The organism is Saccharopolyspora sp. NPDC049357 (assembly GCF_040677225.1).
In the GTDB taxonomy this organism is placed as follows: Bacteria; Actinomycetota; Actinomycetes; order Mycobacteriales; family Pseudonocardiaceae; genus Saccharopolyspora.
On sequence record NZ_JBFAQJ010000004.1, the window covers coordinates 55384 to 111657 of the forward strand.

Below are 56274 nucleotides of genomic sequence, written 5' to 3' on the forward strand. Positions count from 1 at the left end.
GTGCGCTTCGAGCAGCAGGTGGGTGTTCGGTGCGAGCACCGCGACCCGATCACCGGGTTCGACTCCCCGCGCGGCCAGCAGTCCGGCCAGCCGCTGCGCGCGGTCCCAGAGCTGCGCGTAGGTGTCCCGGCGGTCGCCGTCGACGACGGCCGGCCGGTCGGCGAACACCGCCGCCGCGCGCTCCAGGAAGGACACCGGACTCAGTTCTCGAAAAGCGATCCCGGCCAACGCGAAACCTCCCTCTGCACCCGTCGTTGGGCGACCGGAGCATAACCACCCGAATCGCGTCCGGGCGAGGCTCGGCACTCGAAGTCGCCGGTTTCCGCCGCGATCGGCGATGAGCCCGGCCCGTGGCGCGGCGATCGCGGCGTGCGTCACACGAGAACTCCTCTGACCTGCGCAGAGTGGTACAGATCGAGCATGAGCACTCCCAGCGTCGGCGGTGACGGCTCCGTGCCCCGAACGGTCCACGTCTCGGACGCGTTGCAGGCTCGGCTGGACACCTTCCGCGACCAGGACACCGGCCGGACGACGACAACGGTGACCTTCGACGCGATCGAGCACTTCCGCGCCGAGCTGCCGGAGTTGGTGCGGGCTTCCCGAGCCCGGCTCGCCTCACCGGCGGCCGATGCGGCGGGGGTGCGCTATCTCGGTGCGGGACCCGTGCACATCCGGCTCCGCCCGGATGCCACCTGCGCGGAGTTGCTCGACCGACTGTCGACCGAACTCGGCTTGTCCTGGGAAATCTGGGTTCCACCGGTGCTCAACGCCTACCTGCCCGGGCGGAAGGAGCCCGAGAACATGCCGTGGCTCGTGCTTGAAGAGACGACTTGAAGCGCAGTGGCGCACTCGGTCGGGGCATCCGCCGGTCATGACGGCGGATCGCCGCGGTGCGGGCCTCAGAAGTCGAAGCCGCCGGGTTTTCCGTTGCGGTCGGCGATGAGCCCGGCCAGCGTCGCGATGGCGATCTCGGGTGGCGTGCGCGAACCGATGTTGAGCCCGATGGGCCGATGCACCCGCTCGATCTGGGAGTCGTCCACGCCGAGATCGCGCAGCGCCTGGACGTGCGGGCCCTCGTGGCGCGGGTTGCCCATGATCCCGATCCAGCGGGCCTCGTGCCGCAGCGCGTCGCGCAGCACGGGGCCGAGCTCGTCGCGGTGGTGGTCGGTGACGACCAGGTCCGCGCCGGGGCTCAGCTCCGGCACCTCCGCCAGGGCGTCCAGGCCCGCGGCACGTTCCGGGTCGGGTTCGACGAGCATCGTGACGTAGCCGAGGTCCCGGCCGTAGCGCAGCAGGTGTTCGGCGACGGGCGAGGCGAAGACCGCCACCAGCGCTCGCTGCCCGGATTCGGCTGGCACGTCACCGTGCGCGACCGCGCACGCGGCATCCTCGGTCATGCGCCCAAGCATGCCAGCCGCTCCCAGGCCGGGACCACCACCGCTACAGCCGCGTTGCGGTGGCCAGCCAGGCCGGAGCGTCCACCCGCGTTCCCTCGGCGACGCCGTGGGCCTCCGCGTGATCACCGCGCGCCACACCCCGGTAGCTGCTCGGGCGGACGCGCTCCAGCCGCCAGCCGTCGGTGAACACGCGCGGGAACACCGACTCGGCGACGCGCGGCCCGAGCGCGGGTTCGGCGTCGGCCAGCGCCAGCACGTGGACCGTCGCGCCCGGCCGGCACACGGCGTGCAGGCTGCGCAGGTACCGCAGCTGGTCCTCCTGCCCGAAGACGTGGAACAGGGCGCTGTCGACGACCGTGTCGAAGGGCCCGCCGGTCAGCGCCAGCGCGTCGGCGGTCTCGATGCGCGCGGGTACGTCTCGCGCGGCGGCGTTGGCCCGGGCGAGCTCGACGGCGTGCGGCGCCGAGTCGACGCCCAGCACGTCGTAGCCGAGTTCGGTCAGCAGGATGGTGTGCTCTCCGGTGCCGCAGCCGGGGTCGAGCACCGCTCCCCCGATCTCACCGCCGCGTTCGAGCTCGACGATCGCCGGCTGCGGCGCACCGATCACCCACGGTGCGGTGCCCGCCACATAGGCCTCGTCGAATACTGAGCGATCCACAGACGTTCCCATGAGGTGTCCCCTTCATCCGAGCAGGTCACCTCAAGCCTGCGACCTCCACCTAAGTAGAGGTCAACACGTCCGCGAGTCGCACCTGGGCGACGCCTGCGGCGCCGCAGCGGGCTGAGCGCGTTCGATCCGCCCGGGGCGCCGAACGTGACGCGAACCACTCCACGATCAACTTGGAATTACGGAGCACTCGCTTACGTTGGTTGATAGCGACAGACTCAAGTAGATGGCGGCGATGCTGAGCAACACCGTCACGAGGAGGTAAGTAATGGCGACGTTCTTCGGACCGGTCGGTGGCCCGTTCGACGAGTACTTCGCGCGCTTCTTCGGGGCCGAGGACTCCACGGGCGGCTCGCGCCGCGTCGACATCACCGAGCTGATGACCGAGCAGGCGCAACAGCTGGTCGGCGAGGCCGCGAAGTTCGCACGTGACCGCGGGCAGGGCAGCCTCGACGCCCTGCACCTGCTGTGGTCGGCCGCCAAGCAGGAGCCGACCCGGTCGCAGCTCGGCCAGCTGGGCGTGGACACCGAGTCCTTCGGCAAGCAGGTCGAGGGGCACCTGCCCGCCGCGGCCGGCCCGGTCGACGGCGAGTCCGTCTCGCTGACGCTGGCCGCGCGCACCGCGCTGGCCGACGCCCACCGGGTGGCTCGCGCGCTGGGCTCGACCTACATCGGTCCGCAGCACCTGCTGCTGGCGCTGTCGGCCAACCCCGAGACCGAGGCCGGCCGCCTGCTGGCCGGTGCCGGTGCGGGCCCCGAGGCCCTGCGCGACGCCGGGCAGCGGCCCACCCCGCAGCAGACGCCGGAGTCCAGCCCGAGCGGCGGCCAGACCCCGACGCTGGACGAGTACGGCCGCGATCTCACCCAGCAGGCCCGCGACGGCGGTCTGGACCCGGTGATCGGCCGCGCCGACGAGATCGAGCAGACCATCGAGATCCTGTCCCGCCGCACCAAGAACAACCCGGTGCTGGTCGGTGAGGCCGGTGTCGGCAAGACCGCGATCGTGGAGGGGCTGGCCCAGGCCATCGCCTCCGGTGACGTGCCCGAGGTGCTCACCGGCAAGCGGGTCGTGCAGCTGGACCTCTCGGCGATGCTGTCCGGCACCCGCTACCGGGGTGACTTCGAGGAGCGGATGACCAAGGTCATCGACGAGATCGCCGAGCACAGCGGCGAGCTGATCGTGTTCATCGACGAGCTGCACACCGTCGTCGGCGCCGGTGGTGCCGAGGGCGCGATGGACGCGGGCAACATGCTCAAGCCGCGACTGGCTCGCGGTGAGCTGCACGTCGTCGGTGCCACCACGCTCGACGAGTACCGCAAGAACATCGAGAAGGACCCGGCCCTGGAACGCCGCTTCCAGCCCGTCCAGGTGCCCGAGCCGAGCGTGCCCGACACGATCACGATCCTGCGGGGACTCCAGGAGCAGTACGAGAAGCACCACAAGGTCAGCTACACCGAGGAGGCCGTGCAGGCCGCCGCGAAGCTGTCCGACCAGTACATCAACGACCGGTTCCTGCCGGACAAGGCCATCGACCTGATCGACCAGGCCGGTGCCCGCAAGCGGCTCAACGCCGGCGTCGCCGATGACGGCGAACTCCGCGCGCGGGTCGAGCGGCTGGAGCAGCACAAGAACGAGGCGGTCGCCGAGGAGGACTACGAGCGCGCCTCCGCGCTGCGCGACGAGATCACCGCCGCGCAGGCACGGTTGCAGCAGGGCGGTTCGGGCGTGCTGGAGGTCGGTCCGGCCGACATCGCCGAGGTCGTCTCGCGGGCGACCGGTGTTCCGGTGGCGCGGCTGACGGCCGAGGAGAAGGTCCGGCTGCAGAACCTGGAGTCGGAGCTGCACCAGCGGGTCGTCGGGCAGGACGACGCGGTGCGGGCGCTGGCCCGCGCGGTGCGGCGCTCGCGCAGCGGGCTGGGTGACCCGTCCCGTCCGGTGGGCAGCTTCCTGTTCCTGGGTCCGACCGGTGTCGGCAAGACCGAGCTGGCCAAGGCGCTGGCGGAGTCGCTGTTCGGCGACGAGCAGCGGATGATCCGGCTGGACATGAGCGAGTTCCAGGAGCGGCACACCGCCAGTCGGCTGGTCGGCGCCCCGCCCGGGTACGTCGGGCACGGCGAGGCCGGTGAGCTGACCGAGGCCGTGCGGCGGAGTCCCTACTCCGTGGTCCTGCTCGACGAGATCGAGAAGGCGCACCCGGACGTGTTCAACACCCTGCTGCAGGTCCTCGACGACGGCCGCCTGACCGACGGTCAGGGTCGCACGGTGGACTTCAGCAACACGGTGCTGATCATGACCAGCAACCTGGCTTCGGAGGTCGTCTCCAGCGCAGGCGGCAAGATCGGCTTCACCGCAGGCAGCCCCACGCAGGACCTGGAGGAGCGGGTCATGCCGAAGCTCAAGGACGCCTTCCGGCCGGAGTTCCTCAACCGCATCAACGAGATCGTGGTGTTCAAGCGCCTCGACGGCGAGCAGCTGCACACCATCACCCGTGCTCTGCTGGCGACCACCACGAAGCGGCTGGCCGATCTGGGCGTCGAGGTCGTCTTCGACGACGACGCGGTGGCCTGGGTCTCCGATCGCGGCTACCAGCCCGAGTTCGGTGCGCGGCCGTTGCGCCGGGCCATCGAGCGCGAGGTCGACGACCGGATCAGCGACCTGATCCTGGACGGCGAGCTCACCGAGGGCACCCGGCTGCGGGTCGGCACCCGCGACGGCGGCCTGGACCTCCAGGTGGAGGCCCCTGTCGCCGCGTGACGGTCGGAGATGAGGAGGCGGGCACCTGCGGGTGTCCGCCTCCTCTCGTGTCCGGGGAGAATCCGGGGCGTGTCGGACCGCATCGTCGTCTACGGGACCCTGCAACGCGGCTCGAGCGCGTGGCACCTGCTGGAACCGCTGGTCACCGGCCCGTGCGAGCGGGTCCAGGTCCCCGGAACGCTCTACGACACGGGCCTGGGCTACCCGGCGCTGCGCCTCGACGGAGGGGGCCGGGTGCCCGCGCAGGTGTTCCGCCTCCGCGATCCCGACCGCGCCTGGCCGGTGCTCGACGCCTACGAGGGCCCCGAGTACGAGCGCCGGCTGATCACCCTCGCGGGCCTCCCCTGCTGGGTCTACACCTGGCCGGGACCGGTATCCGACCTGCGTCCGCTCCCGCGGGGATGGCCACCGGGCTGAGAAGCCGGGCGACGGTGCGCGCGAAATGCTCTCTCCCTGGTCACGGGGTTGTGGGTTGCTGCGGGCGTCGCCTGGATTGACCCTTCACAGCACGTTCCAACGTTGCGATACTTGTTCAACCAGGCGGTACTACCCGGTGGAGGTGGGCCATGCTTCCCAGGGACGAACGGCGCCGCCTGCGCGAGATCGAGCAGCAGCTCGTCGACGAGGACCCCAAGCTCGCACGCAGGCTCAGCCAGACCAGCACCTTCGGTTACCTGCGCGCCCGCGTCTCCGCTCGGATGACGCTGGCCGCCTGCGCGGCCGCGCTGTCGCTCATGTGCCTGTTCCTCAACGAGGGCGCGGCGGCGCTGACTGCCGCGGCGCTGACCGGGTTCCTGCTGATCTCCCGCACCTGGCGCATCGAACTCCACTGATCATCCACTGTGGCCGGTTCGTCCCGTTCCGACCAGGAAATGCGCTGCGCCAAAACGCTTCGCGCGCACAGCACCAACACACCGGTGGTGTGTTGGTTTGGTGCGCCGTAAGTCGTGCGAGGAGAATCGGCGGCGAGTTCGAGTCTTCTGGGTTGGGAGCGTTTCACCATGACCACAGTCGCCTTCCTCGGCACCGGCACGATGGGTGCGCCGATGGTGCGCAACCTGGCCGCCGCCGGATTCGACCTGCGGGTGTGGAACCGCACGCGCAGCCGGGCCGAGCCACTGGCCGAGACCGGCGCGGTCGTCGTCGACTCCCCCGCCGAGGCCGCGCGAGGCGCGGACGTCCTGGTCACGATGCTGCTCGACGCCGAATCGACGCTCACCGCCGGTCGTGAGGCCGCCGCCGCGCTGAACACCGGTGGCGTGTGGGCGCAGATGGGAACCATCGGCCTTCCAGGGACGGAGGCGGTGTGCGCGGCCGCGGCCGAGATCGGCGGTGTCACCGTCGTCGACGCCCCCGTGCTGGGCACGAAGCTCCCGGCCGAGAAGGGTGAGCTGGTGGTGCTGGCCGCGGGAGCTCCGGAGGCGCGCGAGGTCGTGGGGCCGCTGTTCGACGCGATCGGTTCCCGCACCCAGTGGGTCGGCGAGAACCCGTCGCAGGCGGGCGGATCGAGGCTGAAGCTCGTCGCCAACAACTGGGTGCTGACGCTGACCAACGCCGTGGGCGAATCGATCGCGCTGGCCGAGGACCTGGGCGTGGACCCGTCGGAGTTCCTGGCGGCGATCAAGGGCACCGCGACCGACTCGGCCTACGCGCACATGAAGGGCGCCGCGATCATCAGCGGCGAGTTCCCACCCGCGTTCACCCTCAGCGCCGCCGCCAAGGACGCCGGTCTCGTGTCCCAGGCGGCCAGCGGCGCCGTGCGACTCGACCTGGCCGAAGCGGTCAGGGCCCGGTTCGCCCGAGCCCTGACCGCAGGCCACGCCGACGAGGACATGGCCGCCGTGTACTACGCCTCCAAGCCCTGATCTCGAGGAGCCTGCGACGACGTCCCTTCACCGGACCCGGCGTTCGGCGGCGACGGTGAAGGTGCCGTCGCCGCGGATGTCCCGGGAGGATTCGCCGACGTGGACCCGGTACTCGCCGGCCGCGACGGTCCAGCCGCCCGCCAGCTCGTCCCAGTACGACAGGGCCGAGTCGGTGAGGGTGAACTCCACCGACGCCGATCGGCCCGGCTCGAGGGTGAGCTTGGCGAAGCCCTTGAGCTGCCGGGGCGGTTGCGGCACGTCCTCGCGCGGCGAGGGCAGGCCGAGGTAGAGCTGCGGTACGGCGTGCCCAGTCCGGTTGCCGGTGTTGGTGACCACCACGCTCACCTTCTCACCGGACACGCGCAGGTCTGAGTAGGCGAAGGAGGTGTAGGACAGGCCGTGGCCGAACGGGAACGCCGGTTCGATCTCCTGGGCGTCGTAGTGCCGGTAGCCGATGAACACGCCTTCGGTGAAGTGCACGTCCAGGCCCTTGCCCGGGTAGCGGGCGATGTCGCCGGCGGTGGGCACGTCGTCGTCGCTGTCCGGGAAGGTCAGCGGTAGCCGTCCGCCGGGGTCGGCGTCGCCGAAGAGCACGCGCGCGATCGCGGTGCCCGCGTTCGCGCCCGGGTACCAGGCCTCCAGCAGCGCGCGGGTGCGGTACCGCCACGGCGTGGCGACCGGACCGCCGGTTTCGAGCACGACCACGGTGTTGGCGTTGGCGTCGAGCGCGGCCTCGATGATCGCGTCCTGGTCGGCCAGCGGGTTGCCGAGCGCGGGCGGCGGGAACTGGGCGATGCCGGAGTCCAGGTCGAGGTTCGGCTTGTCGAGGAACTCCGACATCATGTCCGAGACCACGACCACGGCGATGTCGGCGTTGCGGGCGGCCTCGGCCGCCGCGCCCGGGGTCTTGCCGGGTTCGTGGACGACGGTGAGGCCGGCTTCGGCGCCGCGCTGCTGGATGCCCTGCAGCGGGGAGACGAAGCTGTACGGGGTGGTCGAGGACGAGCCGCCGCCCTGCACGAACTTCTCGGCGGCCTCACCGATCACCGCGATGGTCTTGCCGCGCAGCGCGGCCGGGTCGAGCGGCAGCAGTCCGTCGTTGCGCAGCAGCGTCATGCCCTGCTCGGCGACGTGCCCTGCCGTGTCGAGGTGGGCCCGCTTGTCGATCTGGTTGTCGTCGTCGGGGTACGCCGGGCGGTCGAAGATGCCCTGCGCGAACATCGTGCGCAGGATGCGGCGAGCGTGCTCGTCCACATCGGACGTCGCCGCCTGGCCGGTGGCCAGGGCGGTGCGGATCGCGGCCGGCGAGTACACCAGCGCGGGCCACGGTTCGAAGTCCATCCCGTTGGCCAGCGAGTTCCCGGTGGAGTGCATCGCGGCGTAGTCGGCGATGGTGTAGCCGGTGAAACCCCACTCGTGCTTGAGCAGGTCGTTGAGCAGCCACTGGTGCTCGCAGGCGTACTGGCCGCCGACCCGGTTGTAGGAGCCCATGACCGCGCCGACGCCGGCTTCGCGCACGGCGGCCTCGAACGGCGGCAGGTAGATCTCGCGCAGCGTGCGCTCGTCGACCACGGCGTTGTAGAGCATCCGCGAGCCGACGACGCCGAGGGCGCCCTCCTGCGTGTAGGCGGCGAAGTGCTTGACGCACACCATCACGCCCTCGGAATGCGCTCCGGCCGCCCAGCCGACGCCGATCCGAGAGGACAGGTACGGGTCCTCGCCGAAGCCTTCGAAGGCGCGGCCGGAGGTGGGTACGCGCAGCACGTCGACGGTGGGGCCGAACACCACGTCGTTGCCCTTGCACCGCACCTCGTTGGCCACCGTGGCGCCGTAGGTCTTGGCCAGCTCGGGGTCGAACGAGGCGGCCAGCGACACGCCCGAGGGCATCGAGGTGCCGCTGCCCTGCCGCGACCCGACGGGCCCGTCGCCGTAGTGCACCGTCGGAATCCCGAGCCGCTCAACGCCGTGACCGGTGCCGGTGTGCCCGGACCCGGCCGCTCCAGCCAGTTCGTCGCCGCCCAGCAGCGAGATCTTCTCGTCCAGGGTCAGCTCGCGCAGCACCATCGCCGCTCGTTCGTCGGGCGAGAGCCCGGGGTCGCACCACGCGTGGTCTCCGCAGCGACCCGGTGCGGCCGCCGCCGTCGTGGTCGGCAGCACCGCGGCCAAGCCGGCGATTCCAGCGGCGGTCATGAGCGTCCGACGATTCACCTGCTGCATCTGGCGCTGGGCCCCTCTCACTCCGTACGTCGTACGATTTCGCCCAGTTTCCGCCAGGAACAGCGGTAGATCATCGTCCAGATGCAGTCATCCGTTGCCTCCGATGCGCGGCCATGCGCACCGGAGCGTTGACGACCCCGTACCCCGCGTAGTCGTCGACCCGTTGGACGAGTTCGAGGAACACCCGGGAGCCGAACAGCTCGGTGAACAGGTGCAGGAACTCGCCGCCCGCGTCGCGGTCGTAGAGCACCGAGCAGCGCCGCAGGGTCTCCAGCAGTTCCGGACGGAGGTCGAAGCGGGCGTCGAGGTCGTCGTAGTAGTTGTCCGGGATCGGCAGCACCGGCGCACCGGACTCGCGCAGGTGCTCGGCCGCTGCGATCACGTCGGTGCAGGTGAAGGCGATGTGCTGCGGGTCGCGGACGGCCGGGGCCCACTCGCCGCGGCGGACCAGGGTGCCGTTGAGCGCGATGCGCACCGAGCAGGTGGCGTCGACCATCCCGCGGTTGCGGACCATGCCGAACGGCGCGGCGTACTCGGTGATCGCCTCCGGTTCCAGGCCGAGCACCGAACGGCAGAACAGCGCGGCCTCGTCGAAGTGATCGAACGGCTGGGTCAGCGAGACGTGGTCGATGCCGGTGATGTCCAGACCCCGCCCCGGCGTCCCGGTGTCGCGGAAGTCGGAGAGCCAGCCGTCGGGCGCGTCGGTGTCGCAGAAGAACACGCCGGTGCCGTCGGGAGCGGCGACCGAGGCCAGACCGGCTTCCTGCGGGCCGCGCTCGCGCGGCAGGATCGGCGAGCTCATCGCCTCGGCCCGCCGCGCCGAGCGCAGCGGGTCCGAGCTCTCCACCGCCAGCGCACCGATCTCCGCGATGTCCGAGGTGGACGCGGTGGCGTTGATCAGCACCCGCGCGCCGCCCTGCTCCCAGCGCCGCACGGGTTTGCTGCGGTGCTCCCCGGTCTCGGTGAAGCCCAGCGCGGCGAGCCCCTCGGCCAGCCGGGCGGCGGTGGCGGGGTCGGCGACGAGTTCGGTGAAGGCGTATCCGTCCAGCTCGGGTGCGGGTTCGGCGACCGGGATCCCGAGCTGCTCCTCCAGCAGCCGAAGCGAGCGCATCGCGTCCACGGCAGCGGGCTTCGGATCGGCCTGCCGGAAGACGTCGTTGAACACCTCCAGCGACAGCGGCCCGGTGTAGCCGGCTTCCAGGACGTTGCCCGCGAAGGTCTTCAGGTCGAACGAGCCCTGACCCGGAAACAGCCGGTGGTGCCGACTCCACTGCAGCACGTCCATGTCCAGCTTCGGCGCGTCGGCCAGCTGCAGGAAGAACAGCTTCTCGCCGGGGATGGTGCGGATCAGCGACGGGTCGCCGTCGCGGGAGAGCACGTGGAAGGAGTCCAGGCACAGACCCAGCGCCGGGTGGTCCGCGCGGCGCACGATCCGCCAGGAGTGCTCGTAGGTGTTGACGAAACGCCCCCAGGCCAGCGCCTCGTAGGCCACCCGCATCCCGCGCGCTTCGGCGCGTTCGGCCAACGCCCGCAGCTGTTCGGCGGCCAGCTCATCGTCGTCGACGGCGTCCGGGGACACCGTCGAGCAGACCAGGACCAGGTCGGCGCCCAGCTGTTCCATGACGTCGAACTTGCGCTCGGCGCGGCGCAGGTTGTCGCGCAGCCGCGCGGGCGGGACGGCTTCGAAGTCGCGGAACGGCTGGTAGAGGTCGACCGACAGGCCCAGGTCCCGGCACCGGGCGCCGATCTCGGCGGGCGACGCGGCCGAGGCGATCAGGTCGTTCTCGAAGATCTCCACACCGTCGAATCCGGCCGCAGCGGCGGCGGCGAGCTTGTCCTCCAGGGTGCCCGACAGGCAGACCGTGGCGATGGACCGTCGTGGCTCAGACATGCGCTCCCTCCAGTTCGGCGAAGTGCCGCAGCATCCGTTCGGCGTTCGGTTCCAAGCCGGTGAACAGCCGGAACGCGTCGACCGCCTGGAACACGGCCATGCCGCCGCCGTCGAGGACCCGGCAGCCGCGTCGGCGCGCGGTGACGACGAGTTCGGTGGCCAGCGGCCGGTAGACGACGTCGGCGACCCACATCTCCGGCCGCAGCAGCGCTGCGGGCACCGGCAGTCCCGGGTGGGCGGCCATGCCGGTGGGTGTGGCGTGCACCAGACCGTCGGCCTTGTCCAGTTCATCGTCGAGCCGTCCGCCGGCGACCGCGCGTTCGGGCAGCGAGGCGGCCAGCGCGGCAGCGCGGTCGGCGTCGAGGTCGACGATCCGGACCTCCCCCGCTCCCAGGCCCAGCAGCGCGTGCGCGACCGCGGCCCCGGCACCTCCCGCGCCGAGCAGCAGGACCCTGTCCAGTGCGGCGTCGGGCAGTCCGCGCTGGAGGCTGCGGGCGAATCCGGAGTGGTCGGTGTTGTGGCCGACGGCGCGCGTGCCGTCGAAGACGACGGTGTTGACCGCGCCCAGCGCTGTGGCATCCTCGTCCACCTCGTCGAGGTGATCGAGCACGAGCTGCTTGCAGGGGTGGGTGATGTTCAGCCCCCGGTAGCCCTCCGCGCGGGCGCGGGCCAGCAGCTCGCCGACGGCGCCCGGCGGTTCGCCGAGATCGCCGAGGTCCCACCGCCGGTAGTGGTAGTCCAGGCCGAGTTCGGCGGCCTCCCGCTCGTGCAACGCCGGGCTCAGCGACGGGCCGATGCCCGATCCGATGAGCCCCACCAGGTAGCCGTCGTGCACTCCGCACTCCCCATTAAGTAACGAACTAGCTAGTTAATTGTAGGCACACGAGGCGCTCCCCCGGAAGACCGCGTGCACTAGAGTGGCGCTGAAGTGCAACAACCGCAGGGGAGCATCGTGGCCGCACCGACGTCCGACACCGGAGCGATCAAGCAGCGCGACGCCGATCGGACTCGCGCCGAGATCCTGCGGGTGGCCACCGAGGAGTTCGCCGACAAGGGCTACGCCGGCGCCCGGGTGGACGAGATCGCCGCGCGAACCAGCACCACCAAGCGGATGATCTACTACTACTTCACCGGCAAGGAGCAGCTCTACCTGGCCGCGCTGGAGAACGCCTACGCCGTCATCCGCGGCCTGGAGAGCCAGGTCGACGTGGAGGCGCTCGAACCCGCCGAGGCCATCCGCCGGCTGGCCGAGCTGACCTTCGACCACCACGAGTCGCACCCGGACTTCCTGCGGCTGGTCAGCATCGAGAACATCCACCGCGCCGAGCACCTGACCAAGTCGGAGCTGCTGCCCGGCCTGGCCGGACCGGCGGTGGAGGTGCTCGACGGCGTGCTGCGGCGCGGGCGCGAGGCCGGGCGGTTCCGCGAGGACGTCGACGCGCTCGACGTGCACATGATGATCAGCTCGTTCTGCGTGTTCCGCACCGCCAACCGCTACACGTTCCAGGCGATCTTCGAGCGGGACCTGCTCGACCCGAAGCGGCGGGACCACTACCGGCGGATGCTCGGCGACATGGTGCTCGGCTTCCTGTCACAGGACTGAAACGCGGTCTTGACACACGTTCGCGGGCGCTTCACAGTCTTGAGAACTAACTAGATGGTTCATAAGTCACCGCGCAACGGTGCACGGACTTCCTGGAGCAAACAGTGACCGACGGCCCAAGAGCCACCCAGGGCAAACCGCGCAAAGCCGCGATCGCCGCGTGGATCGGAAGTGCGCTCGAGTACTACGACTTCTTCATCTACGGCACCGCCGCAGCGCTGGTGTTCAACAAGATCTTCTTCCCCACCTCGGACCCCGCGACCGGCACCCTGCTGGCGCTGGCGTCCTTCGGCGTGGGCTACCTGGCACGGCCGATCGGGGCGTTCATCCTCGGCCACATCGGCGACGCCTTCGGCCGCAAGCGGGTGCTGGTGTTCACCGTCCTGCTGATGGGGATCTCCACGGTCCTGGTCGGATGCCTGCCCACCTACGACCAGATCGGCCTGGCAGCACCCGCACTGCTGGTCGCCCTGCGCCTGCTGCAAGGCTTCTCGGCAGCGGGCGAGCAGGCCGGCGCGAACTCGATGTCGCTGGAGCACGCACCGGCGCACCGGCGCGCCTACTACACGAGCTTCACGCTCAGCGGCACGCAGGCCGGGCAGATCCTCGCCACGGCGGTGTTCCTGCCGGTCGCCGCGCTGCCGGAGGAACACCTCGTCAGCTGGGGCTGGCGAGTTCCGTTCTGGCTCAGCGCGGTGGTCGTGATCGTCGGACTGGTGATCCGCAGCAAGCTCGACGAGACACCGGTCTTCGTCGAGGAGGTCGCCGACGCCAAGCGCGAGAAGACCCCCCTGCTGCCGCTGTTCCGCGACCACTGGGCCGACGTGCTGCGGGTGGTCATCGCCTCGGTGATCGCCGCGGTGAGCACCATCTTCACCGTCTACGCGCTCAGCTACGCGGTGAACACCGTGGGCCTTGCCAAGACGCCGATCCTGTGGGTGGGCGTGCTCGCCAACATCGTTGCGCTGGCGGCGATCCCGCTGTTCGCCGGGCTGGCCGACCGGGTCGGCCGCAAGCCGGTGTTCATCGGCGGCTCGGCCGGGTGCGCGGTGCTGATGTTCGGTTACCTGTGGTCGCTGTCGGTCGGCAGCTGGGCGCTGATCTTCACCTTCGGCATCCTGCTGTTCGGCGTCGTCTACAGCGCCACCAACGGCATCTGGCCCGCCTTCTACGGCGAGATGTTCCCGGCGAAGGTGCGGCTGTCGGGCATGGCCGTGGGCACACAGATCGGTTTCGCGCTGGCCGGGTTCTCCCCCAGCATCGCCGAGGCCATCGGCGGTGGGCGTGAAGGCTGGGTCTACGTCGCGCTGTTCACCGCGGGCCTGTGCGCGCTGAACATCATCGCGGTGGCCTCCGCCCGCGAGACCCACCGGGTCCCGACGCCCGAGCTGGGCCAGCGCAAGACCCCCGCGTTGGTCTGACCTCGGCCGACGCACCTGACGACCCCGATCTCGGCGGAGTCCCCGACCCGGGCTTCCACCGAGATCGGGGTCGTCGGCGTCTCGGCGCCTGCGCAGCGTGGCACGGTATTCCGCCATGTGGGACCGCTTTCTCGAGCGTTGACCTCCACGCGGGGTGCTGCGAGCATCCGTTGCGTGTTCATCCGGAACGCCTTCTCCTGGCGCCTGCACGTCGATCTGCGACGGCAGGCCAGCTCCATCTGTCCGGCTTCGTAGAGCCCTCAAGGACTCTCGGGCGGTTCTCGTGAAAACCCCGCCCCACGCTTGACACCCGCTCGGTTCCGACCAGAACCGCCCTTCCCCTCGCGCGCGCCCGCTGACCTCGCGTCATCGGGTGGATTCGTCGTGCCTCGCAGATGGAGTGAAACACCTTGCGCCGTCGTGATTTCCTTTCCCTGGCCGCAGCCGGTTCGGCCGCCGGGCTGCTCGCCGCGTGCTCCGGCGGCCGTGGCGGTGATGCCGCGTCCGCGCCCGTGCCGCCGCCGATCCCGTCCGACCAGCTGGCCGGGCTGACCCTCCGAGTCGGCGACCAGAAGGGCGCGTCCCAGTCGCTGCTGCGCTCGGCCGGGCTGGCCGACTTCCCGTACGCGGTCGAGTGGGCGACCTTCACCGCCGGCCCGCCGCTGCTGGAAGCGCTGTCGGCGGACGCCATCGACATCGGCGGCACCGGCAACACTCCCCCGCTGTTCGCCGCCGCGGCCAAGGCCGACATCAAGATCGTCGCCGCCTCCCAGGGCAACGTCGCCAGCGACGCGCTCGTCGTCCTGCCGAACTCCCCGCTCCAGTCCCGCGACCAGCTGCGCGGGCGCAAGATCGCGGTCTCCAAGGGCAGCTCCGCGCACGGCCAGATCCTGCAGACGCTGGCGGCCGTCGGACTCACGCCCGACGACGTCCAGCTCGTCTTCCTGCAGCCCGCCGACGCGCTCGGGGCCTTCAAGCAGGGTTCGGTGGACGCGTGGGCGATCTGGGACCCGTACTTCGCGCAGGTCCAGCTCGAATCCGGCGCGCGGGTCATCGCCGACGGGCGCGGTGGCGGCGCCAACGGCTACAGCTTCCAGGTCGCCGGCACCGCCGCCCTGGCCGACGCTCGGCGCAACTCGGCGATCGCCGACTACCTCACCCGGCTGTCGCGGGCGCACCGCTTCGCCGACACCAACCGCGAGAAGCGCGCCCAGGCGTGGTCGGAGGACACCGGACTGCCCATCGAGGTCACCCGCAAGGCCACCGAGCTGGGACCGGACCTGCCGGTCCCACTCGACGACCGGGTCGTCCGCTCGCAGCAGGAGCTCGCCGATGCCTTCGTGGCGGCCAAGGAGATCCCGCGCGGGTTCGCCTTCGCCGACTACGTCGACAACCGCTTCGCGACCCAGCTCGCGACCGTCTAAGAGGAACTCCCCCATGCCCATCACCACGCACTGGTTCCTGCCCACTCACGGCGACGGCCGATCCGTCGTGGACCGCCCGCACACCACGCCGACCGGTGCCGACACGCCGCGCCGACCCGACATCGACTACCTCGCCCAGGTCGCCCAGGCCGTGGAGCACCTCGGCTTCACCGGCATGCTCACCCCCACCGGCAGCTGGTGCCAGGACGCCTGGATCACGACCGCGGCACTGCTGGCGCGCACCAAGCGGATCAAGTTCCTGGTCGCGTTCCGGCCGGGTTCGCTGTCGCCGACGCTGGCCGCGCAGCTGGCCTGCACCTACCAGAAGGTCTCCGACGGGCGACTGCTGCTCAACATCGTGACCGGCGGTGAGTCGACCGAGCAGCAGCGCTACGGCGACTGGCTCGACCACGACGAGCGCTACGCCCGCACCGACGAGTTCCTGGCGATCATGCGCGGCATCTTCGGGGTGAGCCGTTCGACTTCGACGGTGAGCACTACAGCGTGCACGGCGCGACCTCCTTCGAACCCCCGGCACCGGTTCCGCCGCTGTACTTCGGCGGATCGTCGGACGCCGCGCTGCCGGTGGCCGCACGGCGGGCCGACGTGCACCTGACCTGGGGAGAGCCGCCGGCGGCGGTGGGACGCAAGGTGCAACGGCTGCGGGAGCTGGCCGCCGAGGAGGGCCGCGCACTGCGGTTCGGCCTGCGCGCGCACGTCATCACCCGCAACACCAGCGCCGACGCGTGGGACACGGCGCAGCGGTTCCTGGAACAGATGGACCCCGCCGACGTGGCGGCCTCGCAGGCCAAGATCGCCAAGACCGAGGCCGTCGGGCAGCAGAAGATGGCCGCGCTGCACGGCGGCGTCCTGCCTTCCAGCGCCCGCGACCTGGAGGTCCACCCGGGACTGTGGGCAGGCGTCGGGCTGCTGCGCGGCGGGGCCGGGACCGCGCTGGTGGGCAGTCACTCCGAGGTCGCCGACCTGATCGAGGAGTACCACTCGGTGGGCATCGACGAGTTCGTGCTGTCGGGCTACCCGCACCTGGAGGAGGCGTACTGGTTCGGCGAGGGGGTGCACCCCGAGCTCGCCCGACGGGGCCTGCGCGAGAACAGCTCGCCCGGAGCCGTGCGCGACCTGGAGCCCGCGCCGCACTGATTCCGGACACGAACCGGCCCGGCCAGAACGAACTGGCCGGGGCCGATCTCGTGCGTCAGTAGCGGTTGCCGCCGGGGGCCGGTCGCTGCGGAGGGCGACCGCCCGGGGCACCGGGGCGACCCGGTCCCGGGGGCTGGGCGCCGGGACGACCGGCGCCGGGTGGCGGACCCGCGGGCGGGTTTCCGCCGGGACGGCCCTGGTTGGGGGCACCGGGACGACCTTGACCGGGCGGCGCCGGACGGCCGCCCTGGTTGGGCGGGTTGCCCTGCGGGCGCCCCTGGTTCGGGGCGGGACGACCTCCGCCTGGCGGCTGACCGCCGGGACGGCCCTGCTGCCCCGCCGGGCGGGCCTGACCGGCCCCGGCCGGACGACCTTGGTTGGCTCCCGGCCGCGCACCGGGCCGACCGGCGGGCGGCTGCGCGCCGCGCTCCGGACGGGAGGCCTCCGCGCGCGACGGCCTGCGGTCGTCGCGGTCGAAGCCCAAGTCGAAGTCGTCGTCATCCCGACGCCTGCGACGGGGCATGCGCATCGGGGCCTTGCCCGCCTGCTTGCGACTGTTGATCCACAGGTCGAAGCCGAAGATCACCAAGGCCATGATCAGGAGCATCAGGCCGAGCAACGGCACTTCCAGGACCAGCGCCGTCACCAGCGCGAGTACCAGCATCGTGATGATCGGTACCCACGCGAACGGGTCGATCCGGTTCAGGATCGCGGAGACCCCGCCGGAATCGTCGTGGTCCGCGTCACGTGCCATCGAGACTCTCCAACTTCACTCTGCGCCCGGCCGCGGAAGTGTACCGGAGGACGACCTCCGGACCCGCGACCGTCACCCGACCATGCGGGCCCGATCACGCCTGTTGTACGCCATCACTGACCGGCCAGGCGGACCTGGACGCCCCAGAGGTCCACCACGCCGGGCGCGACGCGAACGCGCTCCCGCGTCTCGCCGCGTCCGCCGCGCGCGGACCGCTTCAAGATCATACTCACGGAGGGGTTTCCCTTCGTTCACACCTGCACCCCCGCGGCGCGGCAATGCGAACGCGGACGGCTGACCAGGCATGGGGTTGAATTTTTACCGGTATCCACCGATCCACCGAGTTCCCAACGCTGAATTACACAGTCCACTGTGGCCTCATTGCCAATTGAACAGTATTTCGGTTACGCACTGTTGATCATCGGTCGGCGCGGCGGTCACAGTGGATGATCTGCGCAGTTCGACTGCACAGCAGTCGCTTTCACGCCACGGCACACCGCTGTGAAGAGGATCTCGGCTACCTTTGAACGTCAAGATCACGGGCGCTGCTGTGCCCGCCAGTCACTTTCCGGCGAACACGGAGCCGGAGTCGTAAGCCAGATTGATCGAGGCTGCAATGAGCACTGCCGACGCGACCCTTGGCGATCTCACGAGAAGGCAGCTGCACAACCTCTGCCGAGTCGTGGAAATGGACCGGACCGATCCGCTCCGATTGCTGGGCGAGGTCCTGGGCGCGGCCCGCGACCGCCCGCTGGTCCAGCCGCCGCTGTGGCCCTCCGACATCGCCGACGACGCCACCCCGATCGAGTTCTCCGTCCAGGTCGACGGCGGTGGCGAACGGCACCTGCGGATCCTCGCCGAAACCCTGCCCGCAGCGCCCGGACCCGCCGCCAACCTGCGCGCCGCCCAGGACCTGGTCACCGCCCTCGCCGAGCGCTACGACCTGGCGCTGGACCGGTTGCGCGCCGTCGAGGACCTGTTCAGCCCGGAAGAACCGCAGGGCAGGTTCTCCTGGTGGTTCTCCTTCATCTTCGACTCCGACGGGCGCCCCCGGTTCAAGGTCTACTTCAACCCCGAGGTGCACGGCGCGGACCACGCCCCGAAGGTCGTCCAGGAGGCGTTCAACCGGCTCGGGCTGGACGGCGCCCACCCCACCGTCGCCGACCACGCGCTGCGCCGCGAAGCCGACCGGCTGACGTTCTTCGCGCTGGACCTCGACAGCGGCCCGCAGTCCCGGGTCAAGCTCTACGTCTCCCAGCACGACGCGTGCATCGACGACGTCGAGCGGGCCGCCTCCGCGGTACCCGGCATCGACCGCGACCAGGTCGGCGACTTCTGCCGGACCCTGGCGCCCGGTGCCGAGCGCTTCCCCGGCCGCCCCCTGGTGTCGAGCTACTCCTTCGTCGAAGGCGACCGCGAGAAGCCCAGCAACTACAGCATCTACCTGCCGCTGCGCGACTACGTGCCGGACGACTCGGTGGCCCGCGAGCGCGTCCGGCGACACCTGCGCGACCACCGGATCGACCCGGTGCTGCTCGACGAGGTCATCGGCGCGCTCACCGACCGCGACCTGGCGGCCCGAGCCGGGTTGCTCGCGCACGTCTCGCTGCGGCTGAGCCCCGACCGGACCGGAACCACGATCTACGCCTCCGCCGAGGCGTACGGCGGCACCGCGCCCGAGAACTAGTTCACCGCAACACCATCGAGGAGCACACCCCATGCCGCACTTGCGCCCCTACGTCTCCGCCGTCGTGCGCCGGATCCCCACCACCACCCGCGAGCAGCGCATCGAGGCGCTCGATCTCGCAGGTCACAACCCGTTCAACCTGCCCGCCGAGAAGGTGAGCATCGACCTGCTGTCCGACTCCGGCACCGGCGCGGTCTCCACCGACCAGCAGGCGTGGGCGCAGCGCGGCGACGAGCGCTACGCGGGCGCCGAGTCCTACTACCGCTACCGGGATGCGTTGCGGGAAGTGGCGCCGTACCGGCACCTGCTGCCGGTGCACCAGGGACGCGCCGCCGAGCGCGTCCTGTTCACCGCGCTGCTCGGTGAAGGCCGGATCAGCCTGAGCAACACGCACTTCGACACCACCCGCGCCAACGTCGAGCGGCTGGGAGCCGAAGCCAGGGACCTGCCGAACCAGCAGCTGTTCGACCTCGACGGCGACCACCCGTTCAAGGGCGACATCGACGTCGCCGCCGTTCGCGAGGTCCTCGGCGGACCCGACGGGCACCGGGTCGGGCAGATCCTGATGACCATCACCAACAACGGTGGTGGCGGGCAGCCGGTGTCGATGGCCAACCTCGAGGAGATCAGCGCGCTCGCGCGCGAGCGCGGGGTGCCGCTGATCCTCGACGCCGCGCGGTTCGCCGAGAACGCCTGGCTGGTCATCCGCCGCGAAGCCGGGTACGGGGACAGGACTCCGCTGCAGGTGGCACGGGAGGCGTTCGCACTCGCCGACGGCGCCGTGGCCAGCCTGAAGAAGGACGGTCTGGCACCGGAGGGCGCATTCATCGGCCTCAACGACACCGAGCTGGCCGACCGGTGCGAGCTCGACGTGATCGCCACCGAGGGATTCCGCACCTACGGCGGGCTCACCGGGTCCACGATGGAGCAGCTGGCGCAGGGCCTGCGCGAGGTCGTCACGCCCGAGTACCTCGCCGACCGCGAGCACGAGGCGGCCTACCTCGCCGAACGCGCGCACCACGCGGGCGTGAACACGTTCCGCCCGTCGGGCCTGCACGGCGTCTACCTCAACGCCGGGCGACTGCTGCCGCACCTGTCGCCGGCGCAGTTCCCGGGGCACGCGCTGGCCTGCGCGCTCTACCGGGAGGGCGGGATCCGCTGCGCCGAACTGGGTTCGCTCTACCTGGGAACCCTCGACGAGAACGACGAGCTGACCTCGCCCGCGCCGTTCGAGCTGGTCCGGCTGGCGCTGCCGCGACGGGTCTACGACCACAGCCACCTGGAGTACGTGGGAGAGGTCCTCGCCGAGATCGCCAAGAACCCCGAGTCGGTGCCCGGCTACCGGATCACGGAGAACCCGCCGATCCTGCGCCACTTCCGCTGCCGGACCGAGCCGCTGGGCTGAGTCCCGATCCCCCGGGTACCCGACGTCGGGCACCCGGGGCGGGCGGTCAGGCCAGTCCCGACGGGGTCCGGTCGATCGCGTGGCGCACGAGCGTGACCAGCGCGGTCTTGCACAGATCGCGCTCACGGGCATCGCAGATGACGATGGGGACCTCGGCCGGGATCACCAGAGCGTCGCGCACTTCCTCGGGTTCGTACTGATAGCCGTCGTCGAAGATGTTGACCGCCACCACGAACGGGATGCCGCGCCGCTCGAAGAAGTCCACCGAGGCGAACGCCTCCTGCAGCTTGCGCGTGTCCACCAGCACCACGGCGCCGACCGCGCCGAGCGCGAGGTCGTTCCACAACGGCCAGAACCGGTTCTGGCCGGGGGCGCCGAACAGGTACAGCACGATCTCGTCGGAGATGGTGATGCGGCCGAAGTCCAGCGCGACGGTGGTGGTCTCCTTGCGCTCCACCCCGCGGAGGTCGTCGATCCCCTCGCTGGCGACCGTCATCTCCTCTTCGGTGGTCAGCGGCGGGATCTCGCTCACCGCGCCGACCATCGTCGTCTTGCCGACACCGAAACCACCGGCCACGACGAGTTTCACGGGTATCGGGGCGGGATTTCCGCCATCGTCCCCGTCGTCCCGGCCGGACCGCACCGGAACAGCACGTTCTGACCGGGTTTTCGCCTCGGTCACCTCAGAGTTTGCAAAGCCCACGGTACACCTGTTCCAAGATTTCTCGGCTGACTTCGGTACGAGGCGTGCGCACGAAGACCGCACCGTGATCGAGCAGGTCACCGCACAGGACCCGGACCACTCCCATCGGCTGTCCCAGCGCGACGGCGAGCTCCGCCAGCGACACCGGGCGGTGGCACGCCTCGAGGATCGCTCGGTGCTCGGGCGTGAGTTCCAGCCTCGGAGTCTCCGGTCGCGGCTCGACGGTGACCACCTGCGTCGCCGTGTCGAGCCGGTGCTTGTGCTGCCCAGGGGTCCGGCCGCGCGTGATCGTGTACGGCCGGACCATGGGCCCGGCCTCATCGTCGTACCACGCCTCGTCCACTGTCAGGTCCTCTCCGCCGCCAACCCGTGCAGCTCTCGCGGCGCGGCCGACAGGAACGATCCGACCCGGGTGATCAGGCGGCCCATCTCGTAGGCCACCAGCTCGATGTCGGTGTCGGCCGCCGACAGCACCGCCAGGCACGCGCCGCTCCCGGCCGCCGAGACGAACAGGAACCCGTGCTCCATCTCGACGTGGGTCTGCGCGACCTGCCCCCGTCCGAAGTCCTTGCTCACGCCCTTGCCGATGCTGCGCATGCTCGACGCCGCCGCGGCGAGCTTGTCGCCGGCGTCGCGGTCCAGCCCGGCGGACTTGGCGATGACCAGGCCGTCGTTGGACAGCACGACGGCGTGGTCGGCTCCGTGCACGCCGTGCACGAAGTCGTCCAGCAGCCAACTCAGTTTCGAAGCCGTCTCGGTCATGCCCACCTCACACGCGCTTGCTTGTCGTTTGGTCTCGTCACGAGTCGCCGCCGTCGGATTCGTCGAAACCGCCCCGGAACGCCCGGCGGAACCCCGCCAGCCTGCTCGGCGAGGCGATCATCGACTGCTCTTCCGCATCCGGGTCGTCCTTGAGCCCGTCGGCCAGGTGCGTCTGCGGCACCCGCTTGGGCAGTGAGGGACGTTTCGCCTTGCCGCTCCCCTCGCCGCGCTCGGCTTCCGGTTCGGAAGCGGTCGATCCCGTGGCCGGCCACTCGTGGTCGGGCGTCTCGGTGGCCCTGCCGGGGGCGGTCGACTGGTCGGTCATCGTCCCATTCCAGCTCAGTTCGCGCGGCTGCGGCACCAACGTTCGTTCGGGCTGCGCACCGTTGACCGGCTGTTGCTCCAGGTTCCCGGCGAGCTCGCGACGGCGTTCCAGGGCGCTGACCGGCACCTGCACGGTGTCGCCGTCGCCGCTGACGCCCGCCTCCAGGATCCGGTTGGGCAGCAGGACCGTGGCGCGGGTTCCGCCGTAGGCCGACACGCCGAACTCCACCGAGATCTCCCGGCGCGAGGCCAGCCGGGCAGCGGTGAACAGGCCCAGCTGCTCGGCCTTGTTGTTCTCCAGCACGAGCCGGTCGAACTCCGGGGGCTCGTGCATCATCTCGTTGGCCCGCTGCCGGATCTCGGGATCCATGCCCAGGCCCTGGTCGGCGATGTCGATGGCGATGCCGCGCGCGACCTCGTTGGCCCCCACGTGCACCTGGGTGTTCGGCGGGGAGAACGCGGTGGCGTTGTCGATGAGCTCGGAGATCAGGTGGATCGCATCGCCCACCGCGGAACCGTGCAGCATCACCTCCGGCACGTGGCCGATGACCACGCGCGAGTACTGGTCGATCTCGGAGACCGACGAGCGCAGCACGTCCATCAGCGCGACCGGGCGGCTCCACCGGCGACCGGGCTGCTGGTCACCGAGGACCAGCAGGTTCTCCACCGTGCGGCGGGCGCGGGTGGTGGCGTTGTCCAGGTCGAACAGCCGGGCCAGCTGCTGGGAGCTGTCCTCGTTGCGCTCCAGCTGGTCGATCGTGGTGTGCATGCCGCGCAGCAACCGCTGGATGCGGTGGGCCATGCCCACGAACACCACGCGGGCGCCCTGCCTGGCCCGCGTCTCGCCGACGGCGGCCTGCACCGCTTCCTGCTGGAACAGCTGGATCGCGTGGGCGACCTCGCCGACCTCGTCGCTGCCGTAGTGCCCCAGGGCCACCAGCTCGGCGTCGACCTCGACCGCCTCTCCTTCGCGGAGCCTGCGCACCACGTCCGGCAGCCGCTCGGCCATCGCCAGCGATTCGGTGCGCAGTCCCTGCAAACGCGTCAGCAGCGCGTCGTCGACGACCGTGCGGTAGACGCGGCGGGCGAAGAAGAACGAACCCACCGACACCGCCAGCGCCACCAGGCTGCCGATCAGCACGGTCCACAGCGTCCCGGTCGCGCGGCTGACCGCACCGTTGGCGACCTGCTCGCTCTGGGTGCGCACCAGGTTGGACATCTCGGCGCCGATGTCGTTGGTCATCCGGCGCCAGTCCTCGACGCGCAGCTGCGGCCGCTCGTTCGGGCCGAACGCGCCGTGCTGGACGAGCAGGTCCTCGGCGGCCACCAGCTGCTTCCAGTCCGGGTTGGCGATCATCGCCTCGTACCGCTGGCGCACCTCGGGCAGCATCGTGGTCATGTTGGCCTGCACGATGGCGTGGTGGCTGACGATGTATCCGGTCAGCTCGCGGTGCTCGGCCGGGCTGAGCTCGCCGCTGGCCAGGATGGTGCCGACCATCGACGACTCGCGGGAGAGCGTGTCGGACGCGCGGAACAGGCCGACCGCGGCCAGCGAGCCCTGCCGAGCCTCGGCATCGGGCGTGATGCGCGACTGGATGTCGAAGAGCTTGGTCGCGGTGGCGAACATGTCGTCGTAGAAGGCGTTGAGCTCCTCGACGGTCGCCTGACGGCTGTTGATCCGCTCGCGCATGTCGGGCAGCCGCTTGAAGTAGTCGTTGAGCTGGTTCATCGGCGCGATGACGTCGTCGGGCGCCGATTCCAGCACCGGAGCGGCCTTCTCGTTGAGCTCGTCGAGGGCGCTGTCGGTGGCCCGCTGCTGGCCGACGAGCTCGTTGATCCCCGTGCTGGGCTGGCTGATGACCTCCAGGCTGCGCAGCCGCTCGCGCTGGACCTGGTCGAGCGCGTTGACCGCGGGCAACGACATCGACTGCACGCCGGAGGCGATCTGGCGGGAGAAGAACGCGTCGAAGGCGAACAGCGAACACCCCACCGACCAGAGCACCGCGACGACGACCCACGGGACGAACACCGCCCAGGTCAGTCGCGACCGGATCGAGGAACCGCCCGGACGTCGTCTTTCTGGGCCTGGTGAGGACAGGGAGTCGTCTTGGGTCGTCACGTCCACGTTCTTTCCATCGATGGTCTTTCGCCCGCGCCAGGGCGCTTCCCGGCGGTCCGACATCATGTGCCCTCGATACGCCAGGCACCTTATCGGATGATCTTCACTCAATAGTGGAGGTTGGCGGGTATTCCCCACCACAGCTGGACGGACGACACTTCCACCGGGATTTTTCCCACTGAACCGTGATCATGGCGAAAACGTGGGAAAAAGCCCCGGACACGACCAACGCGCACCCGATAAAGGAGCCTTCGAGATCACTCGAATGGAGTCCGGCCCCGTCGCTGAGCGGAATTCCCCCGACGATTCTCGCGAGCACCCCGGAATCGAGTCGAGCCGACGGATTCAACCACCGCGATGGGCCTCGTCGGCGGCCTGCCGCAGCAGCGGAGCGCGGGCCGGACCCGCCAGCCCGAGGTGGTACAGGTGCAGCTCGCTCGCTCCGGCCGCGCGCAACCGGCGGACGTGGTCGGCCAGGTCGCCGACCTGCGGTCCGACCGCGGTCACGTAAGCGCCGAGGTCGTCGATCCCGGCGGCCTTGGCCGCGGTGACCTCCTCCGGCCCCGTCGGGTTCCAGCAGGGCACGACGACGCCGTCGACCTCGTCCGCCGCGCGCGGCGTCAATCCCGGCAGGGCGCCGGTCGCCCAGGCGTCGGCGCTGCCGTGCAACAGCACCCGGCGACCTGGGCCGATCGCCTCCAGCACCGCACCGCGCAGCAGGTCGGTGCCCGCAGCGCGGGCCGCGAGCAGGATTTCGCGCAGGTCAGCGGGCAGTTCGTCGTCCACCGCGGTCAGGTCACCGGTGGCGACGAGCCGGCGGACCTCGGCGCGCAGCACCTCCCGCACCCGCTCGGCGTCCGAGCCGGTCCAGCCGCGCGCGCACGCCGCGCAGCAGCAGACCGACAGCAGCCGGGCCGCCGCGGGCGACCAGACCGCGTCGGTCTTCTCGTGCTGGTGCTGGTGCACCGCTCCGAGCTGACCGCACGCCTCCAGGACCACCGACCGCACGTCGAGACCGTCCAGCGCGGAGCGGGTGAGCCGCAGCGCGTAGTCGCGCACCTCAGCGTGCGACGGGCACAGCGCCCACGGGTAGACCTCGCCGAAGCAGTTGCGCACCGCGATGTCCGGGAACCGCCCGCCCAGCAGGGTGTTGTGGGTCAGCACCAGCCACGCGGCGACGTCGACGCCGCTGCGGCGGAGCTCGGCGACGGCCTCACCGGCGCTGTCGGGCCCCACCCAGTCGGGTTCGGCCGGGCGCAACCGGCCCCAGCCGGCGCCCACCGGGCGGTAGAGCGCGGCGTGGCGGGCCACCACCGCGCTGCGGGTCTCGTCGAACGGCGTCGCCGCGCGAGCGCTGTGGTAGGCGACCGCGACGGCGACCTCGTCCACCCCGGACGCCGCCACCCGGTCCGCGAAACCGGGCCGCACGTCCCAGGGATAGGCGTACCCGGTGACGTGCGCGCTCACCGCGCGGCCGCCGCTGCGGTGCCCTTCGCGGCGCGGTCGAGCACGTCGAGCATCTCGTCGACCTCCTCGGTCCGTTCGGAGGCGACGGCCCCGAGCCCGATGAACAGGGTCAGCGAGACCAGGATCGGTGTCGCCACGGTCGCGGTCTGACCGGCGTCCACGCCGTAGTAGAGCACCGCGTAGGTGATCAGACCACCCGCCCACGACACCAGCGCCGCCCGCGAACCGCAGCGGCGGAACCACGGCAGCATCCCCAGCAGCAGCGGCACCGAGATCGGTCCCATCAGCGCCGCCACCCACGACACCACGATCGACAGCACCCCACCGAGGTTGTCGGCCCGGGTGGCCACCAGCATGCTCAGCGCGATGAAGCCGAACGTCGCGATCCGACCGGCGCGCAGTCGTTGCACCTCGCCGAACTCGCGGGCCTTGCGCCACAGCACCGGCAGCATGTCCCGGGTGATCACCGCCGAGATGGCGTTGGCGTCGGAGGCGACCATGGCCATGGTGTGCGAGAACATCCCGGCCAGCACCAGACCCACCATGCCCGCGGGCAGCAGCTTCTCGGTCATCGCGGCGTACGAGGTCGTCGGGTCCTCCAGCCCCGGCACGAACAGCGGTGCGGCGAACATCGGGAACATCAGCACCAGCGGCCAGATCAAGTACAGCGCCGAGGACAGCAGCGCGCCCCGGCGGGCGGCGTGGTTGTCCGGCGAAGCCATGTAGCGCTGCGCCAGGTTCCACATGCCCCCGTTGTACTCCAGGGTTTTCACCAGCACGTACACCAGCAGGAAGACGGTCGTGTAGTCCTCGGTGACCGGCGAGAGGTGCCCGGCGGGCAGCCGGTCCCACATCGTCCACAGCCCCGAGATGCCGCCGAGCGAGGACAGCACCGCCCAGATCATCACGATGCCGGCCAGGCCCTGGATCACGAACTGCCCGAAGTCGGTCAGCGCGTCGGCCCACAGCCCGCCCGCCGTGCAGTACAGCAGCGTGACGCCGCCGGTGACCAGGATGCCCACCAGGATCGGTACTCCCGCGAAGGACTCCAGCAGGACCGACACCGCGAACCACTTGGAGGCCACGTCGAAGACCTTCAGCGAGGCGCCGCTCCAGGCCAGCGCCTGCTGGGTGGGGATGTTGAAGCGACGGGCCAGGAATTCCAGCGGTGAGGCCACGCCGAACCCGGCGCGCAACTGGTTCCAGCGCGCGGCGAACAGCCAGGCCCCGATCGCCACGCCGATGCCGATGGAGGCGAATCCCCAGAAGTAGACCGTGACTCCCTGGCTGTAGGCCACTCCGGCGTAGGCGACGAACAGCACCGCGCTGTAGCCGGACATGTGGTGCGAGATCCCCGCCAGCCACCACGGCATCCGGCCGCCGGCGATGAAGAAGTCCTTGTCGGTCTTGACCCTTCGGTGCGACCACCAGCCGATGCCGACCATCAAGCCGAAGTACCCGATCACCATGACCCAGTCCAGCGCGTGCACCGGCCCACCCCTTCACATCCGATGGCTTGGAACTCCGCGGCTTTCGAGCTCGCTGCGGGATCGTCGTCGACCCGGGCGCGTGCGCCGGATGCGTGGTGCTCGCTCGCCCAACGGGAGGAAAGCGCTTCCCAATTGGGCCGTGCGGACCACACGGAATCTCCGCGCAGCCCTGAACAATTTGTTTCGTAGAGTTCCGGAGCCGGACGCTAGTATGGCGTCGATCACATGTCAACCAGCGTTCGGCGCGGCAACACGCATCCGGAATTCCTTGATGCGAAGGGAAAACGCCTTGTCGGAACGCATCCTGATCACCGGCGCCTCCGGAGGCATCGGCACCTTGATGCGGCCTCGGCTGCGCCGCGAGGGCCGGACGCTGCGACTGCTGGACATCGTTCGACCCACCCCCGCGGCGGACGGCGAAGCGGTCGAGATCGTCGAAGCGAGCGTCACCGACCCCGAGACCATGGCGCGGGCCTGCGCCGACGTCGACGCGGTGGTGCACCTGGGCGGCCACAGCCGCGAGAACAGCTGGACCGAAACGCTTTCGGTCAACATCGACGGCACCCGCACCGCGCTCGACGCCGCCCGCCGAAACGGCGTCCGCCGGGTGATCCTCGCCTCCAGCAACCACGTCGCCGGGTTCCGCTCCACGTCGGAGGCCGCGACGCTGGCGGCGGACTCACCGCCGCACCCGGACACCTACTACGGGGTGAGCAAGGCCGCGCTGGAGGGCTGGGCAGCCTCTACCACTCGCGGTTCGGCATCGACGTGATCCGCATCCGCATCGGCGCGTGCTTCGAGACGGTGGGCGACGAGCGCGGGCTGGGCCTGTGGCTCTCGCCGGACGACTGCGCGCGGCTGCTGGAAGCCTGCCTGTCGCACCCGTCTCCGGCCTACCGCGTCATCTGGGGTGTCTCGGACAACGCGCGACGCGCGGTTCCGCTGACCGAGGCCGCCGAACTCGGTTACGCGTCCCGCGACGACGCCGAGGTCGTCTTCGCCTCCGGCGTCGCCGCGAACACCTCGCACGAACTGCTCGGCGGCCCGTTCACCTGGGGAACCGAACTAGGACCGCTGGCGGGCCTTCTTGGCGGCGCGGCGCATCTGGATCATGCGCGCCGTGCCCGCCAGCCACACCAGCACGCCGCCGACGATCGCGGCGAACAGCAGGGCGAGGCCGATCGGCAGGCTGAACTGCAGGCCCAGGAAGTGCACGGTCACCGGCGCGAAGTTCTGCGCGACGAAGATCAGCAGGAAGACCAGCACGACGCCCGCGATGGCCAGCGCGGTCCACAGCACGCCGGTCCGGCTCTGCGGCGCGAGCTCGTGCTTGCCGCCACCGGATCGCTGGACGGGCTCCCCCGCCTTCTCCACGACTCCGCTGCCGCCGGCGTCGGTTCCCCGGGCGTCCTTGCCGTTGGCGCCCTCGGCGGTCACGTCTTCGGCCGTCGCGCCGTTCGCGCTCGGCTCCACCGCCCCGGACTCCCGCTCCGACCCGGCTCCAGCGTCCTTCGACCCGTTCTCAGACATACCGATCATCATCAACCGCACCCCGCCCGACACCCCACCCCACACACCGCTCCGTCACCGGTTCGATATCTCACGTCTCCCGGACCTGCGCGCACCAAGGGGCGGTTGCGGTCCGAACGGACCGGACAAAACGGATTTCGATCATGGACGATTCGGACCAAGACCGCCCACACGTGAAGCCCGCCCACCCGACGGACGGTGGACCCACCCACCCAGGATGTCCCGTCCGTACCGCGATTACCCCAGTAATCCGCACCCTGAATACCGCCGTAATCGGGGTTGGGGGTGAGGTGAGGTGGGTTGCGGGGTGGGGCCTTCTGCGGGGTCAGGTGAAGGTGGATCCGTGGGAGTGGAGGAGGGATGCGTTGGTGGCGAGGAGGGTGTGGGGGTCGTGGTCGGTGGTGTCGATTTCTGCTACGTGCCAGGGGGTTTCGGCGGCGGATTCGAGGACGGCGGGGACGTCCAGGGCTCCCGTGCCCAGGGGTGTCTGGGGTGTGTCGCGGGTGGCGGGGCCGTCCTTGAGGTGGACCGCCACCGCGCGGGTGCCCAGCGCGCTGAGGACCTGGACCGGATCGGCTCCGGCCGCGATCGCCCAGTAGACGTCCAGCTCGGCGAGGACCTCCGGGTGGGTGCGCTGCCACAGGCGGTCGTAGGCAGGACCGCCGGGCATTTCGGCCCACTCGAACCAGTGGTTGTGGTAACCGAGCGGCAAACCGTCCGGCGCGTCGGCGGCGGCCTGGCCGAGGGCGTCGGCGAAGGCGTCGAGGGACGCGGTGTCGGTGAAGGTGTCCTCGCCGAATCCCGGGATCTGACGCGGGTGCGGGATGAACGCCGTGTCGGTGCCGAGCTCGGCGCACTCCTCGGCCAGTTCCGCCACGCTCGGCAGGGCCGCGTGCGTCGCCGAGACCGCCAGTCCGGCGGCGTCGAGGTCGGCGCGGAGCTTGCGGGTGGCGGCCAGCCGTTCGGCCTGGCTCTTGGCCGGCGAACCCAGCCCGAACGGTTCGACGTAGCGGAAGCCGATCTCGGCGAGGCGGGCCAGCGTCGCGGGCTGGTCGGCTGCCAGCTGGTCGCGGACGCTGTAGAGCTGAACGGACAGTGTCGGCAAGGACCTCACCCCTTCAGGGAGGGAATCAACCCACGATCAACGGCCGGAGGGTGCGCTGCGCGATGCGCAGACCCTGCGTGATGCGTTCGTCGTCACCGCCCCAGACGGGATCCTCGTGCTCGACGGAGAGGATGCCGGTGAACCCGTGCTCGTAGAGCCGGTCGACGACCTTGGGCCAGTCGACCTGGCCGAGGCCGGGCACCCGGTAGCGCCACCAGCCCATGTCCCAGGGGTTGCCGCCCTTGTCGACCTTGCCGAAGAAGCCGTAGCGGTTGCGCGCGGCGGGATCGAGCTCGACGTCCTTGGCCTGCGCGTGCACGATGCGGTCGATGTAGGGCGCGATGGTCTCCACCGGGTCGATCCCGATCCAGGTCAGGTGCGAGGGATCCCAGTTGAGGTAGAAGCCCAGCGAGAACATCCACTCCCACAGCTCCGGCGAGTAGGCCAGGTTGCCGGGGTAGCCGTCGGGGTGCCAGCCCTCCATCACGCAGTTCTCGACGATGAGCTTCACGCCGCGCTCACCGGCGTAGTCGACGAGTTCGGGCAGCACCCGCTGCCCTTCGGCGAGGTTGTCGGCGACCGACTTGGTCCAGTCGCGGCCGATGAAGGTCCCCACGTAGGGCACGCCGAGCGCCTGGGCGGCGTCGATGGAGTGCTTGAGGTGGGTGCGGATCTCCTCGCGGCGCGCGGGGTCGGGGTGCAGGTTGTTCTCGTAGTAGGCGAACGCCGACAGCTCCAGGCCGTAGCGCTGGAAGAGGTCCTTGGTCTCGTCGACCTCCTCGGAGCCGAACTCGGCGACCGGCAGGTGGGCTGCTTCGAAGTCGCGGCCGCCGGTGCGCGGCCAGACCGCGACCTCCAGGGCCTCGTAGCCGTTGATCTTGGCCCAGCCGGCGACCTGTTCCAGCGTCCACTGCGGGAGACAAGCGGTGAGCATTCCGAGTCGCATCATCACACCTTCGTCCAGGAGCCGTTTCCGGATGCGCGCACGACCGCGTCGACCAGCCGGGCCGAGCGGAGTCCGTCGGTGAAAGTGGGGAGCCCTTCCGGGTCTCCGCCGTCGATCGCCGCGTAGGTGTCGGCGACGAACGCGTCGAAGCAGTCGGCGTAGCCCTGCGCGTGCCCGGCGGGCAGCTTGGAGAGCCTGCGCTGCTCGGCCGATCCGGTGCCGATGTCGCGAACCAGGACGCGGTTGCTCTCGGCGCCGCCGAGCCAGATCTGCTCGGGGTTCTCCTGGTCGAACACCGCGCTGCCGCCGGAACCGTCGAGCTCGAACCACAACCGGTTCTTCCGACCCGCTGCGACCTGCGAGATCGCGGCCGAGGCGAGCACGCCGGTGCCGGTGCGCAGCAGCAGCGCCGCAGTGTCCTCGGTGCGCACCTCGACCCGCTCGCCGGCGTCGCCGCTGGGGCCGCTGAAGCTGATTCCTCCGGCGGACGGGCGGGTGGGCACGGCGATGGAGAACTCGGCGAAGACGTCGGTGAAGGTCTCCCCCGACACCCACTGCACGAGGTCGCACCAGTGCGAGCCGATGTCGGCGAAGGCGCGCGACACCCCGCCCTGCTCGGGGTCGACGCGCCAGCCGGAGGCGTCCGGGTCGAGCATCCAGTCCTGCAGGTAGCTGCCGTGCAGCAGGTGCCAGTCGCCGAACTCGCCGGCCTGCCGCCGGGCCCGGATCTCGCGGACCAGCGGGTGGTAGCGGTAGACGAAGGGCACCGTGGCGACGAGTCCGCTGGAGGCGGCCGCCGCGGCCATCCGCTCGGCCTGCTCCAGCGAAATCCCCAGCGGCTTCTCGCAGATGACGTGCTTGCCCGCGGCGAGCGCGGCTTCGGCGAAGGGCGCGTGGGTGGCGTTGGGGGTGCAGATGTGCACCACGTCGACCCGGTCGTCGGCGAGGACCTCGTCGAAGGAGGCGAACGCGCAGACGTTCCACTCCCCCGCCTTCTCCAGCGAACGTTGCGGCGTGGACGCCAGCACTCCGACGATCTCGGCGCCGGCGAGCAGCGCGGAACGCCGGTGCACCTCGCCGATCATCCCGGCGCCCACGATCGCGGCGCCCCGCCTGGTGTTCCCAGGGCTCACGCGCCTGCCTCCCTCGGTCGGTTCGGATGACAACGACGGGTGTCTCACGCCCGATTTTCGTCTTCGCTCACGCTAGGACCCCACATTTATGCCGACAATAGCTACAATTTATTTTCTTTTCGGTCATAAATAAGCGGTAAATCCGCCGGAGGGGGCGACCGTGGGATGGGATCCGGTCCGGTTGACGGTGCCGAGGACGTCCGGGCGCGCTGACGCGAACCTGGTGCTCAGCGTGCTGACCAGGCTGATCGCCTCCAGCACGGCGGAAAGCCGCGCGGAGCTGGTCAAGCACACCGGTCTCGCCCGCTCCACCGTCAACAGCCACCTGGACGCCCTCATCGCGGCCGAGGTGGTCGCCGAGCGCGGCGCGCTCAACGGCGGCGGCCGGGGACGTCCCGCCCACCGCCTGGCGATCTCCCCGCGCGCCGGGGTCGTGCTCGCCGCCGACGTCGGCGCGCACAGCACCCGGCTGGCAGTGGCCGACCTCGGCCAGGACCTGCTCGCCGAGCAGCAGGTGGCGCTGGACATCTCGGTCGGCCCGGAGAAGGCCCTCGACGTGCTCACCGAGCAGCTGCGCGCGCTGCTGAGCAGCAGCGACATCGCCACCGACGAGGTCAAAGCGCTGGTCATGGGCCTGCCCGGACCGGTGGATCCGCGCATGGGCATGCCGGTGCGCCCGCCGATCATGCCCGGCTGGGACGGCTTCCCGGTCGGCGACACGATGGCCGACCGCTTCGACTGCACCGCCTCGGTCGACAACGACGTGAACCTCATGGCCCTGGGCGAGGCCCGCGCGCTGCCCGCCGCGGAGTCCCCGCTGCTGTTCCTCAAGATCGGCACCGGGATCGGCGGCGGCATCGTCTCGGCGACCGGTGAGCTGCACCGGGGTTCCGACGGCGCGGCCGGCGACATCGGGCACATCCGGGTGCCCGGCGCCGACGACGTGATCTGCCAGTGCGGCAACGTCGGCTGCGTGGAGGCGGTGGCCTCGGCCGACGCGGTGCTGCGCGGGCTGCGCGCCGAGTCCGGCGGGCCGGAGACGATAGAGGATCTGGCCCGGCTGCTGCGCGACGGCGACGCGCTCGCCATCCGCAGGATCCGGGCCGCCGCGGCGACCATCGGCGAGGTGGTGGCGATGCTGGTGCACTTCTACAACCCGAAGCGGATCGTCCTAGGTGGACTGATCACCTCGGTCGGAGACGACCTGCTCGCCGGGATCCGCAGCGTCGTCTACCGCCGGGCGCTGCCGCTGGCGACCCGGCACCTCTCGCTGGCCAACAGCACCCTCGGCCGCTCCGCCGGGCTCGCCGGCGCGGTGGTCGCCGGCATCGAGAACGTGCTCTCCCCGGAGGGAATTCCCGCCCTGGTCCGAGAGATCCCTTGACACCCCGCATCCGCGCGGCAACCATTTGATCCGTCTCACGCCGCCGTTTCGACCGGTGCCCGGGTCTGCCCGGCGTCACCGCCGACGAACCGCGAAGCGGAGACAGCCATGCCTTCAACCCGGCCCTGGGCCGCCGTCGCCGCAGCGGCGCTGGTCCTCAGCGGCTGCGCGAGCGCTCCCCCGACCGGTCCGCCGGGCGAGCACGCACCCCCGGTCTCCGTCGCCGATCCCGCCTCAGCTCGGGGTGCGCGCGGCGAGGTGACCATTTGCGGAGTGCGCGACACCGGCGTTTTCGAGACCCTCACCCAGGAGTTCAACGCGCGCGGCACCGGGCTGACCGCGCGCTACATCGAAATCGGCCAGGACACCGACTCCACCCGCGCCCAGGCGTTGCAGCGGCTGGAGGGCGGTTCGTCGGAGTGCGACATCTACCTCACCGACGTGACCTGGACCAGCGAGTGGGCCACCCAGGGCTGGCTGCTCGACCACAGCAGGCTCACCGAACGGCACCGCGACGAGCTGATGCCGACCACGTTGGAAACGGTGCGCTACGCCGGGCGCGACTGGGCGGTTCCCTTCTACACCAACGCCGGGCTGCTGTTCTACCGCGCCGACCGCGTGCCCCCTCCTACCACCTGGCGCGAGGTCTACGCCCAGGCCGGGCAGGACCGGTCGCACCGGGTGGAGATGCAGGCCAAGCGCTACGAGGGGCTGACCGCGAACTTCCTGGAACTGCTCTACTCGGCCGGCGGTTCGGTGATCGACGACTCGGGCCGGGTCACCGTCGACTCGCCGCAGACCCGGGAGGTGCTGCGGCTGATGAGCCAGGGCCTGGAGTCCGGGGCGATCGACCGTGCGTGCCTGACCTACGACGAGGACTACGCCCGCCGCGCCTACGAATCCGGCGCGGCAGGCTACCTGCGCCAATGGCCCAGCGCGCACAAGAAGATCCAGGAAACCGCAGCGGGTCCCGTCACCCAGGCGGTGGCGCTGCCGGCCTTCGACGAGCGCAGCAAACCGGCCGCGGTGCTGGGCGGCTGGAACCTCGCCATCGCCGCGAAGTCCGACGACCCGGGCGCGGCCGTCGCGCTCATCGACTACGCCACCAGCGCGCAGTTCCAGAAGAAGATGGTGCTCGACACCGCCCAGGCCCCGGTGTTCGCCGCGCTCTACGACGACCCGCAGGTGCGCGCCGAACTGCCGTTCATCCCGCAGCTCAAGGAGTCGTTGCTGCAGGCGAAGCCGCGTCCGCGCTCACCGGTGTACGCGCAGGTGTCGCGCGCGATCTACGACAACGTCTACGAGGTGATCTCCGGGCAGGCCGACGTGGAGTCGGGCGTGCGGAAGATGACCGCAGACGTCGAGACCGCCCAGGAGACGTTCTGATGAGCCGAGTCGACGCCCAGCAGCGGCGCACCGCCGTGTGGATGGTCTCCCCAGCCCTGGTGATCATGTTCCTGGTGGCGGCGGTGCCGATCGGCTACGCGGTCTGGCTGTCGCTGAACGTCTACAGCGTCCGGCACGCGGGTCTGTCGCAGTTCGTCGGCCTGACCAACTACTGGAACGCGCTGATCTCCGAGGAGTGGTGGCGGGCGTTCGGGCAGACCTTCCTGTTCGCCTTCACCTCCGTGGCCCTCGAAGTGGTCCTCGGCGTGGCGATGGCGCTGCTGCTCAACGTGGCGTTCCGGGGTCGCGGCCTGCTGCGATCGGTGCTTCTGGTGCCCTACGCGGTGCTGACGGTGGTTTCGGCGATCACCTGGCAGGCCATGTTCGAGTCCAACCTCGGCCTGGTCACCGGGCTGCTGCGGGCCCTCGGCCTGCCCGGCGGCGAGCAGGTGTGGCTGGCCGAACCGGGCTACGCGATGGTGGTGATCATCGTCGCCGACGTGTGGAAGACCGCGCCGTTCGTCGCGCTGCTGGTGCTGGCCGGGTTGCAGGTCATCCCCGGCGATGTCTACGAGGCTGCGGACCTGGACGGGGCGAGCCGCTGGCAGACGTTCTGGCGGGTCACCCTGCCGCTGCTGCGCCCGGCGATCGCGCTGGCGGCGATCTTCCGGTTGCTCGACGCGCTGCGGATCTTCGACCTGCCGTTCGTGCTGACCAAGGGGTCCAACGGCACCGAGACGATGTCCATGATCGCCTACCAGGAGCTGCGCGAACAGCGGCTGATCGGGCAGGGCTCGGCGCTGTCGATCCTCACCTTCATCACCGTCATGGCCGTGTCGCTGGTCTACATCCGCTTCGCGGGCGGCAACATTCGCGACGTCGCGGAGGAGAAGTCATGACACGTCCCGTGGTCCTGCTGTTCGCGCTGCTGGTGATGCTGGCCTCGCTGGTGCCGTTCTACTGGCTGGTCAACACCTCGCTCAAGACCGGCGCCGAGCTGTCCTCGGGTTCGCTGGTGCCCGGTTCGCCGTCGCTGCGGAACTACCTGGACGTGCTGGCCGACGAGGACTTCCTGACGGCGCTGGGCAATTCGCTGGTCGTCGGGGTGGTGACGACCTCGCTGGCGCTGCTGCTGGCCTCCTTCGCCGCCTACGCGCTGGCGCGGTTGAAGCTGCCGCGCAAGGGCATCGTCCTCGGGCTGATGCTGTCGGTGACGACGTTCCCGGTGATCGCCATCGCGGCACCGATGTTCACGATCTGGCGCGAGATCGGGCTCTACGACACCCTCGCCGGCCTGATCATCCCGAAGCTGACCTTCGCGCTGCCGATGGCGATCTTCGTGCTCACCTCGTTCTTCCGCGAGATCCCCTTCGAACTGGAGGAGTCCGCGCTGATCGACGGGGCGAGCCCGTTCACCGCGTTCCGCAAGGTGATCCTGCCGCTGGCCGTTCCCGGCATCGCCACCACGGCGATCCTGGTGTTCATCTCGGTGTGGAACGAATTCCTGCTGGCGGTCACGCTCACCTCCACCCCGGAGGCCCGGACCGTTCCGGTCGCCATCGCCTACTTCTCCGGAACGAGCGATTTCGACCACCCGATCGGCACTATCAGCGCGGCGTCCGTGCTCGTCACCCTGCCACTGCTGATACTCGTGCTGGTCTTCCAGAAGCGCATCGTGGCCGGTCTTACCGCCGGCGCGATCAAGGGCTGAGGCCACCGCAGAAGAAGGAGTCCCTTGATGAGTGACCCCACGTTCCGGGTCGGAGTCGTCGGCGTCGGCTGGGCGGGGCAGCAGCACCTCGCCGCCTACCAGGCGCTGCCCAACGTTGAGATCGTGGCGATCGCCGGGCAGGAGGCCGACTTGCTGGCCTCGCTCGGCGAGGAGTACGGCGCACCTCACCTGTTCGAGAGCTGGGAGCAGCTCGTCGAGCTGCCCGAGCTGGACGCGGTGAGCATCGCGGTGCCCAACTTCCTGCACGCCCCGATCGCCATCGCCGCGCTCAAGCGCGGACTGCACGTGCTCAGCGAGAAGCCGTTGGCCCGCAACGGCATCGAGGGCAGGCAGATGGTCGACGCGGCGCGTTCGGCCGGCCGGGTGCTCGACGTGGCGTTCAACCACCGGCTGCGCGGCGACATCCAGACCCTCGGCGGGATCATCCAGAGCGGCGAGCTCGGACGGCCCTACTACGCCAAGGCGTCCTGGATGCGGCGGCGCGGCATCCCCAAGATCGGCAGCTGGTTCACCAACCGCGAGATGGCCGGCGGCGGGCCGCTGGCCGACATCGGCGTGCACGTGCTGGACTACGCGCTGTTCCTGCTCGGCGAGCCGAAGGTCGAGTCGGTCAGCGCGGTGACCTACGCCGAGCTGGGTCCGCGCAACATCGGCGGCATGAAGTGGGAAACCGCCCAGTCCAAGGGCGGTTTCGAGGTCGAGGACTTCGCATCGGCGTTCATCCGGCTCGAAGGCGGCGGGACGCTGGTGCTGGAGACCTCGTGGGCGGCGTTCCGCAATCCCACCGACCTCATCGACTTCAGCGTCCTGGGGACCGAGGGCGGCGCCGAGCTCAGGGCCGTCGGCGCCACCAAGGCGCAGGTCGGTGACCTGCACGTGTACCGGGACGTCGACGGTGAGATCGCCGACTACCAGCCCAGCGCCGAGCCCGGGCGCGCGCACGCCGCGGTGGTGGAGAACTTCGTGCGGCTGATGGGTTCTCCGCAGGAGTGGCCGGACAACGACGGCTCGCAGGCGCTGCGCCGCGCGGAGGTCATCGACGCCTGCTACCGCTCGGCGGCCGAGAAGCGGGAGGTGGCGGTCGCGTGAGCGGTCTGCGCATCACGGTCTGGAACGAGGGCGTGCACGAGGCGGAGCAGGACCCGCCGGTGATGGCCGAGATCTACCCGGACGGCATCCACGGCGCCCTCGCCGAGGGGATCCGGCAGGGGCTGCCGGAGGCCTCGGTGCGCACCGCCCTGCTGGCCGACCCCGAGCACGGGCTGCCCGAGGAGGTGCTCGCCGACACCGACGTGCTGCTGTGGTGGGGCCATCGCGCGCACGGTCAGGTCGACGAGGCGGTGGTGGACCGGGTGCAGCGGCACGTCCTGGGCGGCATGGGGCTGCTGGTGCTGCACTCCGGGCACTTCTCGAAGATCTTCCAGCGTCTTCTGGGCACCACCTGCTCGCTGGGCTGGCGCGACGCGGCCGAGCAGGAGCTGGTGTGGACCGTCGCCCCGCACCACCCGATCACCGAGGGCGTGCCGAACCCGCTGGTCATCCCCGAGCAGGAGACCTACAGCGAGTTCTTCGACATCCCCGCGCCGGACGAGCTGATCTTCATCTCGTCCTTCGACGGCGGTGAGGTGTTCCGGTCGGGCGTGACGTTCTTCCGGGGCCACGGCCGGATCTTCTACTTCAGCCCCGGCGATCAGCGCTACCCCGTCTACCACCAGCCTGAGATCCGCAGGATCCTCACCAACGGCATCACCTGGGCCGCCCAGCCGGACCGCCCCCGAACGGCTCCCGACGTCACCAAGCTCGACCGACACTGGCGGTGACCAGCACTTTTCGAATTTCGCGCGAAGTTCGAGGCCGAAACCTGCCGTTCAAATTTCGCGCGAAATTCGAATCCCTCACCCGGTCAGGCGACGGGGCCTGGGAAGTAGTGCTTCGGGTCCGCCCGCTTGTGCGGGGGTGGGTAGTTGCGGGGTGGTGTTTCGACCAGCGGGGCGTTGGCGGGGAGGCGGCCTTCCGCCCGGTTCCAGGCCGCCCTGGCGCGCGGGTGGAAGCGGAGTTTGAACGGGACGAAGCTCCACAACGCCGCGAACACCCGACCTACGACCTTGAGGAGGAGCTCGTCGCGGCGGGTCCAGCGCAGGCCGAGCTTCTCGCGGATCGGCGGGTCGTAGCAGCCGGTCGTGAGCCAGTGCATGAGCCGCGCGATGGGCGGCCGCACCCACCGCCAGGCGGGTTCGGGCAGCCACTTCATCAGCGGCGGCCTGCCGATGCGGGAGAGATCGCGGACGTCGAGGGTGGCCTTGTTGACCTCCAGCACGTCCCGGCACATGTGGTCCCAGTAGCGCTGGAAGCTCGGCCAGTCCGGCGGGACCGGGCGCATGCTCATGCCGTAGAGGCGGTACCACTGCACGCCCTCGGCGTAGACCTGCGCCTTCTGCTCCTCGGTCAGCGGCTTGCCCAGGCGGTCGTTGATCAGGATCGGCATCACCAGGAACGTCGCGTGAGCCCAGAAGAACGTCTCCGGGTTGAGCGCGTGGTAGGGCCTGCCGCGCTTGTCGACGCCCTTGATGCCGTTGTGGAAGCCGCGGACCAGTTTCGCCGTCTCCTCCGCGCGCGGGCCGTCGTAGACCACGCCGCCGATCGGGTACAGCGATCGGTAGAGCCGCTCCCAGCGCTCGTCGAAGAACTCCGAGTGCTCCTCCACGCCGGCCCCCAGCTGCGGATGCATGTTCTGCATCGACCCGGCCCACAGCGCCAGCAGCAGCCCGCGCCAGTCGCCGAAGTAGCGCCACATCAACGAATCCGGCCCCAGCGGTTCGGGCATGCGACGCTCCGTTCGATCTGAGCACGGCCGTCATCAAACGTAAGCAGGCCGACACGCAGCGTCAATGCCGCACGCCCGGACGGACGACGCCGAGACCCCGCCTAGACTCGGGGGCGGAGGTGGTCGGGCCGTGACCAAGAGCCAACTCGGCATCCTGCTGGTGCGCACGCTGCTGTTCTTCGCCGTGGCGGTGGCCCTGGGCGTGATCAACGGCTGGCCGTCGTACGCCGTCATCGCCGTGGCGCTGACCGGTGGCGCCGCGCTCGTCCAGCTCGGCGGGTGGTTGTGGATGCGCCGCGCCGAGCAGAGCGGGAGCGCGGCGGAGAAGCCGACCGCGCGCAGCGAGTTCCTCTGACCGGACTGGCAACAACTACCCCCCTGGGGTATAAAGGTGGTGGGTCCACCGACCCAGGGGAGGTAATTCGATGCACGGCTACGCCCACAACAAGGACGACTACGCCAAGCGACTGCGTCGCATCGAGGGTCAGGTGCGCGGGCTCGCGCGCATGATCGACGACGACGAGTACTGCATCGACGTACTCACCCAGGTCTCGGCCACCACGAAGGCGCTGCAGGCCGTGGCGCTGGGACTGCTCGACGAGCACCTCAAGCACTGCGTCTCCGAGGCGATGTCCGAGGGCGGCGAGCAGGCCGAGGCCAAGATCCGCGAGGCCAGCGACGCCATCGCGCGCCTGGTGAAGTCCTGACGGCTCCGCCCGTGCGCACCGGAGCGTTCCGCTGGGCCCTGCTGGTGGCCCTGGCCCTCGGCGTGGTGCTCATGCACCACGTGCCCGCGCAGCACGACGCGCACCACGCCCAGCCCACCGTCGGCGTGCACGCCCAGGTCGAGGCCTCCGACGACGCCGCGCCCGACGGGCACGACGCGCTGCACCTGTGCCTGGCGGTCGCCGCGAGCTTCCTCGTGCTGCTGGCCCCACGCCTGCGCCTGGCCGTCCTCGTCACGGCCGAGATGTTCATCCCCCGGATCCGGCGCACACTGCAACGAGCGCGACCTCCGGACCCATTACCTCGGCGGCTCGCCGCACTCTGCGTACTCCGGCGCTGATCGGCCTGCGGACCGGCTCGACCCGGTCACGCCCGATCCCGCCAATTCGAAGACGAGGTAATTCGCGATGAAGCACGCCCGCACGGGCGCCGCTGTGCTCGGCGCCGCCCTGTCCCTGTCGTTCCTGGCCGGCTGCGGCCAGGCGGAGAACCCCGCCCCGGCGGCTCCGCCCGCCCAGACCGCGCCCGCGCACAACGACGTCGACGCGATGTTCGCCCAAGGCATGGTGCCGCACCACGAACAGGCCATCGAGATGTCCAGGATGGCCGCCCAGAACGCCGGATCCCAGCAGTTCAAGGACCTGGCCGCCCGGATCGAGGCGGCGCAGGGCCCGGAGATCGACAAGCTGAACGGCTGGCTGCGGGACTGGAACGTCCAGCAGTCCGGACACGGGGAACATGGCGGTCACGCGATGACCGGCATGATGGCCACCGACGAGATGGCCAGCCTCGGCCAGACCAAGGGCCCCGAGTTCGACCAGAAGTTCCTGATGCTGATGATCAAGCACCACGAAGGTGCGGTCGCGATGGCCCGGACCGAGGTGGAGAAGGGTCGTTTCCCCGACGCCCAGCAGATGGCGCGGGAGATCATGATCAGCCAGCAGTCCGAGATCGACTCCATGCGCACGATGCTCACGCAGCACTGAGCGATCGGCTGCCCGGGTCCGCGGGACCCGGGCAGCCCGCGCGGAACCCGGAATTCACGCAACGGTAATCAATTCCGGGAATACCCGTCCACAGTGGACATCAGATCCAAGATCTGTAACCCGCATCACAGCGAATTCTCGATTCCTCCGGAACAAACGCGGCTCCCACCACGCTCTAGGTCGGGTACCGAACGACATTCCGAAGGGAAGCGATGGAAGACGTTGCTGTGCAATCCCCGGCGGCGCCGGCCCGGACGACCGAGGTCCGCGCCGACGAACCGACCGGGCTGAAGCGACTGCGCATCATCGTGGTGCTCGGGGCGCTGATCGCCCTGGGGCCGCTGACCATCGACATGTACCTGCCCGCGCTGCCCTCCATCGGCGCGGACCTGGGGGCTCCCGACTCCACCGTGCAGCTCACCCTCACCGGAACGCTGCTCGGCCTGGGGCTGGGACAACTGCTGATCGGCCCGCTCTCCGACGTCGTCGGACGCCGCAAGCCGCTCATCGCCGGCACCGCGCTGCACATCCTCGCCTCGCTGGCCTGCCTCATCGCGCCGAACGTCGCCGTGCTCGGCGGGCTGCGCGTGGTTCAGGGAGTCGGGGCGGCCGCGGCGATGGTGGTCGCGATGGCCGTGGTGCGCGACCTGTGGTCCGGGCGCGCGGCCGCCACCGCGCTCTCGCGGCTGATCCTGGTCATGGGCATCGCACCGATCCTGGCTCCGACGCTGGGCGGCGCGGTGCTGCTGTCGACCTCGTGGCGCGGGGTCTTCGGCGTGCTGGCCGCGCTCGGTGCGGCCCTGCTGGTGCTGGCGGTGCTCGCGCTGCCGGAGTCGCTGCCGCCGCGGCGCAGGCAGGCACCGCACTTCGCGCCGGTGCTCAAGACCTACGGCAAGCTGCTCACCGACCGCGAGTTCGTGCTGCTGCTGGTCGTGGCCGCGCTGGCGATGACGGCGCTGTTCTCCTACGTGTCGGGCTCCTCGTTCGTGCTGCAGGAGCAGTACGGGCTCAACCAGCAGGCGTTCGGCCTGGTGTTCGGAGCGGGCGCGGTGGCGCTGATCGGCGCATCGCAGCTCAACGTCGTGCTGCTCAACCGCTTCACCACGATGCAGATCGTGGTGACCTCCCTGATCGTGGCCACCGCCTCCGGACTGGTGATGGTCGCCCTGACCACCACCGGGATCGGCGGGCTGGTCGGGTTCCTGGTGCCGTTGTGGCTGGTCCTCGGGTCGATGGGCTTCGTGATGCCCAACGCCCCGGCGCTGGCGCTGGGCCGGCACGGCGAGGCCGCCGGCACCGCCGCGGCACTGCTGGGCGCCTGCCAGTTCGGGCTCGGCGCGCTGATCGCGCCGCTGGTCGGAGTGCTGGGCAACGACGGGCCCGCGATGGCGGTCATCATGACCTCCGGCGCGGCGGTCGCCCTGGTGGCCCTTGCTGCGGTGGTACGGCTCAGCAACCGAACCGTGGCCGCTGCTTGACCCCGGACCGGGGTGACCAACCTCTAACATCACGGCTGGGCGGGACCACCGCCCAGCCGTGAGGAGGTCGCGATGTCCGAGCCCAACGAAGTCGATCTGGACAAGCCCAACGCTGCGCGGGTCTACGACTACTACCTGGGCGGCAGTCACAACTTCGCCGTGGACCGGAAGATGGGCGAGGAAGCGATCGCGATGTGGCCGGAGCTGCCGCAGATCATGCAGGCCAACCGCGCCTTCCTGCGACGCGCGGTGCACTGCTGCGTCGAGCAGGGCATCCGGCAGTTCCTCGACCTGGGCTCGGGCATCCCGACGGTGGGCAACGTGCACGAGGTGGCGCAACTGGCGGCACCCGGCAGCCGCGTCGTCTACGTCGACACCGACCCCGTCGCGGTGGCCTACAGCAAGAACCTGCTGGCCGACAACGCCGATGCCGACATCGTGGGCGCCGACGCCCGCGACCCGGAAGCCGTCCTGGCCTCGGACGAGGTCGCCGCGCTGCTCGACCTGGACCAGCCGGTGGCGGTGATGATGGTGGCGCTGCTGCACTTCGTCGGCGACGAATCCGCGCCGCACGAGATCATCGCGCGCTACCGGGACGCGTTGGCACCGGGCAGCTTCCTGTGCATCTCGCACGCCACCAACGAAGGGCGCCCGGACGTCGCCGACGGCCACGCCGACCTCTACAAGCAGCGGACCGCCACTCCTCTGACGTTCCGCTCGCGAGCCGAGATCGGCGGGTTCTTCGAGGGATTCGAACTGGTCGAACCGGGCCTGGTCTTCCTGCCGCAGTGGCGACCGGTCTCCCCCTCGGAGGTCGGCGACAACCCGGAGCGCATGACCGGACTGGCGGGCGTCGGCCGGAAACTATGACCGGACGCGGCGCTTGCGGCCGGTGACCTTGTTGTAGATGACCAGCACGATCACCGCGCCGATGACCGATCCGATCCAACCGGCGGGCTGGAAGCCGCGCAGACCCACGGTGAACAAGCCGAACAGGAAACCGCCGACGGCGGAACCCACGATGCCGAGGACGATCGTCATCAGCAGGCCGATGTCGTCCTTGCCCGGCACGATGGCGCGGGCCAGGAAACCGGCGATCAGGCCGAACACGATCCAGCCGAGAATTGTCAGGAACACCGAGCTCACCCGTTTTCGCTCGCGGACAGTGCGAATTCCCAGGCTACTCCGATCATGCCCGGCAGGTCGCGGTGATCGTCTTCACCTGGGTTTCGAGGCGGTCACGAAACGGCTGACCTCGAGCATCGGACCGATCGCCAGGCCGGGATCCCTGCCGAGCCGGACCGCCGCGTCCTCGCTGGTCTCGGCTTCGCCGCTCCAGCCCAGCTCCGCCAGCAGGTCGGGAGCGGGCGGGCGGCCGTCGTCGTGCAGGATCGCGCTGACGTCCATGCCCTGCTGCCTGCCGTACTCGGAGATCTTCGCGTCGTTGGCGATCTTGCCGGTGTCGCGGAATTCCTCCACCGCCAAGCGGCTTCCCGGCGCGGACAGGTCGGTGATGGCTCGCAGGAGCCCTCGCTCCGCGTCGCCCGGCAGGTAGGGCAGCAACCCTTCGGCCAGCCACCCGGTGGGAACTCCGACGTCCAGGCCTGCGGCGATCAGCGCGGCGGGCCAGTCCTCGCGCAGGTCGATCCCCAAGGTCCGGTGCTCACAGCCGGGCTCGACCCGGTCGAGGATCTCCCGTTTGAACTGAAGGACTTTCGGCTGGTCGAGTTCGAACACCGCGGTCCCGTCGGGCCAGTCGAGCCGATAGGCGCGCGTGTCCAGGCCTGCGGCCAGGATCACGAACTGGCGCACGCCGGATTCGGCGACCTGAGCGAAGAAGTCGTCGAAGAAGCGGGAGCGGACACCGATGTAGTGGTCGATGCGCTCGGCCCAGCGGCGCCCGTCATCGGGGATCGCCGCCAGCTCCTCCGGCGTGGTCGGGAACGCCATCCCCTGGCCCGCGGCCCGCACCAGCGTTTCGGCGTGAGGGTCGTTGATGAGCCGGTCGTCCCGGCAGCTCTCGATCGCGCGCGCGGCGGCCACCGCCAACGCGGTGACGCCGATGCCGCTGACGATGTCCCAGTCCTGTTCTGCCACTCCCCGATCGTAAGCGGCGGACGCGGTCGGCGCGGGGCGCGCGGCGAGCCCCGAAAGCACCTGCCGAACAGGTCATTTCGGGGACCGCGCACTTCACGCGGCCTTGTGCGCCTCCACGAAGCGGCTGGCGTCGGCCATCTCGCCGAACATCCCGCTCAGGTCGCGGCCGTAGCCCCGCGCCTTCGCCTCGGCGCCTTCGACCTCGGTCTTCCAGCCCAGTCCGCGCAGCACGTCCGGGGCCTCGGGACGGTCGTCGGAGTGCAGCAGGTCGCGCATGTCCAGACCCCACTCCTGGCCGAAGTCGGCGAGGTCCTCGTCCTCGAAGAGCCGGCGGACGTCGTTGAAGTCCTCCACCGCCAACCGGCTGCCGAGGGTGGAGAGCCGGTCGATGGTCGTCAGCAGCCGCTGCTCGGCCTCCGGCGGGAGGTAGGGCAGCAGGCCCTCAGCCAGCCACGCGGTGGGCGCCTCGGTGTCGAAACCGGCCTCGGTCAGCGCCGAGGACCAGTCCTCGCGCAGGTCGATCGGCACCGGCCGGTGCGCGCACTTCGGCGCGGCGCCGAGCCCGTCGAGGACGGTCTGCTTGAACTCCAGGACCTTGGGCTGGTCGATCTCGAACACGGTCGTGCCCGCGGCCCAGTCCAGACGGTGGGCGCGTGCGTCCAGGCCGGAGGCCAGGATCACCACCTGCCGGACGCCGGCCTCACCCGCCGCGGCGAAGAAGTCGTCGAAGCAGCGCGACCGCACGCCCATGTAGTCCTCCATCTTGGCCTGCGCCCAGATGGAGTCGTCCGGCAGCTGCGCCACCTCCTCCGGGGAGGTCGGCATCGGCGCCGGTGCGTCGGCGGCCTTGACGAACGCCGCGGCGAACGGATCCGACATGAGCCGGTCCTCGCGGTGGGTTTCCAGCGCCCGCGCCGCGGCCACTCCCAGCGCGGTCAGCCCGACGCTGGTCACGATGTCCCATTGCTGGCCAGTAGTCACGCTCGCGCCCCTTTCAGTTCCCGTGCTTCCCCCGGGGACCTCATTCGTTCCGGTCGCTCAGCCGAACTCGCCGAGCAGAAATCGGTACTCACCGTGACCGTAACAAGTTAGTTGCGCGTATCAACTAATTGTGCGTCAGCGCACAACCAGAGCGGACGAACTGCTGAAAGCCGCTCAACCTGGCGAAATGCGCAGCCCGGCGGATTCGCGACAGGCTGTTCGGCCGAGGGAGATCGACGAGCCAAAACATGAAAGGACGTGCGGCGCTCAGCTCACCGTTGCACCGGACCAACGAGGTCCACCCAAGTGGGTGATCAGCGACCGAGCACATTCTGCCGTTCAGCGCATAGACTCCCGCCCCGTGACTGCACTACCGCACAGCTCGACCGAGGCGGCCCTTCGCGACGCGGTGGACACAGCCCTCATCGACTTGCTGACCAAGCCGAACACCCCGGCTGACCGCGCCCGCCAGGAACTGATGCGCGCGGTGGGGTTGCTCGACGAGCACCCGCAGATCGCCGTCTCCGCGGATGCGGCGACCGCGGTGCGCACCGCCGCGGACCACCTCGCCCACGGCGAGCGCGCGAACGCGCGCACAGCGCTGGTCACCGCCCGCGGCCGCCTCTCCTCGCCCGGCTCCCGGCAGGCCGCGCGCAACACCTGACGGTCCGACTTCCTCAAGCCCGGCGCGGAGCAACCCGCGCCGGGCTTGAGACGTCTTCAGGCGAAGCACGGTTCGCTCTGGAGGATCATGTCCGACCCCATCGCTCCCCCACCGGTCGTTCCGCAGTACCCGGTCCCGCCACCACCGCTGTTCGACTCCTTCTGGCCCCGGCCGGAGACCGGCGCGCCCCGAGCATTGCTCGCAGCGCTGATCAGCGGCGTCGCTGCAGCGGTGTTCCTCCCGCTGGAAAGTCCCGGAATCGGCTGGACGCTGTTCGGGCTGTGCGCAGCGGCGGCACTGCTGTTCGCCGTGCGTGAGGTACGGATCGGGCAGGTGCTGTGGGCGGTCACCGGCCTGCTGCTGCTAGCGGTGTGCGCCCTGCGCAGCGCCGAGTGGCTGGCCGCGCTGTGCGTGCTGACCTCCGCCGTCGCCGCGGCACTGGCGATCAGCCGCGCACGGGCGGTGCGGGAGCTGGCGCTGATGGCCGTGGCGGTGCCGATCGCCGCGTGCCGGGCGCTGCCGTGGACCGCGCGAGGCATGCGCGGCCGGGTGCGCGGCAGCCGGGCGCTGCGGATGAGCCTCTCCGCGCTGGTCGCGCTGCTGTTGCTGCTGATCTTCGGCGCGCTGTTCGCCGGCGCCGACGAGAACTTCGCGCGGATCGCCGACGCGGTCGTGCCCGAACTGGACTTCGAGACGTTCTTCCGCGCGACGTTCGTGTTCGGACCCTTCACCCTGCTGGCCCTGGGCGCCGCCTTCACCGCGCTGCGCCCTCCAACGCTCGGCGCTCCCACCGGTGAGCGGCGCACGCTGCGCGGACCGGAGTGGGCGGTGCCGATCGGCGTGCTGGTGGCGCTGTTCGCGCTGTTCATCGTCGTGCAGGCGGCGTCGCTGTTCGGCGGTCCGGCGCACGTGCGGGACAGCGCCGGGCTGACGTTCTCCTCCTACGCCCGCAACGGGTTCTGGCAGCTGACGCTGGTGACGATCCTGACCCTGCCGGTGATCGGGGCCGCCGCGCGCTGGGCGCCGAGGCGCACGCGGATCGAGCGGAACCTGCTGCGCGGCCTGGCGGGAGCGCTGGCGGTGCTGACGCTGGTGATCGTCGGCTCGGCGCTGGCACGGATGTGGTCCTACCAGGAGGCCTACGGCTACACGGTGCTGCGGCTGCTGGTGATGACCTGCGAGATCTGGCTCGGCGTGGTCTACGCGATGATCATCGCGGCCGGCGTGCGGCTGCGCGCGCACTGGTTGCCCACGGCGGTGCTGGGCACCGCGATGGGCGCGCTGCTCGTGCTGGCCGGTCTCAACCCCGAGGGCGCGATCGCCGAGGCCAACGTCTCCCGCTTCGAGCAGACCGGCAAGATCGACCCCGAGTACCTGGCGGAGCTGTCGGCCGACGCGCTGCCCGCCATCGAGCGGCTCCCGGCCGACATCAGGGGTCCGGTCGTCCTGGACATCAACGCCAACGCGGGTGAGGTGTCCTGGCGCTCCTGGAACCTCACCGACCAGCTGAACCGCCCCTGAACCCGATCGCGCGTCGCACGAGGGCGGGGTGCGCGACTTCTCGCGAGGTCGCGCACCCCGGTCCTCCCCCGGTCAGCGCAGTTCTCCGAGGCGTTCCCGGTACTCCTCACCGCTGAGCTCGCCTCGTGCGTAGCGCTCGGCCAGGATCGTCCGCGCGCTCTCGGTCGCCGAAGGCCGCCGCGTCCTGCGCAGGATCGCGTAGATCGCGGTGACGATCAGCGAGGCGATCAGCACCATCCACACCAGGCCGAAGATCCAGAACGGACCTCCGCCGTGCCCTCCGGGTCCGCCCCCGGGCCCCCACTGCATCAGTAGTTCGGTCACCATCGCTGCTCACCTTCCTCGTCGGTGATTCCCAGCATCGGCGCCGACGGCGATCCGGGCGTCCGACCAGGAGCGACACCCGTGCTACCGTCCGCGACGTAGGCCGGGACCAGCGGTGTGCGCAGACCGCGCACGCGTCCCCGGAATCGTTGGCCGTTCACTCTCGGTTGCCACCCCGTTTCTTGCGATCACCAGAGCATTCGGGGTTTGGTGGTCGAGGCGGGAAATCCCCGCAACTACGCGAGGAGCTCGAGTTGGACGCAGCTGAGATCGCCGGCCCCAAACCCATGTTCGCCGGACGCAGGCCGTGGGGTCCGCAACTGTCGGTGTACGTGTTCATCCTCGGCCCGTTCCTCGCCCTGGTGGCCGCCGTGCCACTGGCGTGGGGCTGGGGCTTGAACTGGTGGGACGTGGCGCTGGCCGCGGGCTGGTACGTGCTGACCATCCTCGGGGTGACGGTCGGCTACCACCGGTACTTCACCCACGGGGCCTTCCGCGCGAAGCGGTGGTTGCGCATCACCCTCGCGGTGGTGGCGAGCATGGCCGTGCAGGGACCGATCATGCACTGGGTCTCCGACCACCGCAGGCACCACGCCTTCGCCGACCGCGAGGGCGACCCGCACTCCCCCTGGGCCTTCGGCACCTCGCCGGCCGCGCTGGTGCGCGGGTTCTGGCACGCCCACATGGGCTGGGTGTTCGAGCGCGACCTGACCAACCAGGAGCGCTTCGTCCCGGACCTGCTGGCCGACGCCGACATGCGGCTGGTGCACAAGCTGTTCGCCCCGCTCACGGTCGCGACGTTCCTGCTGCCGGGCCTGATGGGCTGGTTGATCACCGGTACCGTCTGGGGCGCGTTGACCGCGTTCTTCTGGGCCGGGCTGGTCCGGGTGGCGTTCCTGCACCACGTGACGTGGTCGGTGAACTCGATCTGCCACCTGGTGGGCGAACGGCCGTTCAAGAGCCGGGACAAGGCGGCGAACTTCTGGCCGCTGGCGATCCTGAGCATGGGCGAGTCGTGGCACAACCTGCACCACGCGGACCCGACCTGCGCGCGCCACGGCGTCCAGCGCGGTCAGATCGACATCTCGGCCAGGGTCATCTGGCTGTTCGAGAAGGCCGGCTGGGTCCACCACGTCCGCTGGCCCACCCCGACCCGCCTCTCCCGCCTGGCCGTCGGAGAGGACTGATCAGCGCCGGGCCGAGGTGCAGCGGATGCAGAGCTTGGCCGCGGGCAGGGCTTCGAGGCGTTCCTTGGTGATGCGCTTGCCGCAGCGCTGGCACTGCCCGTAGGTGCCGTCCTCGACGCGCCTGACGGCCTCGTCCAGCGCTTCGAGCTCGGCCTTGGCGTCGGTCAGCAGGCCTTGGGTCTGGGCCCGCTCGTAGGCGATGGTGACGCCTTCGGGGTCGTGCTCGTCGTCGTTGGTGGTCCAGGTCGCCGACTCGACGATGGACGTGAGGTGCCGCTGCAGCGACTCGATGCGGTGCTGCACCTCGGTCCGTTGGTCGGCCAGGAGCCTCTCCGGCGACTTGCGCGCCATGCCCGGTCAACGCTGTGCGGCGGGCTTTATTCCGATTCGGCGCCGCTGGTCACCGGTTCGGGTGCCGGTTCCGGCCGCTTGGTGCGGGACCGGGCGAGGCTGGCGACCGTGGTGATCGCCAGGGTGAGCACGATGAAGCCGAGCGACGCGGCGATGCCGATGTCGGGGACCGCGAAGTGGATCTCCTCGACGTGCGATCCGTGCAGCGCCTCGACGATCAGCTTGAGGCCGATGAAGCCGAGGATCACCGCCAGTCCGTAGCTGAGGTAGATCAGCCGGTCTAGCAGCCCGCCGATGACGAAGTAGAGCTGCCGCAGCCCCATCAGCGCGAAGGCGTTCGCGGTGAAGATGATGAAGCCGTCCTTGGTCAGCCCGAAGATGGCCGGCATCGAGTCCAGCGCGAAGATCACGTTCGCCAGCCCGAGCGCGGCCACGACCAGCAACAACGGCGTGAACATCCGCTTGCCGCCGACGCGGGTGACCATCTTGCCGCCGTCGTAGGTGTCGGTCGTGGGCACGAACCGCTGCAGCGCGCGGATCATGCCGCTGCCCTCGTCGTCGGGCTCGTCGCCACCGGCGTCGCGGGCGACCTTGATCGCGGTGTAGATCAGGAACGCGCCGAAGAGGTAGAACACCCAGTTGAACGCGGCGAGCACCGCGACACCCGCGGCGATGCACGCCGCGCGCAGCACCAGGGAGATCAGGATGCCGATGTAGAGCACCCGGTGCTGGTGCTCGCGGGGCACCGCGAAGCGCGACATGATGATCACGAAGACGAACAGGTTGTCCACCGACAGGCTGTACTCGGTGACGTACCCGGCGAAGAACTCCGCGCCGCTGGTGGAACCGGCGAAGGCGAACAGCAGCCCGCCGAAGATCGCCGCGAGCGCGACGTAGAAGGCCACCCACAGGCCGGCCTCCTTGACGCCGACGGCGTGCGGCCGCCGCCCCACCACGAGCAGGTCCGCCGCGATCAGGCCGAGCAGCGCGACCAGCGTCACCGCCCACACCCACACCGGGAAGTTCATCCGCGTCCCCTCACACCGCTCGCTGCGCGCCCTGCCCCGTGTCCGGACAAGTGGATGCAGAATACTGTATGGAAAAACGGATCCCCGGCGATCAGCGGGACGATTCCGAGCAATTCGGACGAAAAATCATGCCATTCGGATCGAAATCACATCCGGACGAGGGCATTTGAACCCCTACGTCCGATTCATCCTCGCCGGTGCCGTTTTTCCGATCGTCCACACTGGACGCATTTTCCCACGCGGAGCGGAATGCTCTTGCTCCGGTCGCCGCGCGTCAAGGCGTGGCGGCCAGCGCCGCGAACCAGCGGCGGTCCACCTCGATCACCCGCGCGCTGAAACCGGTGGCCAGCGCGGCGATGGCGTCGGCACCGACCCGCGCCCAGCGGAAGGTCCGGCCGCGCCCTCCCGCGTCGACGACGCGCCCGGTGCCGCGCCAGACCCCGGTTCCGGGCGGCTCGACCTCCACCCACGCCAGTCCCCCGGGCCGCAGCAGGCGGCGCACCCGCGCCAGCAGCGCGGTGGGGTCGCCACCGATGCCGATGTTGCCGTCGACCAGCAACGCCTCGCGCCAGCTGCCGTCGCCCGGCAGCGGCCCGAACACGTCGCGGCGCAGCGCCATCGCACCGCGGGCGAGGGTCATCTCGACCGCAAGCGGTGAGCTGTCGATGCCCAGGCACATCACTCCGCTGCCGGTGAGCGCGCCGGCGAGCCTCCCGGGACCGCAGCCGATGTCGAGCACCGGACCGCGGCAGGCCGCGAGGACGTGGCGGTCAGCGGTGTCGGGCGGGGAGATCCAGCGGTGCCCGGGCAGCGGCCGGGCACGACCGTCGCTGGTCTCCAGGGTGGTGGTGCCGCCGCGCAGGGCCGCGTCGAACTCGCCGCTCACCCGGTCACCCGGCCAGCGCCGCGGCGAAGCGGGTGCGCGGGACCCCCTTGGCGACGGTGTGGGCGTCGCCCATCGTGTCCACGTCGACGAGCTCCGGCAGCGCCTCGACCCGCAGTCCGGCGTTGCGCAGCGCGTTGAGGGTGCGGCGCCCGGTGTCGGGGCGCGAGGTGGGGATGTCGGCGAGCAGTCCCGCGAGCCGGGGATCGCGGAAGCCGATGGCCCACCAGCCCCCGTCGGCGGCCGGGCCGTAGACGGCGTCGGCACCGACCAGCCGGCGGCAGGCGTCGTCGAGCAGCTCCGCGGTGACCTGCGGGGTGTCCATCCCGATCTGCAGCACCGGCAGTCCCGGGTGGGCGGCGGCGGTGTCGGCGTGGGCTGCGGCCAGTCGCTGCGGGAAGTCCTCGCCGCGCTGACCCAGCAGCGTGCCGCGTGCGAATCGCTCGCGCAGTTCGGTGGCGCGGGCGGCGTCGTCGAGACCACCGGTGAGGGCGACGACCGGGTGCGCTCCCGGGGTGGAGTGGACGGCGTCGAGGGTGTCGAGCAGGCTCGCGGCGGCGAGCTCGGCGGCCTGCTCGGGCGTGGCGGGCGGGCACAGCCGGGTCTTGGCCAGCCCGGGCACGGGAGCCTTGGCGACGACGAGCAGCGCGGTCATCGCAGCACCCGCGCCATGTCACGAGTCGCGCGCAGCGTGCCGCGCACCGAACCGGAGACCTTCGAGCGGGTTCCGGCGGTGCGGGGCCGGTACTCGACGTCGGTTTCGACGATCCGCCAGCTTGCTCGTCCCGCCTTGAGCAGCAGCTCCAGCGGATAGCCGAAGGCGCGGTCGGCGACGTCGAGCTTCAGCAGATCAGCGCGCCGGGCGGCGCGGATCGGCGCGATGTCGTGGACCGGCACGCCTTGCCTGCGCAGCAGGGCGGCGATGAGCGCGTTGCCCGCGCGGGCGTGCGCGGGCCAGGCCGCGGGCGTGGCGGGGACGCGCCGCCCCACCGCGAGGTCGGCACCGGCGCGCACCTGGGCGACCAGATCCGGCAGCACCGCCGGGTCCAGGGAACCGTCGCAGTCGGCGAAGCACACGATCTCGGTGACCGCGGCTTCCAGACCGGTGTGCACGGCGGCTCCGTAGCCGCGGCGGGGCTCGGAGACCACCGTCGCCCCGTGGGCGGCGGCGATGTCCGGGGACCCGTCCCGAGATCCGTTGTCCACCACCAGCGCCCGGTAGCCGTCAGGCAGGGCCGCGAGCACTCCGGGAAGGGCGGCGGCTTCGTCCAGGCAGGGCAGCACCACGTCGACTTGGTTCACGACATCCATGCAAGCGCACAGTGGACGGAACCGAAAAGGTCTGCGACGCTTACCGAATCCTTACGCCGGGCGAGTTCTTACGAGGTTCTGACGGATCCCTCCCTGGCGTTGGCCGACGGCCTCGTGTGCGACTAACTTCGCGGCGGTGCCCACCCTGTCCCGCCGCGCGCAGCTGATCGCGCTCGCAACCGCTGCGCTGGTCATCGCCGCCACCGCGATCGCCGGTGTCGCGCTCAACCGCACTGGTGTTCCGCTCCACGCCGACGCCGCCCCGCTCTTCGGCTTCCTCAACCCCCACCTCGGCCCCGGAACGCCCCTCGCTCTCGCACTGGCGATCGCCGTGGTCGCGTGGGGCCCGCCGCTGGCCTCCCGGCTGCCGTGGCGCGGGCTGCTGGCCGCGAGCTACGCGGCGGCCCTGGCGTGGACGGTCTCGCTGGCGTTGGTGGACGGCTGGCGCGCGGGGTTCACCGAACGGCTGACCGACTGGACCGAGTACCTCCACGACGTGCCCCGGGTGCACGACATCCCCGCGATGATCGGCGAGTTCACCCAGCACGTCCTCGCGGGGCAGCCCCAGTCGTGGACGGTGCACGTCTCAGGTCACCCGCCGGGTGCGCTGCTGGTCTACACGTGGCTGGACCGGCTCGGGCTCGGTGGCGGCACCTGGGCGTCGGTGGTGACGGTGCTGGTGGGCGCCCTGGCCGCGGTCGCGGTACCGGTGACGGTCAAAGCGCTGCACGACGAGCGGGCGGCCCGCGCGGTGGTCCCGTTCGTGGTGCTGTTCCCCGGCGCCGTGTGGATGGGCGTCTCGGCCGACGGCCTGTTCACCGGGGTCACCACGACCGGCATCGCCCTGCTGGCGCGGCGCCGGGCGCTTCCGTCCCTGCTCGGCGGGCTGCTGCTCGGATCCGCGTTGTTCCTCAGCTACGGCCTCACCCTCGTGGCCGTGATCGCGCTCGCCGTCGTGCTGGTCAACCGCTCCTGGCGATCCCTGCTGATCGCCGCGTGCGGGGCCTCGATCGTCGTCGCCGCCTTCGCCGCGGCCGGGTTCTGGTGGCTCGACGGCTACCACCTGGTGGTCCAGCGCTACCACCAGGGCGATTTCGCTCAACGGCCCTACGCTTACTGGGTGTTCGGCAACCTCGGCGCCCTGCTCCTCTCAGCCGGTCCGCTCACCGCAGCCGCCCTCGCCCTGGCGACCTCCTCACCCGCCACCACAGCCACAACACCGAGAACCCCGGTAATCAGGACACGGAGTTCGGGGGCGTTCAGGACGACACGGAAAACCGCAGTAATCGGGTCACGGAAAACTGCGGTAATCGGGTCGGCTTCCGCAGGAGGTGCGGGGGCGTCGAGAACCGGGGAACGGCGAACTCCTGGGATCGGGGAGGTGGTCCGTCGTTCGGTCGCCGCCGTGCCGCGCGTCGACGCGGTGCGGGGGCTGGTCCTGGCCGCCGGGCTGGCGGTGCTGGCGGCGGATCTGTCCGGGTTGAGCAAGGCCGAGGTCGAGCGGATCTGGCTGCCCTTCGGGGTGTGGTTCGCTGTGGGAGGTGCCCTGCTGCCCGCCGGTTCCCGGCGCTGGTGGCTGGGCGCGCAGGCGGTGACCGCCCTGGCGGTCAACCACGTGATCGCGACGAGCTGGTGATGGGGATGCGGGAACAGGCCGGACGGGTGCTGGTCGTCGATGACGACCACGCGGTGCGCGACGTCGTCCGCCGCTACCTGGAGCGCGCCGGCTACCAGGTCGACCTCGCAGGCGACGGCGAGACGGCCCTGCGCACCAACGCCGAGCGCAGACCGGACCTGATCGTGCTGGACCTGATGCTGCCGGGCATCGGAGGCCTGGAGGTGTGCCGCAGGGTGCGCGAGCGCGGGCCGGTCCCGGTGGTGATGCTGACCGCGCTCGGCGAGGAGTCCGACCGGGTCGCCGGTCTGGAGCTGGGCGCCGACGACTACGTGGTCAAGCCCTTCAGCCCGCGGGAGCTGGTGCTGCGGGTGACGTCGGTGCTGCGCCGCGCCACCCACGCCCCGCCCGCCGCGCAGGAGTCCGTCGTGGACGGCGCCCTGGTGCTCGATCCGGAGGCTCGCCGCTGCGCGCTCGACGGCGTCGAGCTGTCGCTGACCACTCGCGAGTTCGACCTGCTGGCCTACCTGATGCGCAATCCGCGCAGGGCCTTCACGCGCGCCGAACTGCTGGAGTCGGTGTGGGGCTGGAACTTCGGCGACCAGTCCACCGTGACCGTCCACATGAGACGGCTGCGGGAGAAGATCGAGCCGCGACCCGACCGACCCCACCGGATCAGCACCGTGTGGGGCGTCGGCTACCGCTACGACCCCGAGGCGGGCTGATGGACCTGCTGACCGAGCTCACCCACGTCGCGCCCTACGCGATCGGCCTGTCCCTGCCGGTGGCGCTGGTCGGGGCCGGGCTGCTCTACCTGCTCCGGCACCGCTCGTTGGCGACCGCGCTCACGGTGCTGGTGCTGGTGCCGCTGGTGGCCACCATGGCGGGCGTCCTCGGCATCGCCGGGTTCATGTTCGGCCCGCTGCTGACCACCGTCGTCGTCATCTGCACCGCCGTCGGGGTGATCACCGTGCCGGTTGCGGTGGTGCTGGGGCGCAACATCGCGCGCCGGAGCGTGTGGGAGCGCGAGGCCCGCGCCCGCGAACGCGCCGCGGAGGCGTCCCGCCGCGAGCTGGTGGCCTGGATCAGCCACGACCTGCGGACTCCGCTGGCGGGGATCCGCGCGATGGCCGAGGCGCTGGCCGACGGCGTGGTGGACGAGCGCGACGAGATCTGCTCCTACGCGAGCCGGATCCAGGGCGAGACCGAACGGCTGTCGGGGATGGTCGACGACCTGTTCGAGCTCTCCCGGATCACCGCGGGCGCGCTGCACCTGGAGTTCTCCGCCGTGCCGCTGCACGACGTGGTCAACGAGGCCGTGGCCGCCGAGCACCCGCGCGCGCAGCGGCGCGGCGTGCGGCTGGCCACCGAGACCGAGCAGTGGCCGGTGGTCTCCGGCAGCGATTCCGAACTCGCGCGCGTGGTGCGCAACCTGCTGTCCAACGCCATCCGGCACACCCCACCGCGCGGGTCGGTGGTGCTCACCGCGGGCCGGGAGGGTCGCCAGGCGTGGCTGCGGGTCGACGACGGGTGCGGCGGGATCGATGCGGCCCAGCTGGAGCGGGTCTTCGAAGTGGCCTACCGGGGTGATCACGCGCGAGGGGACAACGAGCGGGAACCGGCCGGGGCCGGGCTCGGGCTGGCGATCGCGCGCGGCCTGGTGCAGGCCCACCACGGCGAGATCCACGCCCGCAACCACGGCCCCGGTTGCCGGTTCGAGGTGCGGCTACCGCTGGCCGACGGCGTCGCGAACCGTTGAGGGCGTCACCTCGCTCGGCGGTGCAGGTAGCGGAACCTGAGACGCCGCTGAGTCCCACACCTGGAACAGCGGGCACACCGACCCGTTAGACGGCTCGCAGCGGAGCCTCGGCGAACTCCCGCACGCCGTCGGCGAAACCGACCGCCGCGTGGAACCCGAGCACCCGCCGGGCCTTGGCCGGATCGGCGACGACGTGCCGGACGTCGTTGGGCCG

The 56274-nt window shown here is 70.6% G+C and carries 56 protein-coding genes and 2 pseudogenes (2 of these 58 cut by a window edge); 30 read left to right on the forward strand and 28 right to left on the reverse strand.

Translation table 11 applies throughout. The features are described from left to right. A protein-coding gene (locus AB0J91_RS04845; RefSeq protein WP_363864215.1) for an acyl--CoA ligase family protein crosses the window boundary here: on the reverse strand, positions 1-195 show its start. Its footprint begins 1293 nt before the window's first position; the window shows 195 of its 1488 coding nt (coding positions 1-195); its start codon is at positions 193-195; its stop codon lies beyond the left edge, outside the window. Between the two features lie 225 nt (positions 196-420). Here AB0J91_RS04845 and AB0J91_RS04850 point away from each other — a divergent pair, with 225 nt between their 5' ends. Beyond that, on the forward strand, positions 421-834 hold the full coding sequence (locus tag AB0J91_RS04850) for a hypothetical protein (protein WP_363864217.1): 414 nt from the start codon (positions 421-423) through the stop codon (positions 832-834). Between the two features lie 65 nt (positions 835-899). Here the strand turns inward: AB0J91_RS04850 and AB0J91_RS04855 are convergent, their stop codons facing one another. Further along, on the reverse strand, positions 900-1397 hold the full coding sequence (locus AB0J91_RS04855) for an XdhC family protein (RefSeq protein ID WP_363864219.1): 498 nt from the start codon (positions 1395-1397) through the stop codon (positions 900-902). Between the two features lie 43 nt (positions 1398-1440). Further along, positions 1441-2067: a class I SAM-dependent methyltransferase gene (locus AB0J91_RS04860; protein ID WP_363864221.1), complete on the reverse strand. Its 627-nt coding sequence runs from the start codon at positions 2065-2067 to the stop codon at positions 1441-1443. 265 nt (positions 2068-2332) lie between these two features. Between AB0J91_RS04860 and AB0J91_RS04865 the strand changes: the two genes are divergently transcribed. From AB0J91_RS04865 to AB0J91_RS04880, 4 genes are all read left to right on the forward strand, one after another. After that, positions 2333-4819, forward strand: coding sequence for an ATP-dependent Clp protease ATP-binding subunit (locus tag AB0J91_RS04865; protein WP_363864223.1), 2487 nt, complete (start codon positions 2333-2335; stop codon positions 4817-4819). 69 nt (positions 4820-4888) lie between these two features. Continuing rightward, complete coding sequence (locus AB0J91_RS04870; RefSeq protein WP_363864225.1) at positions 4889-5236, forward strand: gamma-glutamylcyclotransferase family protein; 348 nt, start codon at positions 4889-4891, stop codon at positions 5234-5236. 149 nt (positions 5237-5385) lie between these two features. Then, positions 5386-5652, forward strand: coding sequence for a DUF3040 domain-containing protein (locus AB0J91_RS04875; RefSeq protein WP_363793781.1), 267 nt, complete (start codon positions 5386-5388; stop codon positions 5650-5652). Positions 5653-5820: 168 nt separating this feature from the next. Beyond that, entirely contained in the window at positions 5821-6684 is an 864-nt protein-coding gene (locus AB0J91_RS04880; protein WP_363864227.1) for an NAD(P)-dependent oxidoreductase, read from the forward strand. Between the two features lie 27 nt (positions 6685-6711). Here the strand turns inward: AB0J91_RS04880 and AB0J91_RS04885 are convergent, their stop codons facing one another. From AB0J91_RS04885 to AB0J91_RS04895, 3 genes are all read right to left on the reverse strand, one after another. Next, positions 6712-8874 carry a glycoside hydrolase family 3 C-terminal domain-containing protein gene (locus AB0J91_RS04885; RefSeq protein WP_363864229.1) on the reverse strand — a complete coding sequence of 721 codons (2163 nt, stop codon included), beginning with the start codon at positions 8872-8874 and terminating at the stop codon, positions 6712-6714. A gap of 97 nt (positions 8875-8971) precedes the next feature. Beyond that, positions 8972-10792: a TIM barrel protein gene (locus AB0J91_RS04890; protein WP_363864231.1), complete on the reverse strand. Its 1821-nt coding sequence runs from the start codon at positions 10790-10792 to the stop codon at positions 8972-8974. Then, positions 10785-11627, reverse strand: coding sequence for a shikimate dehydrogenase (locus tag AB0J91_RS04895; RefSeq protein ID WP_363864233.1), 843 nt, complete (start codon positions 11625-11627; stop codon positions 10785-10787). The genes AB0J91_RS04890 and AB0J91_RS04895 overlap by 8 nt, the downstream gene beginning before the upstream one ends. Positions 11628-11744: 117 nt before the next feature. Here AB0J91_RS04895 and AB0J91_RS04900 point away from each other — a divergent pair, with 117 nt between their 5' ends. The 4 genes and pseudogenes from AB0J91_RS04900 (at position 11745) to AB0J91_RS04915 (ending at position 16398) form a co-directional block, all read left to right on the forward strand. Beyond that, positions 11745-12395, forward strand: coding sequence for a TetR/AcrR family transcriptional regulator (locus AB0J91_RS04900; RefSeq protein WP_363864235.1), 651 nt, complete (start codon positions 11745-11747; stop codon positions 12393-12395). A 104-nt stretch (positions 12396-12499) separates the two neighbouring features. Beyond that, positions 12500-13816, forward strand: coding sequence for an MFS transporter (locus tag AB0J91_RS04905; protein WP_363864237.1), 1317 nt, complete (start codon positions 12500-12502; stop codon positions 13814-13816). Positions 13817-14226: 410 nt separating this feature from the next. After that, positions 14227-15240, forward strand: coding sequence for an ABC transporter substrate-binding protein (locus tag AB0J91_RS04910; protein ID WP_363864239.1), 1014 nt, complete (start codon positions 14227-14229; stop codon positions 15238-15240). 13 nt (positions 15241-15253) lie between these two features. Continuing rightward, positions 15254-16398 (forward strand): annotated as a pseudogene (locus tag AB0J91_RS04915) (LLM class flavin-dependent oxidoreductase). 55 nt (positions 16399-16453) lie between these two features. On the opposite strand, the gene AB0J91_RS04920 reads toward AB0J91_RS04915, so the two are convergent. Then, the gene (locus tag AB0J91_RS04920; protein WP_363864241.1) at positions 16454-17152 is read right to left on the reverse strand and encodes a hypothetical protein; all 699 of its coding nucleotides are present in this window, start codon (positions 17150-17152) and stop codon (positions 16454-16456) included. Between the two features lie 616 nt (positions 17153-17768). Here AB0J91_RS04920 and AB0J91_RS04925 point away from each other — a divergent pair. Together AB0J91_RS04925 and AB0J91_RS04930 are read left to right on the forward strand one after the other, a co-directional pair. Beyond that, a complete protein-coding gene (locus tag AB0J91_RS04925) occupies positions 17769-18839 on the forward strand; it encodes a tryptophan dimethylallyltransferase family protein (protein ID WP_363864243.1) in 1071 nt (356 codons plus the stop codon). Positions 18840-18870: 31 nt separating this feature from the next. Then, positions 18871-20244 (forward strand): tryptophanase, encoded by a 1374-nt coding sequence (locus tag AB0J91_RS04930; protein ID WP_363864244.1) that lies wholly within the window; start codon positions 18871-18873, stop codon positions 20242-20244. A 46-nt stretch (positions 20245-20290) separates the two neighbouring features. Here the strand turns inward: AB0J91_RS04930 and AB0J91_RS04935 are convergent, their stop codons facing one another. The 6 genes from AB0J91_RS04935 to AB0J91_RS04960 all read right to left on the reverse strand — a co-directional run bounded on the left by AB0J91_RS04935 (position 20291) and on the right by AB0J91_RS04960 (position 27109). After that, a complete protein-coding gene (locus AB0J91_RS04935) occupies positions 20291-20833 on the reverse strand; it encodes an ATP/GTP-binding protein (protein ID WP_363793804.1) in 543 nt (180 codons plus the stop codon). Positions 20834-20927: 94 nt separating this feature from the next. Next, the gene (locus AB0J91_RS04940; RefSeq protein WP_165944659.1) at positions 20928-21290 is read right to left on the reverse strand and encodes a DUF742 domain-containing protein; all 363 of its coding nucleotides are present in this window, start codon (positions 21288-21290) and stop codon (positions 20928-20930) included. A 2-nt stretch (positions 21291-21292) separates the two neighbouring features. After that, positions 21293-21709: a roadblock/LC7 domain-containing protein gene (locus AB0J91_RS04945; protein ID WP_132676231.1), complete on the reverse strand. Its 417-nt coding sequence runs from the start codon at positions 21707-21709 to the stop codon at positions 21293-21295. A gap of 37 nt (positions 21710-21746) precedes the next feature. After that, positions 21747-24152, reverse strand: coding sequence for a nitrate- and nitrite sensing domain-containing protein (locus tag AB0J91_RS04950; protein ID WP_363864246.1), 2406 nt, complete (start codon positions 24150-24152; stop codon positions 21747-21749). 345 nt (positions 24153-24497) lie between these two features. Continuing rightward, on the reverse strand, positions 24498-25619 hold the full coding sequence (locus AB0J91_RS04955; protein WP_363864248.1) for a hypothetical protein: 1122 nt from the start codon (positions 25617-25619) through the stop codon (positions 24498-24500). Then, positions 25616-27109 (reverse strand): sodium:solute symporter family protein, encoded by a 1494-nt coding sequence (locus AB0J91_RS04960; RefSeq protein WP_363864250.1) that lies wholly within the window; start codon positions 27107-27109, stop codon positions 25616-25618. Before AB0J91_RS04960 ends, AB0J91_RS04955 begins: the two co-directional genes overlap by 4 nt. A gap of 271 nt (positions 27110-27380) precedes the next feature. On the opposite strand from AB0J91_RS04960, the pseudogene AB0J91_RS04965 reads away from it, so the two are divergent. Beyond that, a pseudogene (locus tag AB0J91_RS04965) lies at positions 27381-28123 on the forward strand (NAD(P)-dependent oxidoreductase); the annotation flags it as partial. A 51-nt stretch (positions 28124-28174) separates the two neighbouring features. Here the strand turns inward: AB0J91_RS04965 and AB0J91_RS04970 are convergent. From AB0J91_RS04970 to AB0J91_RS04985, 4 genes are all read right to left on the reverse strand, one after another. Then, positions 28175-28639, reverse strand: a complete 465-nt coding sequence (locus AB0J91_RS04970; protein ID WP_363793815.1) for a lipopolysaccharide assembly protein LapA domain-containing protein — start codon at positions 28637-28639, stop codon at positions 28175-28177. A gap of 325 nt (positions 28640-28964) precedes the next feature. After that, complete coding sequence (locus AB0J91_RS04975; protein WP_363864252.1) at positions 28965-29744, reverse strand: sugar phosphate isomerase/epimerase; 780 nt, start codon at positions 29742-29744, stop codon at positions 28965-28967. A 25-nt stretch (positions 29745-29769) separates the two neighbouring features. Continuing rightward, entirely contained in the window at positions 29770-30690 is a 921-nt protein-coding gene (locus AB0J91_RS04980; protein WP_363864254.1) for a sugar phosphate isomerase/epimerase, read from the reverse strand. Positions 30691-30692: 2 nt separating this feature from the next. Then, complete coding sequence (locus tag AB0J91_RS04985) at positions 30693-31823, reverse strand: Gfo/Idh/MocA family oxidoreductase (protein WP_363864255.1); 1131 nt, start codon at positions 31821-31823, stop codon at positions 30693-30695. Between the two features lie 160 nt (positions 31824-31983). Here AB0J91_RS04985 and AB0J91_RS04990 point away from each other — a divergent pair, with 160 nt between their 5' ends. From AB0J91_RS04990 to AB0J91_RS05015, 6 genes are all read left to right on the forward strand, one after another. Beyond that, positions 31984-33207 carry an ROK family protein gene (locus AB0J91_RS04990; protein WP_363864257.1) on the forward strand — a complete coding sequence of 408 codons (1224 nt, stop codon included), beginning with the start codon at positions 31984-31986 and terminating at the stop codon, positions 33205-33207. A 108-nt stretch (positions 33208-33315) separates the two neighbouring features. Next, positions 33316-34593: an ABC transporter substrate-binding protein gene (locus AB0J91_RS04995; protein WP_363864259.1), complete on the forward strand. Its 1278-nt coding sequence runs from the start codon at positions 33316-33318 to the stop codon at positions 34591-34593. Continuing rightward, complete coding sequence (locus tag AB0J91_RS05000; RefSeq protein WP_363864261.1) at positions 34593-35492, forward strand: sugar ABC transporter permease; 900 nt, start codon at positions 34593-34595, stop codon at positions 35490-35492. Before AB0J91_RS04995 ends, AB0J91_RS05000 begins: the two co-directional genes overlap by 1 nt. After that, the gene (locus AB0J91_RS05005) at positions 35489-36304 is read left to right on the forward strand and encodes a carbohydrate ABC transporter permease (protein ID WP_363864263.1); all 816 of its coding nucleotides are present in this window, start codon (positions 35489-35491) and stop codon (positions 36302-36304) included. The genes AB0J91_RS05000 and AB0J91_RS05005 overlap by 4 nt, the downstream gene beginning before the upstream one ends. 27 nt (positions 36305-36331) lie before the next feature. After that, the gene (locus tag AB0J91_RS05010) at positions 36332-37414 is read left to right on the forward strand and encodes a Gfo/Idh/MocA family oxidoreductase (RefSeq protein WP_363864265.1); all 1083 of its coding nucleotides are present in this window, start codon (positions 36332-36334) and stop codon (positions 37412-37414) included. After that, positions 37411-38145, forward strand: coding sequence for a ThuA domain-containing protein (locus tag AB0J91_RS05015; RefSeq protein ID WP_363864267.1), 735 nt, complete (start codon positions 37411-37413; stop codon positions 38143-38145). The genes AB0J91_RS05010 and AB0J91_RS05015 overlap by 4 nt, the downstream gene beginning before the upstream one ends. An 83-nt stretch (positions 38146-38228) precedes the next feature. Here the strand turns inward: AB0J91_RS05015 and AB0J91_RS05020 are convergent, their stop codons facing one another. Beyond that, on the reverse strand, positions 38229-39149 hold the full coding sequence (locus AB0J91_RS05020) for an oxygenase MpaB family protein (protein WP_363864269.1): 921 nt from the start codon (positions 39147-39149) through the stop codon (positions 38229-38231). Between the two features lie 130 nt (positions 39150-39279). On the opposite strand from AB0J91_RS05020, the gene AB0J91_RS05025 reads away from it, so the two are divergent. From AB0J91_RS05025 to AB0J91_RS05050, 6 genes are all read left to right on the forward strand, one after another. Further along, positions 39280-39504: a hypothetical protein gene (locus tag AB0J91_RS05025; protein ID WP_363864271.1), complete on the forward strand. Its 225-nt coding sequence runs from the start codon at positions 39280-39282 to the stop codon at positions 39502-39504. A 70-nt stretch (positions 39505-39574) separates the two neighbouring features. Then, the gene (locus tag AB0J91_RS05030) at positions 39575-39856 is read left to right on the forward strand and encodes a metal-sensitive transcriptional regulator (RefSeq protein ID WP_145735666.1); all 282 of its coding nucleotides are present in this window, start codon (positions 39575-39577) and stop codon (positions 39854-39856) included. 11 nt (positions 39857-39867) lie between these two features. Beyond that, a complete protein-coding gene (locus AB0J91_RS05035; RefSeq protein ID WP_363864273.1) occupies positions 39868-40215 on the forward strand; it encodes a hypothetical protein in 348 nt (115 codons plus the stop codon). 67 nt (positions 40216-40282) lie between these two features. Beyond that, on the forward strand, positions 40283-40861 hold the full coding sequence (locus tag AB0J91_RS05040; RefSeq protein WP_363864275.1) for a DUF305 domain-containing protein: 579 nt from the start codon (positions 40283-40285) through the stop codon (positions 40859-40861). Between the two features lie 212 nt (positions 40862-41073). Further along, positions 41074-42339: a multidrug effflux MFS transporter gene (locus AB0J91_RS05045; RefSeq protein ID WP_363864277.1), complete on the forward strand. Its 1266-nt coding sequence runs from the start codon at positions 41074-41076 to the stop codon at positions 42337-42339. Between the two features lie 72 nt (positions 42340-42411). Then, positions 42412-43209 carry an SAM-dependent methyltransferase gene (locus AB0J91_RS05050; protein WP_363864279.1) on the forward strand — a complete coding sequence of 266 codons (798 nt, stop codon included), beginning with the start codon at positions 42412-42414 and terminating at the stop codon, positions 43207-43209. On the opposite strand, the gene AB0J91_RS05055 is transcribed toward AB0J91_RS05050, so the two are convergent. From AB0J91_RS05055 to AB0J91_RS05065, 3 genes are all read right to left on the reverse strand, one after another. After that, positions 43204-43476 (reverse strand): GlsB/YeaQ/YmgE family stress response membrane protein, encoded by a 273-nt coding sequence (locus AB0J91_RS05055; RefSeq protein WP_363864280.1) that lies wholly within the window; start codon positions 43474-43476, stop codon positions 43204-43206. The two genes, AB0J91_RS05050 and AB0J91_RS05055, sit on opposite strands and share 6 nt — an antisense overlap. 81 nt (positions 43477-43557) lie before the next feature. Further along, the gene (locus AB0J91_RS05060; RefSeq protein ID WP_363864282.1) at positions 43558-44436 is read right to left on the reverse strand and encodes an SAM-dependent methyltransferase; all 879 of its coding nucleotides are present in this window, start codon (positions 44434-44436) and stop codon (positions 43558-43560) included. Positions 44437-44529: 93 nt separating this feature from the next. Then, positions 44530-45417: a class I SAM-dependent methyltransferase gene (locus AB0J91_RS05065; protein WP_363864284.1), complete on the reverse strand. Its 888-nt coding sequence runs from the start codon at positions 45415-45417 to the stop codon at positions 44530-44532. Between the two features lie 361 nt (positions 45418-45778). On the opposite strand from AB0J91_RS05065, the gene AB0J91_RS05070 reads away from it, so the two are divergent. Further along, complete coding sequence (locus tag AB0J91_RS05070) at positions 45779-46081, forward strand: hypothetical protein (RefSeq protein WP_363793850.1); 303 nt, start codon at positions 45779-45781, stop codon at positions 46079-46081. Between the two features lie 87 nt (positions 46082-46168). Further along, the gene (locus tag AB0J91_RS05075) at positions 46169-47602 is read left to right on the forward strand and encodes a DUF4173 domain-containing protein (protein WP_363864286.1); all 1434 of its coding nucleotides are present in this window, start codon (positions 46169-46171) and stop codon (positions 47600-47602) included. A gap of 72 nt (positions 47603-47674) precedes the next feature. On the opposite strand, the gene AB0J91_RS05080 is transcribed toward AB0J91_RS05075, so the two are convergent. After that, on the reverse strand, positions 47675-47929 hold the full coding sequence (locus AB0J91_RS05080; protein ID WP_363793854.1) for an SHOCT domain-containing protein: 255 nt from the start codon (positions 47927-47929) through the stop codon (positions 47675-47677). 284 nt (positions 47930-48213) lie between these two features. Here AB0J91_RS05080 and AB0J91_RS05085 point away from each other — a divergent pair, with 284 nt between their 5' ends. Next, a complete protein-coding gene (locus AB0J91_RS05085) occupies positions 48214-49113 on the forward strand; it encodes an acyl-CoA desaturase (protein ID WP_363793885.1) in 900 nt (299 codons plus the stop codon). Here AB0J91_RS05085 and AB0J91_RS05090 read toward each other — a convergent pair whose 3' ends face one another. From AB0J91_RS05090 to AB0J91_RS05110, 5 genes are all read right to left on the reverse strand, one after another. Continuing rightward, the gene (locus AB0J91_RS05090) at positions 49114-49464 is read right to left on the reverse strand and encodes a TraR/DksA C4-type zinc finger protein (protein ID WP_363793856.1); all 351 of its coding nucleotides are present in this window, start codon (positions 49462-49464) and stop codon (positions 49114-49116) included. Between the two features lie 26 nt (positions 49465-49490). Next, positions 49491-50492: a TerC family protein gene (locus AB0J91_RS05095; protein ID WP_363864288.1), complete on the reverse strand. Its 1002-nt coding sequence runs from the start codon at positions 50490-50492 to the stop codon at positions 49491-49493. A 274-nt stretch (positions 50493-50766) separates the two neighbouring features. Further along, positions 50767-51378 (reverse strand): class I SAM-dependent methyltransferase, encoded by a 612-nt coding sequence (locus AB0J91_RS05100; protein ID WP_363864290.1) that lies wholly within the window; start codon positions 51376-51378, stop codon positions 50767-50769. 4 nt (positions 51379-51382) lie between these two features. Continuing rightward, the gene (locus AB0J91_RS05105; RefSeq protein ID WP_363864291.1) at positions 51383-52030 is read right to left on the reverse strand and encodes a DUF2064 domain-containing protein; all 648 of its coding nucleotides are present in this window, start codon (positions 52028-52030) and stop codon (positions 51383-51385) included. Next, a complete protein-coding gene (locus AB0J91_RS05110) occupies positions 52027-52686 on the reverse strand; it encodes a glycosyltransferase family 2 protein (protein WP_363864293.1) in 660 nt (219 codons plus the stop codon). Before AB0J91_RS05110 ends, AB0J91_RS05105 begins: the two co-directional genes overlap by 4 nt. A gap of 136 nt (positions 52687-52822) precedes the next feature. On the opposite strand from AB0J91_RS05110, the gene AB0J91_RS05115 reads away from it, so the two are divergent. From AB0J91_RS05115 to AB0J91_RS05125, 3 genes are read left to right on the forward strand one after another with little or no spacing between them, the layout of a single operon-like run. After that, entirely contained in the window at positions 52823-54322 is a 1500-nt protein-coding gene (locus AB0J91_RS05115) for a hypothetical protein (RefSeq protein ID WP_363864295.1), read from the forward strand. 5 nt (positions 54323-54327) lie between these two features. Next, positions 54328-55026: a response regulator transcription factor gene (locus AB0J91_RS05120; protein ID WP_363864528.1), complete on the forward strand. Its 699-nt coding sequence runs from the start codon at positions 54328-54330 to the stop codon at positions 55024-55026. Next, on the forward strand, positions 55026-56060 hold the full coding sequence (locus AB0J91_RS05125) for a HAMP domain-containing sensor histidine kinase (RefSeq protein WP_363864297.1): 1035 nt from the start codon (positions 55026-55028) through the stop codon (positions 56058-56060). The genes AB0J91_RS05120 and AB0J91_RS05125 overlap by 1 nt, the downstream gene beginning before the upstream one ends. A gap of 85 nt (positions 56061-56145) precedes the next feature. Here the strand turns inward: AB0J91_RS05125 and AB0J91_RS05130 are convergent, their stop codons facing one another. Continuing rightward, on the reverse strand, positions 56146-56274 hold the 3' end of the coding sequence (locus AB0J91_RS05130) for an NAD-dependent epimerase/dehydratase family protein (RefSeq protein WP_363864299.1). 912 nt of this gene lie beyond the right edge of the window; the window shows 129 of its 1041 coding nt (coding positions 913-1041); the start codon falls outside the window, past its right edge — the gene reads right to left on this strand; its stop codon occupies positions 56146-56148.

What these genes read in the sequence shown, in the direction of transcription:
- AB0J91_RS04850 (WP_363864217.1), top strand. Translation starts at nt 421, where the DNA reads ATGAGCACTCCCAGCGTCGGCGGTGACGGCTCCGTGCCCCGAACGGTC.
- AB0J91_RS04855 (WP_363864219.1), bottom strand. Translation starts at nt 1,397, where the DNA reads ATGACCGAGGATGCCGCGTGCGCGGTCGCGCACGGTGACGTGCCAGCC.
- AB0J91_RS04860 (WP_363864221.1), bottom strand. Translation starts at nt 2,067, where the DNA reads ATGGGAACGTCTGTGGATCGCTCAGTATTCGACGAGGCCTATGTGGCG.
- AB0J91_RS04865 (WP_363864223.1), top strand. Translation starts at nt 2,333, where the DNA reads ATGGCGACGTTCTTCGGACCGGTCGGTGGCCCGTTCGACGAGTACTTC.
- AB0J91_RS04875 (WP_363793781.1), top strand. Translation starts at nt 5,386, where the DNA reads ATGCTTCCCAGGGACGAACGGCGCCGCCTGCGCGAGATCGAGCAGCAG.
- AB0J91_RS04880 (WP_363864227.1), top strand. Translation starts at nt 5,821, where the DNA reads ATGACCACAGTCGCCTTCCTCGGCACCGGCACGATGGGTGCGCCGATG.
- AB0J91_RS04885 (WP_363864229.1), bottom strand. Translation starts at nt 8,874, where the DNA reads ATGACCGCCGCTGGAATCGCCGGCTTGGCCGCGGTGCTGCCGACCACG.
- AB0J91_RS04890 (WP_363864231.1), bottom strand. Translation starts at nt 10,792, where the DNA reads ATGTCTGAGCCACGACGGTCCATCGCCACGGTCTGCCTGTCGGGCACC.
- AB0J91_RS04920 (WP_363864241.1), bottom strand. Translation starts at nt 17,152, where the DNA reads ATGGCACGTGACGCGGACCACGACGATTCCGGCGGGGTCTCCGCGATC.
- AB0J91_RS04925 (WP_363864243.1), top strand. Translation starts at nt 17,769, where the DNA reads ATGAGCACTGCCGACGCGACCCTTGGCGATCTCACGAGAAGGCAGCTG.
- AB0J91_RS04930 (WP_363864244.1), top strand. Translation starts at nt 18,871, where the DNA reads ATGCCGCACTTGCGCCCCTACGTCTCCGCCGTCGTGCGCCGGATCCCC.
- AB0J91_RS04945 (WP_132676231.1), bottom strand. Translation starts at nt 21,709, where the DNA reads ATGACCGAGACGGCTTCGAAACTGAGTTGGCTGCTGGACGACTTCGTG.
- AB0J91_RS04970 (WP_363793815.1), bottom strand. Translation starts at nt 28,639, where the DNA reads ATGTCTGAGAACGGGTCGAAGGACGCTGGAGCCGGGTCGGAGCGGGAG.
- AB0J91_RS04980 (WP_363864254.1), bottom strand. Translation starts at nt 30,690, where the DNA reads ATGCGACTCGGAATGCTCACCGCTTGTCTCCCGCAGTGGACGCTGGAA.
- AB0J91_RS04995 (WP_363864259.1), top strand. Translation starts at nt 33,316, where the DNA reads ATGCCTTCAACCCGGCCCTGGGCCGCCGTCGCCGCAGCGGCGCTGGTC.
- AB0J91_RS05000 (WP_363864261.1), top strand. Translation starts at nt 34,593, where the DNA reads ATGAGCCGAGTCGACGCCCAGCAGCGGCGCACCGCCGTGTGGATGGTC.
- AB0J91_RS05005 (WP_363864263.1), top strand. Translation starts at nt 35,489, where the DNA reads ATGACACGTCCCGTGGTCCTGCTGTTCGCGCTGCTGGTGATGCTGGCC.
- AB0J91_RS05010 (WP_363864265.1), top strand. Translation starts at nt 36,332, where the DNA reads ATGAGTGACCCCACGTTCCGGGTCGGAGTCGTCGGCGTCGGCTGGGCG.
- AB0J91_RS05020 (WP_363864269.1), bottom strand. Translation starts at nt 39,149, where the DNA reads ATGCCCGAACCGCTGGGGCCGGATTCGTTGATGTGGCGCTACTTCGGC.
- AB0J91_RS05030 (WP_145735666.1), top strand. Translation starts at nt 39,575, where the DNA reads ATGCACGGCTACGCCCACAACAAGGACGACTACGCCAAGCGACTGCGT.
- AB0J91_RS05040 (WP_363864275.1), top strand. Translation starts at nt 40,283, where the DNA reads ATGAAGCACGCCCGCACGGGCGCCGCTGTGCTCGGCGCCGCCCTGTCC.
- AB0J91_RS05045 (WP_363864277.1), top strand. Translation starts at nt 41,074, where the DNA reads ATGGAAGACGTTGCTGTGCAATCCCCGGCGGCGCCGGCCCGGACGACC.
- AB0J91_RS05050 (WP_363864279.1), top strand. Translation starts at nt 42,412, where the DNA reads ATGTCCGAGCCCAACGAAGTCGATCTGGACAAGCCCAACGCTGCGCGG.
- AB0J91_RS05075 (WP_363864286.1), top strand. Translation starts at nt 46,169, where the DNA reads ATGTCCGACCCCATCGCTCCCCCACCGGTCGTTCCGCAGTACCCGGTC.
- AB0J91_RS05080 (WP_363793854.1), bottom strand. Translation starts at nt 47,929, where the DNA reads ATGGTGACCGAACTACTGATGCAGTGGGGGCCCGGGGGCGGACCCGGA.
- AB0J91_RS05085 (WP_363793885.1), top strand. Translation starts at nt 48,214, where the DNA reads ATGTTCGCCGGACGCAGGCCGTGGGGTCCGCAACTGTCGGTGTACGTG.
- AB0J91_RS05090 (WP_363793856.1), bottom strand. Translation starts at nt 49,464, where the DNA reads ATGGCGCGCAAGTCGCCGGAGAGGCTCCTGGCCGACCAACGGACCGAG.
- AB0J91_RS05095 (WP_363864288.1), bottom strand. Translation starts at nt 50,492, where the DNA reads ATGAACTTCCCGGTGTGGGTGTGGGCGGTGACGCTGGTCGCGCTGCTC.
- AB0J91_RS05105 (WP_363864291.1), bottom strand. Translation starts at nt 52,030, where the DNA reads ATGACCGCGCTGCTCGTCGTCGCCAAGGCTCCCGTGCCCGGGCTGGCC.
- AB0J91_RS05110 (WP_363864293.1), bottom strand. Translation starts at nt 52,686, where the DNA reads ATGGATGTCGTGAACCAAGTCGACGTGGTGCTGCCCTGCCTGGACGAA.
- AB0J91_RS05120 (WP_363864528.1), top strand. Translation starts at nt 54,328, where the DNA reads ATGCGGGAACAGGCCGGACGGGTGCTGGTCGTCGATGACGACCACGCG.
- AB0J91_RS05125 (WP_363864297.1), top strand. Translation starts at nt 55,026, where the DNA reads ATGGACCTGCTGACCGAGCTCACCCACGTCGCGCCCTACGCGATCGGC.